We start from the raw sequence: 56,641 nt of genomic DNA on the forward strand, positions 1-56,641 counted from the left end.
AGAGCCCTTTGGTTACTTTGGGCTGGGCCGGCATTCCGGCTCTTTTCCAAAGTGACCCGCCGTAAGGGCGGAACCAATACCCGCCATCACCCAAATAACGGATATGTACTCCCCCCCAAACAAACCTATCCCGACAAAAACACTAGGACTTTGTACCTACGTAATATTTTGGCGTAAACTGCCGGCAAGCCTGTGAGGAGTTTCCATGACTGCCATAACCATTACCGACGCCGCCCACGATTACCTGGCTGACCTGCTGTCCAAGCAGAACACCCCAGGTATCGGCATCCGCGTCTTTATCACCCAGCCCGGCACCCAATACGCCGAGACTTGCATTGCCTACTGCAAGCCTGGTGAAGAGAAACCTGAAGACACCGCCCTGGGGCTGAAAAGCTTCACCGCCTACATCGATGCCTTCAGCGAAGCCTTCCTCGACGACGCCGTGGTCGACTACGCCACCGACCGCATGGGCGGCCAGTTGACCATCAAGGCGCCAAACGCCAAGGTGCCCAACGTCAACGCCGACAGCCCGGTGAACGAGCGCATCAACTACTACCTGCAGACCGAAATCAACCCAGGCCTGGCCAGCCACGGCGGCCAGGTCAGCCTGATCGACGTGGTCGATGATGGCATTGCGGTGTTGAAGTTCGGCGGCGGTTGCCAAGGCTGCGGCCAGGCGGACGTGACCCTACGCGAAGGCATCGAGCGCACCCTGCTGGAGCGCATTCCAGAGCTCAAGGGTGTACGTGACGTGACCGACCACACGCAGAAAGAAAACGCCTACTACTGAGTAAGGCGTTCACTGCGAACAAAAAAAACGGCGCCCCGTGAGCGCCGTTTTTTTATGCCCGGGTTTCAGGGGCGGTAAAGATGGGCATGGCCCGCGCGATACAGCGACGATTCGCTGAAGCTGTCACTGGCCAACACTCGGCCCACCACAATCAATGCAGTGCGCCGAAAGCCCTTGGCCGCCACTTTCTCGGCAATATCACTCAAGGTGCCCATCGCCCAATCCTGATCCGGCCAGGTCGCCCGGTGCACCACAGCAATCGGGCAGTCCGCGCCGTAGTGCGGCAGCAGTTCAGCGACGATCTTTTCCAAGTGATTGACCCCCAGGTGAATCGCCATGGTGGTGCCATGCCGGGCCAGGCTGTCGAAATCCTCGCCGGCGGGCATGCTGGTTTTATCGGCGTAGCGGGTCAGGATCACGCTCTGGGCGATGTCTGGCAGGGTCAGCTCGGTTTCCAGCAAGGCTGCGCAGGCGGCCACGGCGGTGACGCCGGGAATGATCTGGAAGGGGATGCCCAACTCCCGCAGGTGGCGGATCTGTTCGCCGATGGCGCCATACAAGCTTGGATCGCCAGAATGGACGCGCGCCACATCCTGGCCTTTCGCGTGAGCTGTCCTGATCAGATCGATGATCTGCTCCAGGTGCAATTCGGCGCTGTTGACTAGCGTTTCTGCCGAATGACCTTCCAAAACTGCCGTGGGGACCAATGAGCCTGCATAGATGATCACCGGGCAGCTGCGGATCAGCCGTTGGCCTTTGACGGTGATCAGTTCCGGGTCGCCGGGACCTGCGCCGATGAAGTAGACGGTCATGGTGGTTCCTGTCGAAAAGCGGGCGAGCATGAATGTTGCTCATGATCGGGGAGGGCGATTATCGGGATTTTAGTCGGCGCAAGCCAATGCAAAAGTGGCCTGGGCGGTTTTTTTGCGGGTAATCAGCAGGCGCGGAGGGCTGCCTGTGAGGCGTTCGGCAAGGGCCAGCGCGGCGCTTTCGGCGATGCCATAGCAGCCGGTATGGGCAAAAGCGATATCGGATTTATGGCTCAGGCGGTGTTCAAATACCGCCAATTGTTCAGCGCTGAAACACTGCAATGGCAGGTTCAGCGTCTGCGCCAGTGCCAGTAATCCCGGTTCATTCTGTTTGTGATCGATACTGGCCAGCGCAGCAATCCAGTGGCGTTCAATACCGCCCTCGGCGAGGGCGGCATCAAACAGCGCCAGCAAGGTCTGAACATCACAGCCCCGCTGGCATCCCAGGCCGACCACCAGGGTCATGCCGAGTATTGGTCGTCACGGTTGCGGCGGAACAGCCACGCGCTGATCAGGCCCAGGGCCAGCCAGAAGGCGACATTGGTCAACTGCGAAGCGATCTTGAACTGTGCCTCCAAAGCCTCCGGGGCCAGCATCGAATGCACTTCCGGTTGCGGCGCGCCGATCACGTGCGGTACGGCGAGGATCGCCACGCCCAGCACTTTCAGCAGCCAGTTGCGACCAAACACGATCAAGGCGATGCCGGCAGCGGTAGACGCTGCGGTGCCTATCCACCAGGTCTGACGCAGCGCCAGGTCGGCGGCAGCAGTGCCCGGCAGCTCAGGCGGCAGGCCCATCGTCGGTGCCAGTACGAAGGTTGCGTAACCGGCCAAGCCCCACAGCAGGCCTTGGGCGGTGCGGGTTGGCGCGCGCAGCGTGTAGAGACCGGCCAGCATCAGCGCAAAACCGACGGCGACCACCAGGTTACCGCCCGTGGTGGACAACACGCGCTGCCAGCCGTCCTCCGGCTCCCAGGCTTCGGCGTCATGGGTGTGGGCGGCAGCACCTTCGGCGTGCTCGTGGGCCATTTCGGTGGCGGCCGGGGCTTTTTCAAAGGTTTCCGCCTGCAGAATCAGCGGGGCGACCCAAAAGCTTTGCAGCAGAGTCAGCAGCAGGGCGGCCAACAGGCCGGTGAAACCTGCGGTTTGCGCGATACGCTTGATCATGTCGGCAGGTCTCAGTGGCACGGGAACGCGGCGCTGTGGCGGGTGTCGTGGGCAGCGTTGTGTACGGCCTCGATGTGCGAGAAACCGGCGAAATACACCAGGCACGCGCCGAGGATCGACGCGCCGATGGCGGCGGTCAGGCGTTGACTCAGGGTGGAGGTGCTGCTGGCGGAGTGCGAGGTGCTGCTGATGATCGACATGGCGCGTCCCTTTCAGGTGTCAGGGTGAAACGAGCGCATGAAAACCCCGCGAGCCGGGCACGCAGGGTTTGAACAGCGCCCGCCCACCGCGGGTTTGTTATCTGAATTTTTCGGGCCGGTCTCCGGGCTTGCGAGGGGGCTCTTGGAGGAGCCCTGAAAGCATCGCCTTCCCATGCAATTGCACAGTGGCTGTGACACTTCGCTCGCTTACCGTTGCGGGGGCAGCACCGGACTGGTCATATCGCTATGACGCACCGGTTTCCCGTTTCACCCTGTGAAGGGCACCCGAAACAAGACGTGTAGGAAAACATGGACGAGTAATGCGCGTCAAATACATGAGGTCAATGAGTCAAGTATTGTATGCCTCGTCCTTCCAGGAGGTCAGACAGTTTTACTCCTGAATGGGTAATTAACCCGCTTGGAACTGTTTTTAATCATATAGTCGAGGTTGGTGACGTCATAGCGTTCATCATCCTTGCCTGCGAACCCGAGGAAGCCGACACCAATATCCAATTGCTTAAGAAGTTCTGGACGTGCGAGTAACTCTCGGGCAACTTTTTTTGCCAGTTCGGGAATGTCACTGTCTTCGGCTTTTCTCAGTTCGTTGTAGTTGACATAACCATTACCTGTGGTGTCGTAAGTGGTATGAAAATCCTTGGCTAACTGTATCAGCTTGCGGTCACTCACCTGTGAAATCTCTCCCGCTTCTACGGCAACTGAGTCCAAATTAATTTGTCCGTCTTCGATGCCACCAGGGGGCTGGAGGTCGAGGTGTTTATAAAGATCAGGGCGTGCCAGAAACTCCTTCATCGTCTCTATTTGTTCTTGGGTAGCAGGTTCGCCGTTCTCTTGTGTGCCTTTTGCCATTCGATCGGCAGTATGGAGCGTGAAAAATTCGTTTCCCCAGGGATCAAGTGCAGGGGCCAATTCCAGTATTTTTTTCGTCAACGCTTGATCACTCAACGACTCAAGAGGGCGCGAGGTTGAAGTCAGGGAGGTTTCATTCAGTTGTGCGGGCTGCGGGGTGGCGTCGGTGCGCGTAGAGGCGATAGTAGACATGAGTTGATCTCAGTTGTGGTGTCTTAAATAGTCGTACGTCTAGGAGAAATCACGTTCATGGCTTCTTAACTAGACAGAATGTTTGTGTTGCCCTCCCTAGGTGGCGCAAGTCGTTTAATTGTTCCATGAACAGGGTTGATAAGTTTTTGCAAAGTAATACGTCATGTATTCGCGTCAATATGATCAGGCCTGCAATGTCGGCAGGCAGTGCGCTTGTTGATTCTTCCATAAAGCCCACTGACATTGACCATCCTGTCTGCACTGCGTAGCCTTGCACCCTCGAGGTTCTTCAGCCCCAGGCCGAAGCTAAGAAGGGAACGCGGTCCAAGCCGCGGCTGCCCCCGCAACTGTAAAGGGTTCAGCTGACTGCCACGCCACTGCCGAAAGGCGGGAAGGCGCAGCCAGCGCCGGTCGCAAGACCCGCAAGCCCCAAGCCAGGAGACCTGCCTCGCAACCGATTTTCTACTTCAACCGGGCGGGGTGATCCGGTGACGAAATCCGCTGCTGCGCACCGTCGCAGGGCCTATCGTCCCGTATGCCCGCCCCCAAGGGCATCCGATGAAAACACTGGCCAAACTCCCCGTCACCATCGTCACCGGCTTCCTCGGCTCGGGCAAAACCACCTTGCTGCGCCACATGCTCGACAACGCTCAGGGCCGTCGCATTGCCGTGATCGTCAACGAATTCGGCGAGCTGGGTATCGACGGTGAAATCCTCAAGCAGTGCTCCATCGGCTGCACCGAAGAAGAAGCCAACGGCCGCGTCTACGAGCTGGCCAACGGCTGCCTGTGCTGCACCGTGCAGGAAGAGTTCTTCCCGGTGATGCGCGAATTGGTGGCCCGCCGCGGCGACCTCGACCACATTCTCATCGAAACCTCCGGCCTGGCCCTGCCAAAACCGCTGGTCCAAGCCTTCCAATGGCCGGAAATCCGCAGCGCCTGCACCGTTGACGCCGTGATTACCGTCGTCGACAGCCCGGCTGTGGCCGCCGGCACCTTCGCCGCCTTCCCGGACCAAGTGGATGCGCAGCGCAAGCTCGACCCGAACCTGGACCACGAATCACCCCTGCACGAGCTGTTCGCCGACCAACTGGCTAGCGCTGACCTGGTAATCCTCAACAAGACCGACCTGATCAGCCCTGAAGACCTGGCCCGCGTGCGCCTGGAAGTCGCGGAAGAACTGCCACCCGCCGTCAAGATCATCGAAGCCAGCAGCGGTCGCCTGCCACTGGACGTGCTGATAGGTCTGGGTGCCGGCTCCGAAGAACACATCGACGGTCGCCACAGCCATCACGATCATCATCACGAAGGTGAAGACGATCACGACCACGACGCCTTCGACTCCATTTCCATCGACCTGCCGCAAGCCGACGAAGCACTGCTGCTCGACGCCTTGACCCAACTGGTGGTGCAACACGGCATCCTGCGCGTCAAAGGCTTCGCCGCGATCCCGAACAAACCGATGCGCCTGTTGATCCAGGGCGTGGGCACGCGTTTCGACAAGCACTTCGACCGTGCCTGGGGCGCTGACGAAGCGCGCATCACGCGCCTGGTGCTGATCGGTCAGGACCTCGACGCGGCCGGCCTTGAAGCGCAACTGCGCGCCGCCCTTAGCGTTTAACCCATGCACCTGCTCAGGACCCAGCCCGGTGGTTTCGTCTCGGACGACAATATTGCCGACCTTGGCCAAACCCCCGCTGACCTGGTGATCCTGTGCAGCGGCGATTCCAGCCTGGCGCTGCTGGCCGAAGCGGCGCAACAGTTGCCGGACGACTATCCCAGCTTTCGCCTGGCTAACCCGATGCAGGTGCAGAACCACGCCTCGGTCGACCTGTACGTCGATGAAGTGCTGCGCCACGCCAAGGTCATCCTGATCTCGCTGCATGGCGGTATCGGTTATTGGCGTTACGGCATCGAGCGTCTGGTGGAGTTGGCCGAAAGGGGCGTGCAGCTGATCCTGGTGCCGGGGGATGATCGCCCGGACCCGGAACTCAGTGGCCTGAGCACCGTCGACGTCAAAGCGCGTGATCGCCTCTGGCATTTCCTGCGCCAGGGTGGTCTGGGCAATGCGCTGGATTTCTATCGCTGCCTGGCCAGCACCTACCTGGACCGTGACTACGCCTGGGCCGAGCCGCAGACCCTGCCACGCACGGCGATTTATCACCCGCGCCATGCCAATGCTCGCCTGAATGATTGGCAGATGGATTGGAATGCCGAGTGGCCGGTGGCGGCGGTGCTGTTCTACCGCTCCCATTTGCAGGCGGCCAATACCGGTTTTATCGATGTGTTCTGCCAGCGCTTGCAAGCGGCGGGCCTCAACCCGTTGCCGATGGCGGTGGCCAGTTTAAAAGAGCCCGGCTGCCTGGCGGTGGTCGAGGACTTGCTGGACGAGGTGGGCGCGGCGGTGATCCTCAACACCACCGGCTTCGCCCAATCCAGCCCGGAAGCGCCGCACTTGCGCCCGTTTCGCCGCAATATCCCGGTGATTCAGGCGATCTGCGCCCAGGACAACCAGCCCGGCTGGGAAGCCAGCGAGCAAGGCCTAGGCCCCCGTGACCTGGCGATGCACATTGCTTTGCCGGAGCTGGACGGACGCATCATCAGCCGGCCGATCAGCTTCAAGGACCTGGCCTGGCACAGCGAGCGCAGCCAGTCGGATGTGGTGTGCTATCGAGCGGCGCCGGAACGCATGGATTTTGTCGCTGAATTGGCGCGGCGCTGGGTCGAGCTGGCGCGGGTACCGAATGCTGACAAACGCATCGCGCTGATCCTCGCGAATTACCCGACCCGCGATGGGCGTATCGGCAATGGTGTTGGCCTGGATACGCCGGCAGCGGCGCTGAATATTCTGCGCGCCTTGCACGCCGAGGGTTATCCGGTGCCGGATGCGCTGCCGGAAAGCGGCACTGCGCTGATACACGACTTGCTCGGCGGTGTCACCAACGACCTCGACAGCCTCGATCTACGGCCCTGCAATCAAAGCCTTGGCCTGGATGACTACGAAGCGATGTTCAGTCGCTTGCCCGAGGCCAATCGCCAGGCGGTGCTGGAACGTTGGGGCACGCCTCATAACGATCCGATGTTCCGCGACGGCCGCCTGATGATTGCTGGTTTGCGCCTGGGCCTGACGTTCGTTGGTATCCAGCCGGCGCGGGGTTATCAGGTGGACGCGAGCGCCGTCTACCACGACCCGGACCTGGTGCCGCCCCACGGCTACCTGGCGTTTTATTTCTGGCTGCGCCACACCTATGGCGCCCATGGCGTGATTCATGTGGGCAAGCACGGCAACCTTGAATGGTTGCCGGGCAAGGGCGTCGGCCTGTCGGAAAGCTGCTGGCCCGATGCGCTGCTGGGGCCGCTGCCGAATATCTATCCGTTTATCGTCAACGATCCGGGCGAGGGCGCCCAGGCCAAGCGACGTACCCAGGCGGTGATCATCGATCACCTGATGCCGCCGCTGACCCGTGCCGAAACCTACGGCCCGCTGCGTAACCTTGAGCTGTTGGCCGACGAATATTACGAGGCGCAACTGCTCGATCCGCGCCGCGCCCTGGAGTTGCAGAAAGACATCCTCAAGCTGGTGCGCGAAACCCGCATCGACCAGGAACTTGAGCTGGAGAGCGACGCCGACGCTGCCGTGTGGTTGCCGCGACTGGACACTTACCTGTGCGACTTGAAGGAGTCACAGATCCGCGATGGCCTGCACATCTTTGGTGAGTCGCCCGCAGGCCGCTTGCGTATCGACACGTTGCTGGCCTTGTTGCGTATCCCGCGTGGCGATGGGCGTGGCCCGCAATCAAGCCTGTTGCGCGTGCTGGCCAAGGCCTTTGAGTTGGGGTTCGACCCGCTGGACTGTGCTTTGGCCGAGCCCTGGACAGGGCGTCGACCGCTGGTATTGCAGAAGATCGACGCGCAATTGTGGCGCACCGCTGGCGATACCCGCGAACGCCTGGAGCTTTACGCGGCGCGGTTGATCGAGCAAGCGTTGGAAGGGCCGCTTGAACAGTTGGAAGAGCCCGGCTGGGAAGAGGTGAAGGCGGTTATCGAAAGCCTGCGCATCGTGGTGGCACCGCGTCTGGATGCTTGTGGCCCTGCGGAAATGCGTGGATTGCTGGATGCCCTCAGCGGCCGTTTTGTGCCGGCGGGCCCGAGTGGTGCACCGAGTCGCGGGCGTTTGGATGTGCTGCCGACGGGGCGCAACTTCTTCACCGTCGATGTGCGTAACCTGCCCACCACCACGGCCTGGCGCATCGGTTTCCAATCCGCCAACCTGATTCTTGAGCGACATTTACAGGACCACGGCGACCACCTGCGCCAGCTCGGCTTGTCGGTGTGGGGCACTGCCACCATGCGCACCGGCGGCGACGATATCGCCCAGGCCATGGCACTGATGGGCGTGCGCCCGGTGTGGGCGACCGGCAGCCAGCGGGTGGATGATTTCGAGATCCTGCCGATCAGCCTGTTGGATCGCCCGCGCGTAGACGTGACCTTGCGTGTGTCGGGCTTTTTCCGCGATGCCTTCGCCAATTTGATCCGCCTGTTCGACGCCGCGGTGCAGGCCGTGGCGGCGCTGGATGAGCCGGACGACATGAACCCGCTGGCCGCCAAGGTGCGCAGTGAGCGTGAGGCGCTGCTCATGTCGGGCCTGGACGAAGAGGCGGCGGCGAAACAAGCCGGTTGGCGCATCTTCGGCGCCAAGCCCGGCGCCTATGGCGCGGGCGTGCAGGGCGCGGTCGATGGTCGCCTATGGCAAAGTCGTGAAGACCTGGCCGAGGTTTACTTGAACTGGGGCGGCTACGCCTATGGCGGTTCCGACGAAGGCACCGCCGCCCGCGCGCAGTTTGCCCAGCGCTTGAGCCAGGTGCAGGCCGTTTTGCAAAACCAGGACAACCGCGAGCACGACCTGCTCGACTCCAACGATTACTACCAATTCCAAGGCGGCATGCTCGCGGCCGTGGAGACACTGAGCGGCGACAAGGCGGCCAGCTATCATGGTGACCACAGCCAGCCCGATCTGCCGAAGATCCGCACCCTGAAGGAAGAGCTGAACCGGGTGATCCGTTCCCGCGCCGCCAACCCCAAGTGGATCGAAGGCGTGAAGCGCCATGGCTATAAAGGTGCCTTCGAAATGGCGGCAACCGTGGACAACCTGTTCGCCTTCGATGCCACCACGGCGCTGATTGACGATCACCAATACGCCCTGTTGGCCGACGCTTATTTGCTCGACCCCGACACCCGCGCCTTTGTGCAGCAACACAACCCTGATGCACTGCGGGACATGACCGAGCGCATGCTCGAAGCCCAGCAGCGCGGTATGTGGCAGGAGCCGGGAGCGTACCGCGAGGCGTTGGAAAACCTGTTGCTTGATATAGAAGAGGATGGCTGAGGTGTCACGCCTGGCATGTGTGGCCAGTGAGGTTGCTGTGGCGAGCGGGCTTGCCACAGGGCACCTGCTGAGCGATGAATTTGATCGAGGGTACGCATGACTGACATTCCCCATTTCCCGCTGTCCGCCGTAGTCGGCGCCGATGACTTGAAACTGGCACTGTGCCTGACCGCCATCGACCCGAAGATCGGCGGTGTGCTGATCGAAGGCCCGCGCGGCATGGCCAAGTCGACCTTGGCGCGTGGTCTGGCGGACCTGCTGGCCAGTGGTCAATTCGTGACGTTGCCCCTGGGCGCGACTGAAGAGCGCCTTGTCGGCACGCTGGACCTGGACGCTGCATTGGGCGAGGGTCGGGCGCAGTTCTCGCCCGGCGTATTGGCCAAGGCGGATGGCGGCGTGTTGTACGTCGATGAAGTCAACCTGCTGCCCGATCACCTGGTGGATGTGCTGCTGGACGTGGCCGCCAGTGGCACCAACGTGATCGAGCGCGACGGTATTTCCCATCGCCATTCGGCGCGCTTCGTGCTGATCGGCACCATGAACCCGGAGGAGGGCGAGTTGCGTCCGCAACTGCTCGACCGTTTTGGTTTCAACGTGGCGTTGAGCGGGCAGACCTTGCCGGCCGAGCGTGGGCAGATTATTCGTCGGCGCCTGGATTTCGACAGCGACCCGGCGGCGTTCTGCGCGCAATGGGAAGCGTCGCAGGCGGCCTTGCGCGAACGCTGCACTCAGGCGCGAGCACAGCTGGACACGATCGCGCTGGATGACGAGGCGCTGGCACAGATCACCGAGCGGTGTTTTGCAGCAGGTGTCGACGGTTTGCGTGCGGACCTGGTGTGGTTGCGCGGCGCACGGGCCCACGCCGCCTGGCGTGGCGCCAGGGCTATAGCCGAGGAAGATATCGAAGCGGTTGCCGAATTTGCCCTGCGTCATCGCCGCCAGGAGCAAGTTCCTCCGCCCAGTCCACCGAGTGAAGGGCAGTCGCCCAAATCCACCGACGCTTCGCCAGGCCAAGGCCAGTGGGGCGACATGCCCGCTCCGGCCCTGCCCACCGGAGCGCGCCGGGAAGTCCCCACCTGGCCAAAAAAGCCCTAGGCATTCGCCCCCAACCTGACACGGGGGCGGATGCCCGCCCCAAGGCAGGGCGACTGGACAGCGGCAGTTACGGTAAGGCGCGCAGCGCGAAACAAGGCTCGATCAATTGGCCGGGCACCTTGCTCGGTGGCCGCCCGCAAACCCGTGAAGACCTACTGTTTCACCTGCGCACCCGTTCGGCCCATGAGCTGTGGCTGGTGATTGTCGATGCGTCGGCGTCCACCCGGCGGCACCGTGCGCTCACCGATGCCAAGGGCTTGTTGGCGCAATTGTTTGATGACGGCTACCGCCAGCGGGCGCGGATGGCATTGTTGACGGCCAGCGGGCACTCGCCCAAATGGCAGGTCCAGGGGCTGAAGGCGGCGAAGGGCTTGGCGGGTTGGCTGGATCAATTGGGCGCGGGCGGTGGTACGCCATTGCTGGCTGCGTTGACCGAGGCCGGGGCTTGGCTGGCGCTGCGGCGCAAGCGTTATCCGGCTGAACAACAGCGGCTGCTGGTAATCACTGACGGGAGACTCAAGGACATCGCCGGGTTGCCGTTGCTGGAGTGTCCGGGGCTGTTGGTGGATATCGAGCGTGGGCCGATCAGGATGGGGCGGTCGCAGGCGCTGGCGGTAGGGCTGCAACTGGATTACCGGCATATTGACGATTAGGTGTTGCCGGGCACATTCGGCCAAAGGTCTGCCACCAGGAATAATCGCTCGGCTTCTTCCCAATCCTCGTTCACTTGAACCATCCGTACCAACAACTGCGCCGGCGCCATCGGGTCCAGCTCCGCCAGCCAACCCCTCATCTGGTCTTCACTCCAGACTTCATCCGCCGTGTAATGCGCCGGTGCCAACCACGCATGTCGGGGCAGGGGTTGCCAGCGGCCCGGCTGGCTGCGGGCGACAAACGCTTGCCAATCACGCTGATGCAACCAGCGTCCCCGCAGGTGTTGTGGATGAGCGCCAACGGGCTCAACGGCCTCGCCCGGCCAGGGGTACAACAGATAGCCGCCCAGCCACAAATGCGCATCGAAATGCTGGATATCCAGCGCCGCCAACGCCTCTCGGCTTTCCACCCGCGCTGAAATCGGCAGTTGATGCTGGACCAGATGCGCCAGTTTGCGGTCCAGCCGGTCATGGCAACCCGGCCCCAGCCATTGCGCCGTATCTTGGCCGTTACCGTCCTGTGGCCCGAGATACAGTTTGATCGCCAGTTCCAGGTGATGCACGCCGTCACGGTCACGCAGCAACATGTCCAGCTCACCGAGGGTGTGCCCGGCGCGGCGGATCGGAAGGTTCGCGGCCAACAATTCGACACCCGGCGCATGCTGCACGGCGAACTGCCACAGGCGCTCGTAATACAGGCCCAGGCGACGGGTGCGTGACTGGTTCAGCCACTGCTGCAAGGCGCTGCTGTCCTGATCGAGCTGGCGCAGCCAGTGCTCCAGCAGATGAGGCGCTTGCACCCAATCGCTGCCGGTCAGCGGATGGCGTTGCGGCCACGGCGTTTGCGCCAGCATCGGCGGGGCGAGCATCACCCACGCCAGGTCGCGCACTTCAGGGTGGCGCAGCTGGCGGGGCAGGTTGTGCAGATCCGGGAACACAGTCATGGTCCGAGCATAGCCTTTTAAGTGCGGTGCAGGTGGATGAGAACCCTTGTCATCAAGGCTTCACGGCGACAAAGGATTTTGCCTGGGGCGGCCTTTCGCCCATAATCCTTCTTTTTGCCACACCCCAAATCCCGCAGGAGCCCCATGGAGCAATTTCGCAATATCGGCATTATCGGTCGCCTGGGCAGTACCCAGGTGTTGGACACCGTCCGCCGGCTGAAAAAATTCCTGCTGGAACGCCACCTGCATGTGATCCTCGAAGACACCATCGCCGAAATCCTTCCTGGCCACGGCCTGCAGACCTCATCACGCAAGATGCTCGGTGAAGTGTGTGACATGGTGATTGTGGTCGGCGGCGACGGCAGCCTGCTCGGCGCCGCCCGTGCCTTGGCACGGCATAACGTGCCGGTGCTGGGGATCAACCGTGGCAGCCTGGGTTTTCTCACCGATATCCGCCCGGATGAGCTGGAAGTCGAAGTGGCCAAGGTGCTCGACGGCCATTACCTGGTGGAGAACCGCTTCCTGCTGCAAGCCGAAGTGCGCCGCCACGGCGAAGCCATCGGCCAGGGCGATGCCCTGAATGACGTGGTGTTGCATCCCGGCAAGTCCACGCGGATGATCGAGTTCGAACTCTATATAGACGGCCAGTTCGTGTGCAGCCAGAAGGCCGACGGCCTGATTGTAGCCACGCCCACCGGCTCCACCGCCTATGCGTTGTCGGCGGGTGGCCCGATCATGCATCCCAAGCTGGATGCCATTGTGATCGTGCCGATGTACCCCCATATGTTGTCGAGCAGGCCGATTGTGGTCGACGGCAACAGTGAGCTGAAAATCGTGGTGTCCAAAGACATGCAAATCTACCCGCAGGTGTCGTGTGACGGGCAGAACCATTTCACCTGCGCCCCCGGTGACACCATCACCGTGAGCAAAAAGGCACAGAAGTTGCGGTTGATCCACCCGCTGGACCACAACTACTACGAAGTGTGCCGCACCAAGCTGGGCTGGGGCAGCCGCTTGGGGGGTGGAGGCGACTGATGCTCGATCCCGCGCGTAGCTACGACCTGATTGGTGACGTGCACGGTTGCGCTCATACCCTTGAGCACTTGCTCGACCTGTTGGGTTACCACAAGCAGGGCGGCACCTGGCGCCATCCATCGCGCATGGCGGTGTTCCTCGGCGATATCATCGACCGTGGCCCACGTATCCGCGAGGCGTTGCACATCGTCCACGACATGACCGAAGCCGGCCAGGCGCTGTGCATCATGGGCAACCATGAGTTCAATGCGCTGGGCTGGACCACGCCGGCACCGCCGGGCAGTGGCAGGCAGTTCGTGCGCGAACACAACCCACGGCACGCGCGGTTGATCCACGAGACCCTGACTCAGTTCGAACGCCACCCGGCCGACTGGCACGACTTCCTCGGCTGGTTCTATGACATGCCACTGTTTGTCGATGCCGGACGCTTCCGTGTGGTGCATGCCTGCTGGGATGACGGCTTTATCGATCCGTTGCGCGCCACGTTCCCGGACGGCTGCATCGACCAGCACTTCCTGCAGGCCGCCGCCGTGCCGGGCAGTTTTGCCTGCAACGCTTTCGACCGTCTGCTGCGTGGCACCGACATGCGTCTGCCGGATGGCCTCACGCTGACCGGTGGCGATGGCCTGACGCGTTCGTTCTTCCGCACCAAGTTCTGGGAAGACGACCCCAAGACCTACGGCGACATCGTGTTCCAGCCCGACGCCTTGCCGGAGCCAGTGGCGCGTACGCCGTTATCGTCCACTGAAAAGAATTCCCTGCTGCGCTACGGCGTCGACGAACCTTTGTTGTTTGTCGGGCATTACTGGCGCAGCGGCAAACCGGCGCCGATCCGCGAGAACCTGGCGTGCCTGGACTACAGCGCCGTGCTGTACGGCAAGCTGGTGGCTTATCGTCTGGATCAGGAAACGCGCCTGGATCCGAGTAAATTCGTATGGGTCGACGTTGAGCGCCCCGAGGTCATCAAATGAGTACCGTGGCTGTATTGCGCCTGCCCCTGAGTGTTGATCTGGGCGGCTTTGTCCAGTTGCTGCAACGCATGCACGTGCCCCACCGCGTCAGCGAAGAGGCGGGCGAGCAGGTGTTGTGGGTGCCGGAAACCATCAGCGACGACGTGCGTGTGCTGTATCAACGCTTTCCCGCCGGTGACCCGGACCAGCAACTGGATATTCCCGAGCAGGCGCCGGTCAAGCGCCCCGGGTTTGTGCAGCAACTGCGCCAAAGCCCGGTGACTGCGCTGGTGTTGCTGGCAAGCATCATCGTAGGCGCGCTGACCTTGCTCGGTGAAAACCTGCCAGCCATGAGCTGGCTGACGTTCCTGCAGTTTCGCATCGTCGGCGAGTACATCCAGTTCACGCCCCTGGCCGACAGCCTGGCGGCGGGTCAGTGGTGGCGCCTGGTCACGCCGATGCTGATCCACTTCGGCATCCTGCACCTGGCCATGAACGGCATGTGGTACTGGGAACTGGGCCGGCGCATCGAAGCGCGCCAGGGCAGCATCAACTTGCTCGGCCTGACGCTGTTGTTCAGCCTGGTGTCGAACTACGCTCAATACGTTTTTGGCGGCCCTGGCCTGTTCGGTGGGTTGTCCGGTGTGCTGTATGGCCTGCTCGGGCATTGCTGGATCTTTCAATTACTGTCGCCAAATCCGGCCTATCGCCTGCCCCGTGGGGTGCTGGTGATGATGCTGGTGTGGTTGCTGCTTTGCCTGTCGGGGCTGGTCTCGATGATCGGTTTCGGCGAAATCGCCAACGCTGCCCATGTCGGCGGCCTGGTTATCGGTTGCCTGACGGGTTTGCTAGGTGGGCTGTACAGCCGCCGCAAAGCCTCTCTTTGATAAGGAAGAGCCTTATGTCCTCTTTTGCTGAAATGATCGAAAACATCACCCCGGACATCTACGAGAGCCTCAAGCTCGCCGTGGAGATCGGCAAGTGGTCCGATGGCCGCAAGCTCTCCGCCGAACAGCGCGAGCTGTCGTTGCAGGCCATGATCGCCTGGGAAATCCAGAACCTGCCGGAAGAGCAGCGCACCGGCTACATGGGCCCGCAGGAATGTGCGTCCAAGTCGGCTCCGGTGCCGAACATCCTGTTCAAGTCGGATGCGATCCATTGATTGAAATTGGTCGCGGTGCAGTCAGCAAGATGTCGGCGCAACTCGGTGAGCCGACCGTTCAATACGCGTTTCGTTTGGGCGATGTCGAGGTGCCGGTCAACCCGTTGATTGGTACACACGTACGCCTGGAATACCTCGGTGCCATCCATTGCAGCCATTGCGGCCGCAAGACCAAGACCAGCTTCAGCCAGGGTTACTGCTACCCGTGCATGACCAAGCTGGCCCAGTGTGACCTGTGCATTATGAGCCCCGAGCGTTGTCATTACGACGCTGGCACCTGCCGCGATCCGGGCTGGGGTGAAAAATTCTGCATGACCGACCACGTGGTGTACCTGGCGAATTCGTCGGGGATCAAGGTCGGCATCACCCGCGCCACCCAGTTGCCGACGCGCTGGCTGGACCAGGGCGCGAGCCAGGCGCTGCCGATCATGCGCGTGGCGACCCGCCAGCAGTCCGGTTTCGTCGAAGACCTGTTCCGCAGTCAAGTAGCCGATAAAACCAACTGGCGTGCGCTGCTCAAAGGCGACGCCCAAGCCGTCGACCTCAAGCAGGTGCGCGATGAGCTGTTCGCCTCTTGCGCCGAAGGCTTGCTCGGTTTGCAGGAACGCTTTGGCCTGCAAGCCATCCAACCGGTAACCGACATCGAACCGATCGAAATCCGCTACCCGGTCGAGCAGTATCCGGCCAAGATCGTCAGCTTCAACCTGGACAAGAACCCGATTGCCGAAGGCACGCTGCTGGGGATCAAGGGCCAATACCTGATCTTCGACACCGGCGTTATCAACATTCGTAAGTACACGGCCTACCAGCTCGCCGTGCATCAGTAGAAGGATGCCACCCATGCGCACCGAACAACCGAAGATGATCTACCTGAAGGACTATCAGGCGCCGGACTACCTGATCGAAGAGACGCACCTGACCTTCGAGTTGTTCGAGGACCACAGCCTGGTCCACGCGCAACTGGTGATGCGCCGCAACCCTGAGCGCGGCGCCGGTTTGCCGCCATTGGTGCTGGACGGCCAGCAACTGGAGCTGCTGAGCGTGAACCTTGCCGATCAGGAATTGACGGCAGATGACTACCAACTGACCGACAGCCACCTGACGGTACAGCCCAAGAGTGCGACCTTTACCTTGGATACCACGGTAAAAATCCACCCGGAAACCAACACCGCCCTGGAAGGCCTGTACAAGTCCGGCAGCATGTTCTGCACCCAGTGCGAGGCCGAAGGTTTCCGCAAGATCACCTACTACCTCGACCGCCCGGACGTGATGAGCATCTTCACCACCACGGTGATCGCCGAGCAACACCGCTACCCGATCCTGCTGTCCAACGGCAACCCGATTGCCAGTGGCCCCGGTGAAGACGGCCGCCACTGGGCGACCTGGGAGGACCCGTTCAAGAAGCCGGCGTACCTGTTTGCCCTGGTGGCCGGTGATTTGTGGTGTGTCGAAGACACCTTCACCACCATGACCAACCGCGAAGTCGCGCTGCGCATCTACGTCGAGCCGGAAAACATCGACAAGTGCCAGCACGCCATGACCAGCCTGAAAAAATCCATGCGCTGGGACGAAGAAACCTACGGCCGCGAGTACGACCTCGACATCTTCATGATCGTGGCGGTAAACGACTTCAACATGGGCGCCATGGAAAACAAGGGCCTGAACATCTTCAACTCCAGCGCCGTGCTGGCCCGCGCCGAAACCGCTACCGACGCCGCGCACCAGCGGGTCGAGGCGATCGTCGCCCACGAATACTTCCACAACTGGTCGGGCAACCGCGTGACCTGTCGCGACTGGTTCCAGCTGTCGCTCAAGGAAGGCTTCACCGTTTACCGTGACTCGCAGTTCTCTGCCGACATGAACTCGGCCACGGTCAAGCGCATCCAGGACGTGGCGTACCTGCGTACCCACCAGTTTGCCGAAGATGCCGGCCCGATGGCCCACGCGGTGCGTCCGGACAGCTTTATCGAAATCTCCAACTTCTACACCCTGACCGTGTACGAAAAGGGCTCGGAAGTTGTGGGCATGATCCATACCTTGCTCGGCGCCGAAGGCTTCCGCAAAGGCAGCGACCTGTACTTCGAACGCCATGACGGCCAGGCCGTAACCTGCGACGATTTCGTCAAGGCCATGGAAGACGCCAATGGCGCCGACCTGACGCAGTTCAAGCGCTGGTACAGCCAGGCCGGCACGCCACGTCTGGCGGTGAGCGAGTCCTATGACGCCACGGCGAAAACCTACAGCCTGACCTTCCGCCAGAGCTGCCCGGCAACCCCGGACAAGGTAGAAAAACTTCCGTTCGTGATCCCGGTGAAACTGGGTTTGCTGGACGGCAAGGGCGCCGGTATCGCCTTGCGCCTGGCCGGGGAAGCGGCTGTTGGTGCCACGTCCCGCGTGATCTCGGTGACCGAAGCCGAGCAGACCTTCACCTTCGTGGACATCCCGGAGCAGCCATTGCCTTCGCTGCTGCGCGGTTTCTCGGCGCCGGTGAAGTTGAGCTTCCCGTACAACCGCGATCAACTGATGTTCCTGATGCAGCACGACAGCGACGGCTTCAACCGCTGGGATGCCGGCCAGCAGTTGTCGGTGCAGGTGTTGCAGGAACTCATCGCCCAGCATCAGCAAGGCCAGGCCTTGCACATGGATCAACGTTTGATCACCGCGCTGCGCAGCGTGTTGAGCGACGAAAGCCTGGATCAGGCCATGGTTGCAGAGATGCTGTCGTTGCCGGGTGAAGCCTATCTTACGGAAATCAGCGAGGTTGCGGATGTGGATGCCATCCACGCCGCCCGTGAGTTTGCTCGCAAACAACTGTCGGAGAATCTGCACGAAGCACTGTGGTTGCGCTATCAGGCCAATCGCGAGCTGTCCAAGCAGACGCCTTATGTGGCAGCGGCCGAGCACTTTGCCCGTCGTGCGTTGCAGAACATTGCGCTGTCGTACCTGATGCTCAGTGGCAAACCGGAAGTGTTGGCGGCGACCCTCGAACAGTTCGATACCGCCGACAACATGACCGAGCGCCTGACCGCGCTGGCGGTGCTGGTGAATTCGCCGTTCGACGCAGAGAAGGCCCAGGCCCTGGCGGTGTTTGCCGAGAACTTCAAGGACAACCCGTTGGTCATGGACCAGTGGTTCAGCGTACAGGCTGGCAGCACTTTGCCGGGCGGGCTGGGGCGCGTGAAGGCGTTGATGGAGCACCCGGCGTTCACGATGAAGAACCCGAACAAGGTGCGTGCATTGGTTGGCGCCTTTGCCGGGCAGAACTTGATCAACTTCCATGCCGCAGACGGTTCGGGCTATCGCTTCCTGGCGGATCTGGTGATCGAGCTGAATGGCTTCAACCCACAGATCGCTTCACGCCAATTGGCGCCGTTGACCCGCTGGCGCAAATACGACAGCGCGCGCCAGGCGCTGATGAAAGCGGAGCTGGAGCGCATTCGATCGTCGGGCGAGCTGTCGAGCGATGTATTTGAGGTGGTCAGCAAGAGCCTGGCTTAAGCGGGATCGCTGAATGAAAAACGGCCTGTTCGACAGGCCGTTTTTTTTCGCCTCAGATAACCGGCGGGCGAGGGGTGTCCAGGCCGTAGTCGATGGGGAAACGTTCGGCGATGATGCCGTGCGGTACGCCCAGTGGTATAGCGCTGGCGTTGTCGAGGCGGGTGACTTGCTCGGCTGACAACTGCACATTCAATGCGCCTAAGGTGCTGTCCAGTTGGGCGCGAGTGCGTGAACCCAGGATCGGGATCAATGCAGTGGTGGAGCGGCGCGCTTTTTCCCGTAGCCAGGCGATGGCAACGTGGGTTGGTGAGGCTTCCACTTCGGCGGCGACCGCCAGCAGGGTGTCCAGCACGGCGGTTTCACGGGCGCTGTGTTCGGCGTGCACCAGGATCCCGAGTTTGTTGGCGCGGTTGTCGTCCTGGGTGTTGCGGTACTTGCCGGTCAGGAAGCCACCGCCGAGGGGCGACCACAGTGTGGCAGCCAGGCCCAGGGCTTCGGCCATCGGCAGCAGTTCGCGGTCGGCGGTGCGCTCGACCAGGCTGTATTCCACCTGGATGCCGATGATCGGCGCAAAGTTGCGCACTTCGGCCAGCAGGTCGGCGCGGGCAATGCGCCAGGCGGGGAAGTTGGAAAGGCCGGCGTAATGGATCTTGCCGGCGCAAACCAGGTCATCGAGGCCGCGCAAGATCTCTTCCATGGGCGTGACGTTGTCGCTCATGTGCGCCCAGAGCAGGTCGATGCGGTCGGTGTTCAGGCGCTTGAGGCTTTCTTCCACCGAGCGAACCAGGTTCTTGCGGTTGTTGCCGAGCCTGATTGTGCCTTCATCCGACGGCTGGGTGCGCAAGGTGTACTTGGTGGCCACCACCAGGTTGTCGCGTTCGGCGGCGATAAATTCGCCCAGCAATTTTTCGGCCTGGCCGAATTGGTAACCGTTGGCGGTATCGAGGAAGTTGCCGCCGGCCTCAAGGTAACCGTCGAAAATCTGCTTGGCTTCATCGCGTTCGGCGCCATGGCCCCAGCCCGTACCGAAATTACCGGTGCCCAAGGCCAGTTCAGATACCTGCAGACCGCTGCGGCGGCCAAAGACTTTATTGCGCATACAAGGACTCCTGAGGCAGTGATTTTTCTTACATGTTTATCAACATGTATTTAATATGATCGCTATAATTTATTCGGTCAAGGGGCTTTTTTACTGCTGACGTTTTCTGACAGGGGGCTCTGCTAAGCTGCGGGACTTTTCCTTTTTGGCGGGGATTCCCGTGTCGCGAACGACTCGTCTACTGACTTTGCTCCAGGCCCTGCGGGGCAAGAAACGCCCGGTGACGGCTGCCGTGCTGGCGGCGCAGCTGGAGGTGTCCGAGCGCACGCTTTACCGCGATATCGCCGAACTGACTGCATTAGGTGCGCCTATTTTCGGCGAGGCGGGGGTTGGGTATGTGTTACGCAGCGGCTTGTTTTTGCCGCCCTTGATGCTGAACGCCGAGGAAACCGAGGCCATCGTGCTTGGCTTGCGCTACGTGGATCAGCGCGGTGATGACGTGCTCAGCCGCGCCGCCGCCAACGCCCTGGCAAAGATCGCCGACGTGCTCGACCCAGCCGCTCAGGAGGCCCTGCGCAACCCGACGGTGTTGCCGGGGCCGCCAGGCTTCGGTTATCCGGAGAACCGCGTGCCGCTGAATGTGTTTCGCGAGGCCATCCGCAACCAGGCCAAGTTGCATATCGATTACGCGGACGCCAGCCAGACCCAGAGCCAGCGCCTGATCTGGCCCCTGGCCTTGGGGTTCCTGAATGAAGTGCGGGTGATCGTCGCCTGGTGTGAGCTGCGTGGCGCGTATCGCACCTTTCGTACCGACCGCGTGGCGAGTGCCGAGGCCCGTGGCGAGCGTTATCCGGGGCGGCGCAGCGACTGGCTGCGCGGCTGGCGCAAGCTGATGGAGCAGAATGAATCCGGGCCATTCACTCCTGACAAAAACTGACACAACCCTGGCTTAGCATGGCACCACAAATCACCAAGAAAGGAGCTGTGCCATGTCTATTCCTGAGTTGGCACCGGCCATCGTGGCCTATCTCGAAGCCGCCAATGCCCGTGACACTTCGGCTGTCGCCCACTGTTTTGCCGACGACGCCAATGTGTTCGATGAGGGGCAGCATCAGGTCGGTACCGCTGCCATCGCACGCTGGATGGAAGACACTGCACGCCGTTACCAGCCAAGGGTCGAAGTGCTCAAGGTGCAACACCGTACGGGCAAAGTGTTGGTCAGCAACGTGGTGTCCGGCAATTTTCCCGGCAGCCCCTTGGAGCTGCGCTACACCTTTCGCTTGAACGAACAAGGCAAGATTTCACGGCTGGATATTTCCCTGTAGGTCATACTGGCGGGCATGACTTTCGACTCGCCCCTCGCGGCCTACCAACACGCCATCGCTCAACAGGGCTTCGTGGCCGACGACGCCCAGCGCCGCGCGGTGGAAGCGTTGCAAGCCTGCCATGAAGCCTTGCACCAAGGTCGTGCGCCCAGCATGGGCGTTTATCTGTGGGGCCCGGTGGGCCGTGGCAAAACCTGGCTGATGGATCAGTTCTACCAAAGCTTGAAAGTGCCCGCACGCCGCCAGCATTTTCATCACTTCATGGGCTGGGTGCATCAACGCCTGTTTCAACTGACCGGCACGCACGATCCTTTGCAGGCGCTTGCTCGGGAATTGAGCCGTGAGGTGCGGGTGCTGTGCTTTGACGAGCTGTTCGTCAATGACATTGGTGACGCGATTATCCTGGGGCGCCTGTTTCAGGTGATGTTCGAGGAAGGCGTGGTGATGGTCTGCACCTCCAACCAACCGCCAGACCAGCTGTATGCCGAGGGTTTCAACCGCGAGCGGTTCCTACCGGGGATTGCAGCGATACAACAGCATATGCAAGTGATTGCGGTGGATGGGGGAGAGGACCACCGTTTGCATCCGGGTATCGGTATCCAACGCTATTGGATCAATCAGCCCTCCGCGTTGGCTGGTGTGTTCAAGCAATTGGCCGAAGGCCAGCCAGTGCGCAGTGGGCCTGTCGCAGTGGGACATCGCTCCATCGTCGCGGTGCAATCCAGCGATACCGTACTGTGGTGCCGTTATGCTGATCTGTGTGAGCAACCCCTGGCAGCCATGGACTTCATGCTGCTCTGCGATCGATTCAAGGCGATCCTGCTGGGCGAGGTGCCCAACCTCAGTGCGCAAAAACGTCCAGGGCGGATTGCCCGTGGCACCGAAGACGGTGCGCAACGGGTGGAGGCGGGTGATCGCGAGTTGCCCGAATTGTCGGTGCACGATGACAGTGTGCGACGGTTTATCGCCTTGGTGGACGAGTGCTACGACCGTAAAGTGCCGTTGTTCATCGAGGCGCAGGTGCCGCTTGAGCGCCTCTATACCGAGGGTTACCTGGAGTTTCCCTTCCGTCGCACTTTGAGCCGCCTGCAAGAAATGCAATTGCAGCGTTTTTCCTGATGCGTGTGCGAACAAACCCCTGAAACGAACAGTCTCGCCCTTTTTAGAGGCACAACCTACGTGTTTTCAAACGTCTATTTGTAGTTAATCTCCTTCAGTTGGCGGTGCTCCCACGCTTACAATCATGCCCTCAAAGGGAACAGATTCCCTTGTTGCCGTTATCGAGGAAGGAAATGGACACCCCTGACATCCTGGTGCTGCAAGCCAGCTACACCAATACCGTGCATGCCGAAGCCATTGCGCTGTTACTCAATCATTACGCCAAAGATCCCATGGGGGGCGGGCACGGCCTGGACCCGGATTTGCTGGCGCAGTTGCCAGCAGAGTTGGCCAAGCGTGCACATGCGTTCAGCGTATTGGCGTTTGTGAATGGAGAGCCGGCCGGGCTGGTGAATTGTTTTGAAGGATTTTCCACATTTGCCTGCCGTCCGCTGGTCAACGTCCACGACGTGGTGGTGAAGGATAGGTTTCGGGGGCTGGGGCTGAGCCAGAAAATGTTGCAGAAGGTCGAGGAAATCGCTCGTCAGCGCGGCTGCTGCAAAATCACCCTGGAGGTGCTGGAAGGCAATGCGGTGGCTCAGTCGGCCTATCGCAAGTTCGGTTTTGATGATTCGATATTTGATCCAGCGCACGGGCGCATGTTGTTCTGGAGCAAACCGCTTTAATAAATAGCAGGCAAAAAAAGGGCGCCATTCATTAAATGGCGCCAAGTTCACCTTAGCCATAGGAGCAGGATGGTAAAGTGCCGTGCGGTTAAACCCGTTGAATCAAGTGTTCGGTTGTTGCTCGGCGGTGGATTGACCTGCCGCCTCTTTCTTCACGTTCTTCCCATCAGCCTGCGCGGTTTGTTCAGCCGTGCCGTGCGTCTTTTGCTGAATGAACGTGAAGTTGTTGTAGAACTCCTTCGAACGCTCGGAACCGCCTTCGGCAAAGGCTGCGGCGGAGGTCAGGGTCATCAGGCTGGCAAGCACTAGGGTGGAGAGTTTCATGGCAGTATTCCCATTAAGAGTGATCGGTATCCGCTCTGTCCTTGATCAGATTCATGGGGCGAGTTTGGCGTGAGTTTATTAAGTAGGAATTAACGCGAAAAACCCCCGAAGTTAACAATTTCGTTAACTTCGGGTTAAGAAGTCTTACAGCTTCCAGTCCAATGCCAGCGTGATCGAGCGCGGGTCACCCCAATACACGCCATTATAGAAACCAACGCGTTCGTAATATTTTTTATCAAATAGATTGTTGACGTTAACTGACGCCGAAACATGTTCGTCGAACTGGTAGCGCGACATCAGGTTGACCACGGTGTAGGCCTGTTGCGTGATCTTGGTCGCAGTGGTGATGAGGTCGCCGTCCTGATTGCGGCCACCCGTTGGACGTCCGGCAAATGCGTAGAAGTCGCTTTGCCAATTGACCGCGCCTCCCACCGTCAACCCGCGCCATTCACCGGGCAAGCGATAGGCTGTCGACATCTTCAGCAGGTTCATCGGCTGATCGGTGTTGTTGCGTTGCTTATCGCCGTTGAGCGAGTGGGTGTAGGTGTAGCCTGCGGTAAGATTCCAGTCGGGCATCACCTCACCTGACACCTCGACCTCAAAGCCCTGCACCTTATTGCCTTTGCCACCGGACTTGTAGAACTGCTCACGGGTGACCGGGTCGGGTGGGGCGGCATTGTCGAGTTCGGCCACGTTATCCTGGGTGCTCCAAAAGTACGCGGCGGCCAGGTTCAATCGCTCGTTCAGCAGGCTGCCCTTGAGGCCGATTTCGTAGTTGCTGCCCACCACCGGTTCCAGGTATTTCTTGCTGGCGTCGCGTTCGTCCTGCGGGTTGAAGATATCGGTGTAGCTGGCATATACCGTGTATTGCGGCGTCAGGTCGTAGAGTAGCCCGGCGTAGGGCGTCCACATGTCGTTGTGGGTCTGGCGGGTTTTGGGTTGGGGGATGCGCTGGTAATTGGCGTCGTAATCAGCTGGGGTGCTTTCAATTTCCCAACTGCCATACCGGCTGCCCAATACCGCGTGAAGCCTGTCGGTCAGGCTCAGTCGGGTGGCCAGGTACCCGGCCTTTTGTTGTTTGCTTGAGTGTGGCCCCTTGAGCCCGGTGGTACGGTCGGGGAACTTGACGATATTGCCCATGTGTTGCCAGTCAGGGATGGTTTCGTAGCCTTCGGGTGTGCTGTAGCGCTGGTAGGGCGAGGAATCCCTCTGCTGCGACTCCCCATACCCGACCATCAGTTCATGCTCGCGGCCCAGCAGTGTGTAGGCGCCAGCGAGGTTGAAGTCCACGGCATCCATCTTCGATGTGCCGACCATCTGGTTGGTCCAGGCTGTCATGCCGCTGCCGTCAGGATTCGGGAAACCCGCGCCGCCGTAATAGACCTTGCCGTCGGTGTCGCTTTGTCGGTGGGTGTAGGCGGCTTTCAGGCGCCAGTCCTCGGACAGTTTGTGATCGAGCGAGGCAAAGGTGGTCTTGTCCTTCAGCGGCCAGGAACTCCAGTCAGTGGCCATATTGGCGGAGCGCGACAGGCGGGCCTTGCTGCCATCGCTGTTCCAATAGGGCAGTGTGCCCCAAGAGGTACCCTGAACATGCTTGTTCTGATAGTCGAAGCCTACGGCCACCACGGTATCGTCTGTCAGATCGGCCTCGAGGATGCCGTAGCCGACTTCCCTCTGCAGGGCGTAGTTGTCGCGAAAGGACTGGCTGTCGCGATAAGCCATTACCGTACGTCCGCGCAGGCGCCCATCAAATGCCAGCGGGCCGCCCACATCCAGGTAGCTGTAGTAGTTGTCATGGCTGGCACCGCTGACTCCGGTCTTGGCTTGCCACTGTGACGTCGGGCGCTTGCGGATCATGTTGACCGTGGCCGATGGGTCGCCTGCACCCGTGGTCAGGCCGGTCGCACCGCGCACCACTTCGATACGGTCGTAGATGATGGTGTCGGAGTCGGACTTCATGCGCCCAAAGGTATTGAGCATGCCATCCACCTGGAAATTGTTGATGGAGTAGCCGCGCGACGAGTAGCCGGCGCGGTCCGAATCCATGTGCTGGACCGTCACCCCTGTGGTCTGGCGCAGCACATCAGTCAAGGTATTGAGATTGAAATCATCCATCTGCTGGCGAGTGATCACCGAGATCGATTGCGGAGTGTCCTTGACCGACAGGTTCAGCCGGGTGGCAGTGCTCATGGAACCGGTGGTGTAGGCCCCGGTGTGCTCGGTGGTGGCACCCAGGCCTTCGGCGGTGATGCTGGTGGCGCCGAGTTCGAGGGCTTTGTTTTCGGGGTCGATTTCAGCCAGTAGATCCGGGCTCATTGCCACAGTGAACAGGCCGAGGGTGAAGGTCATGGAACGGGTGAGGGGCGCGAACATCGCGGAAGACTCCTTGTCGTCTTTGCGGCCTTTTCGGTGGAAAAGGCCATGGTTCAAAGACGAAAGGAGCGAGGGAACTTTAGGTTTAAACGAGAATGATTATTATCGGCTTGTTACAACGCTGGCTTTTCCTGAAGCACAACGTCGGTGGGGTTCGCTTTTTTCGGCTTGATCAGGCTGAAATCGATCAACGGCTTCTGCTGACGCTGATAGGGATTGCCGATCATCTGCGGGCGCGGCGTAAAGCTGTCACTCACCAGGCTTTTCGTACGATCCAATTCCTTGAAGCTCAGACCGGCAAGATCAGCCCAGGTGTGAATCAACTGCGAACTGCTGTAGGGCCGCTGTAAATCGCCGGCAAAGCTCCAGTCGTGGGTTTCCCGCCATTTTGGTGAGGCGTAGGCCATGAACGGAATGGTGTACATCGGCGCGGTCGGCTTGGCTTCGTTGCGCCCCAGGGTGGCGTGGCCCGCTGAGTCAAATACGTCTTCGCCATGGTCCGACAGGTACAACAGGAAGCCGTTGGGATCGGTCTTGGCGTAGTCCTTGATCAGACTCGATACCACGAAGTCGTTGTACAGCACGGCGTTGTCGTAGCTGTTGTAGGTCGGCAGTTGATCGTCGGTCACGCCCGCCGGTACGCCTTGGCGGTCAGTGAATTTGTCGAAGGTCGGCGGGTAGCGGTACTGGTAGCTCATGTGGGTGCCCAGCAAGTGGACCACAATAAATTTACGTTCCGCAGGATCAGCCAACGCCTTGGAAAACGGTGCCAGCACATCGCCGTCGTATTGGCGGGCGTTCTGGTTGCGGTTGTTGTTCAGGTACACCTGTTCGTCGGCCTGTTCGGAGAAGGTCGTGAGCATGGTGTTGCGTTTGGTCATGGTCTGCTGGTTGGTGATCCAGTAGGTCTTGTAGCCTGCCTGTTTCATCACGCTGACAATGGATGGCGTCTTGAGGTACAGGTCAGGGTTTTCTTCGTCGGCGAAGGTCAGGACCTGTTGCAGGGCTTCGATGGTGTAGGGGCGCGGGGTGATGACGTTGTCGAACACGGCTAATTGATCGCGCAGTTTGTCCAACTCAGGCGTGGTGTTGCGCGGGTAGCCGTAGAGGCTCATGCGCTGGCGGTTGGTCGACTCACCGATGACCAGCACCAGGGTGGACGGCTGGCCGGCCATGGTGTCCTTCAGGTTGGTCAAGGGTGGAATCTGGCTGGCGCTGTCGAGCATGCCTTGCATGTTGTCCAGCTGCTCGGTGTAGCGGCGGTAGGCGACGATCATCTGCCACGGCACGGCGGGTTCGATGCGCGACTCAAAGCGGTCTAGGGCGTCGCCAAGGGTGTCGCTGCGGGCGATCTGTTTGACCAGCGGGTAACCAATGATGCCCACCAGGATTGCGGTCGCCGCGATCAGCGCCTGGCCACGCGGCAGGTACACCGGTCGTACACGAGTCCAGAGGAAAATAGCCACGGCGGTGTGGGCCATGAACGCCAGCACGATCCACCAGGCGAAGTATTGGGTCGCGTATTCGCCGGCTTCAGAGATGTTCGACTCGAACATGATGAAGATGACGCTCTGGGAAAACTCCTGCTGGTAGATGAAGAAATATCCCAGGCTGGCCATGGAGCAGGCCCACAGGACGACGCCGATCAAGGCGGCAAGCAAGCGCGTACGACGAGGGAAAATCAGCAGCGGCGCCAGCCAGATCGCACTCATGAAGAACGCTTGGCGAAAACCACTGAAACCGGCAGTGCCGCTGAGTTGAATCAGCAGTTGGGTAATACCCGAGAAGTACCAGAAAAACAGGAACAGCCAGCCAAGGCCGGCCCAATCAAAGCCTTTCGCAGACTTGGTGCTGCGTTCGAACATCGCCATCCAGCGCTCCAACCCGATAATTTTCAGTTGACGCGCGGGGGGCGCACGCAACAGAGGCCGCCCATGCATGGGGTGGCCCTTCGGGCAGGAGTATCGGGAGGGGTATGTGAAAACTTTGTGAGATTTTTGTAGGTGTAATCTTACAAAGCGATGACAGGGCTTAGCAAAGCGCTGGCTGGGCGCCGGAAGGCTGATCCAGCTGGGCTTGGATGATGTGCGAGCGCAAGCGCAAGACTTCCTGCTGCAGCTGTTCGCGTTCGTCTTTCAACTGGCGCAGCTCATCGCGTCGAATGTTGACGTAGAGGGTCTGTGGCGGACGATTCATCTGTGCAGTGCTCATTGCTTACCTCGCAAATAGCCGGTGTGTCGCGGTGTGCCAGAACGCTTGAGTCGAGGTTCTCGGCAGCAGTCAGGACAATTCTGAATTCTTTTTGCGAGCAATGGAACTTTTTTATTTTTGATGGTCGTGTGACTTTTTGTGCCGTGATGGTGAAATGGTGGCAGCTTTTTTCCATGAAACTACATCGATATCCGCCTGACTAACCCTCATTGGCCTCATTGCGCTATAAACTATGCACACATTTTTTTAGTAGTTAGGAGCATCAGCACATGCAACTGGGGATTATCGGACTAGGCCGCATGGGCGGGAATATTGCACGGCGCCTGATGCTCAATGGGCATACCACCGTTGTTTACGACCGTAACGAAGCTTTTGTAAAAGGCTTGAGTGAAGAGGGCGCCACGGGCGTTGCCGACCTCAAGGCATTGGTGGCCGGGCTGCAGAAACCGCGCACCGTTTGGGTGATGTTGCCAGCCGGCGCACCGACCGAAGACACCATCAACGAACTGAGTACGCTGCTGGAAGACGGTGACGCAATCATCGACGGCGGCAACACCAACTACAAGGACGACGTTCGCCGGGCCAAGGCCCTGGCGGAAAAAGGCCTGCACTATGTTGACGTCGGCACCTCCGGCGGCGTCTGGGGCCTGGAGCGTGGCTATTGCATGATGATCGGCGGTGACGCCGAGACCGTGCAGCGCCTAGACCCGATCTTCAAGAGCCTGGCCCCGGGCCTGGGTAATATCCCGCGTACCAAGGACCGTTCAGACAGCGCTGACCCGCGCGCCGAACAGGGCTACATTCACGCCGGCCCTGCGGGTTCCGGGCACTTCGTCAAGATGATCCACAACGGCATCGAATACGGGATGATGCAGGCGTTTGCCGAAGGGTTTGACATTCTCAAGACCAAAAACTCGGAAAACCTGCCGCAAGACCAGCGCTTCGACCTGAATGTGGCCGATATCGCTGAAGTCTGGCGCCGTGGCAGCGTGGTCTCGTCCTGGCTGCTGGACCTGACCGCCGATGCCCTGGCCACCGACCCGAAACTCGACGGTTACTCCGGCTCCGTGGCCGACAGTGGTGAAGGCCGCTGGACCATCGAAGCCGCCATGGAACAAGCCGTGCCCGTACCGGTACTGTCCACCTCGCTGTTCGCACGCTTCCGCTCGCGCCAGCAGAGCACCTACGGTGACAAAATGCTGTCTGCCATGCGCTTCGGCTTTGGTGGCCACGTGGAGACTTCCAAAAAATGACCGCCAACGGCAAGAAACCCAAGGCCGAACCTGCTCCGCCCACCACGCTGTTTCTGTTTGGTGCCCATGGTGATCTTGTCAAGCGCCTGCTCATGCCGGCGCTGTACAACCTCAGCCGTGATGGGTTGCTGGGCGACGGCCTGCGCATTGTCGGCGTTGATCACAACGCCATCAGCGACGCCGACTTCGCCAAGAAACTCGAAGATTTCATTCGCACCGAAGCGGCGAGCAAGGTCAGGGGGAATGGGGAAAACGCCCTGGACCCTGAGCTGTGGGCGCAGTTGGCCAAAGGCATCAGCTACGTCGAGGGTGACTTCCTCGACGACAGCACTTACGGCGACATCGGCAAGAAGATCGCCGACAGTGGCACCGGCAACGCCGTGTTCTACCTGGCCACTGCACCGCGTTTCTTCAGTGACGTGGTGCAGCGCCTGGGCAGCGCCGGGCTGCTGACGGAAACTGACGACAGCTTCCGTCGTGTGGTCATCGAGAAGCCCTTCGGCTCCGACCTGGCCACCGCCGAAGCGCTGAACGCCAGTCTGCTCAAGGTGATGAGCGAGAAGCAGATCTATCGCATCGACCATTACCTGGGCAAGGAAACGGTGCAGAACATCCTGATCAGCCGCTTCTCCAACGTGCTGTTCGAAGCGTTCTGGAACAACCATTACATTGATCACGTGCAAATCACTGCGGCCGAAACCGTTGGCGTTGAAACCCGTGGCAACTTCTTCGAGAAGACTGGGACCCTGCGCGACATGGTGCCCAACCACCTGTTCCAGTTGCTGGCGATGGTCGCGATGGAACCGCCCGCTGCCTTTGGCGCCGATGCCGTACGCGGTGAAAAGGCCAAGGTGATCGGTGCGGTACGCCCTTGGTCCCTCGACGATGCGCGGGCCAACTCAGTGCGTGGCCAGTACACCGCCGGTGAAATCGGCGGCAAGGCACTGCCGGGTTATCGCGAAGAGGCCAATGTCGCCCCGGACAGCAGCACCGAAACCTTCGTCGCCCTCAAAGTGATGATTGATAACTGGCGTTGGGTCGGCGTGCCTTTCTACCTGCGTACCGGCAAGCGCATGAGCGTGCGCGACACCGAAATCGTTATCTGCTTCAAGCCTGCACCCTACGCGCAATTCCGTGATACCGAGGTGGATGAACTCAAGCCCACCTACCTGAAAATCCAGATCCAGCCCAATGAAGGCATGTGGTTCGATCTGCTGGCTAAAAAGCCTGGGCCGACCCTGGACATGGCGAATATCCAGCTGGGTTTTGCCTACAAGGACTTCTTCGAAATGCAGCCGTCGACGGGGTACGAAACCCTGATCTATGACTGCATGACCGGCGACCAGACCTTGTTCCAGCGCGCAGACAACATCGAGAACGGCTGGCGTGCGGTGCAGCCATTCCTCGATGCGTGGAAGGAAGACGACGGGATCCAGGCCTACAAGGCCGGTGAAGATGGTCCGGCCGCCGCTGATGCGTTGCTCGCCCGTGATGGTCGCACCTGGCATAGCCTCGGATGAGTGATGCCGCGATCCATCCCATCCGTTTTATCCTCAGTGACGTGGACGGCACCTTACTGCATCCAGATCACAGCCTCAGCCAACGCACTGCCGACGCGGTGCGGGCCTTGCGTGACAGCGGCGTGTTTTTCAGCCTGGCCAGCGGGCGCCCGCCCAAGGCCATGCTGCATCTGATCGAAACCTTCGGTATCGATGTGCCGGTGGCTGGCTTCAATGGCGGCACGCTGATCAACCCGGACGGCAGCATCCTGGTTGCCCACCATCTGCCGGCTGAAGCGGCGCTGGTCACCCTGGCGCTGTTCTCGGCAGAGCCGGATGTGGAAGTCTGGGTGTTTGCCGACGGTGACTGGCTGCGCCGCGACCCGCCAGGGCCGATGGTGCAGCGCGAGGCCGATGGCCTGGGCTACGGGCCGATTGTGGTGGAGAGTTTCGAGCCCTACCTGGACCGTGTGGACAAAATCGTCGCTGCCAGCAACAACACGCAATTACTGGTGGAGCTGGAGGCGCAGTTACAGCCCAAGGTTCAGGGGCTGGCTCAAGTATCCCGTTCGCAACCGGTCTATCTGGACGTGACGGCGATGCTGGCCAACAAGGGCGAAGCCTTGAAAACCTTGGCGGCGTACCTGGGTGTCCCCGTGGAGCAGACGGCGGCTATCGGTGATGGCGGCAATGATCCGGCCATGTTTCACGTGGCCGGGTTGTCAATTGCCATGGGGCAGGCGGAGGAAACCGTCAAGCGCCAGGCCAACGTAGTCACCGGCAGTAATGTCGATGACGGCGCGGCAGAAGCAATCGAGCGGTTTATTCTGGCCGCTCAATAAGCGTTGCGCGTTCTAACACTGAACTTGCGCCTCTCTAAACCGATAAGCGCAAGTTGCAGCATCGGATTACTTCGGCATTACCCAAGACAGCAACTGGTGGCCATCTTTGTCCAGCTCGGCGCGCGCTTGCAACAGTAAGTCTTCGAGTTGTGCCGGGTCGGTATAAGTGCTCGAAGACAGTTGTTTTCTGCCGATACGGTTGTTGGTACGGTCGATGACGCTCAGGCTGAGGGCGCCATTGCCGTCATGCCAGGCCACGCACTGAAAGGGCTGGAAGGCACGGTCTGCGATCAAAAGAGCTTCGTTGATGCGGAGCGGGGCGTTCATGTGGGGTTCTCTCTCATTGCCCATTCAAGTGAGTGCCGGCGGTTGGGCTGACCGTGCGGCGGGTTACTTGTACTGATGCACGATGGCGGGGTACGGGTCACATGTTAGAGCAACTATTTTCGATGTTTAGTGATTAATGTCATGTAAGCGGCTGTTTTGAAAGCTGAATGAAAGTTTCGGCAACCCTGAACTTTTTTGCGCTAAGCGTAGCGAGATGGCTTTTTGCCCAGACTTATAGCGAAACGGTACAAGGACAGCGTCAAGACCTTGCTAGTGTTAGCGCCAGGCGTCACAAACCGTTGTTTCTAAATAACTTTAACAATTTTGACGCCAAGGAATAGTCATGGTTGTTACACCTGTGCAGCGTCGCTTGCTCGTGGTCGACCCCTGTGACGACTGCCATGGGCTATTGCCTGGTTTGCGCACCGCCGGGTGGGAGGTGGACAGCTGTACGCTGGAGGCCGTGGGCGACCGATCCTGCGATGTCGGGCTGCTTCGCCTGCAGCCCTACCACCTGGAGCGTCCGGAAGCGGTCAAGGAACTGATCGGCCGCAGCGGCACTGAATGGATCGCCGTACTCAGCCAGGACGTGCTCCGCCTGCAGAACGTGGGTGACTTCGTCTGTGAATGGTTTTTCGATTTCCATACCTTGCCCTTCGACGTGGCCCGTGTGCAGGTCACCCTGGGTCGCGCGTTCGGCATGGCGCGCCTGCGCGGCAAGGGCCATATGCCGGTGGATGAGCCCGAGCATGAGTTGCTGGGTGACAGTCGACCGATCCGCGAACTGCGCAAGTTATTGTCCAAGCTCGCACCCACCGAATCTCCGGTATTGATCCGCGGCGACAGCGGCACCGGCAAAGAACTGGTGGCCAAGACTCTGCATCGCCAATCCCAACGTCACGCCAAGCCGTTTGTGGCGATCAATTGCGGGGCGATTCCTGAACATCTGATCCAGTCCGAATTGTTCGGCCATGAGAAGGGCGCCTTTACCGGCGCCCATCAGCGCAAGGTCGGGCGTATCGAAGCCGCCAACGGTGGCACGTTGTTCCTTGATGAAATCGGCGATTTACCGATGGAGTTGCAGGCCAATCTGCTGCGGTTTCTGCAGGAGAAACAAATTGAACGCGTCGGCGGCAGCCAACCGATTCCCGTGGATGTGCGGGTATTGGCGGCCACTCACGTCGACCTGGAAGCAGCGGTAGAGAAGGGCACCTTTCGCGAAGATCTGTATTACCGCCTCAATGTCCTGCAAGTGGTCACGGCGCCTTTGCGCGATCGGCATGGCGACGTGGCGATGCTGGCCAATCACTTCTCACGGTTCTACAGTCAGGAAACCGGCCGCCGCCCGCGCAGCTTCAGTGACGATGCGCTGGTGGCAATGGGTGAACACGCCTGGCCGGGTAACGTCCGCGAGCTGGCCAACCGCGTCCGTCGCGGCCTGGTACTGGCCGAAGGGCGCCAGATAGAAGCCGTTGATCTGGGATTGCACGGTCAACAGGCAATTTCGCCGCCGATGGCTACACTGGAAGACTATAAACACCGCGCCGAACGCCAGGCGCTGTGCGACGTGCTCAATCGGCACAGCGACAACCTGAGTGTCGCAGCCCGTGTACTGGGAGTTTCCCGGCCCACGTTCTACCGGTTGCTGCACAAACACCAGATCCGCTAGGGCGGGTAAACCGAAAAGCCCCGCAACGACCCTTATCGTTGCGGGGCTTTTCCTTGCTCCGAAGACCTGTAGGAGCGAGCTTGCTCGCGAAAAACGCAATGGCACCGCGTTTATCCTGGCACCACGCGTCATGGTGGGGGGCTTCGCGGGCAAGCCCGCTCCTACAGCGTTTGTGGTTAGAAGTAGTACGGGAATTTCAGACTAAACGTAAAGTCCGGCGCATCATCCGTCATCCCGATCGCCAGGTTCGGCACAATCGTCAGGTTTTCCGACGCCGCAATCGTCATGCCCACGTTGAAGTAACCGGCGTTGGCATCGCTGGACACCACCGACTGCCAGTCCCCGCCATTGGGCTTGAGCTTGCTTTTGCGCTGGATCAGGTCAGACACCGAGAACGACATACTCATCTTCTCGTTCAGCGCAAAGGCCACGCCGACGCCCAGTTGGAAGCTGTCGCCCAGGCTAACCTTGCCGCCGACTTTCTGGTTGACGTCACTGCTGATGTCATCAAACGACTCTTCGAAGTTGTGGGTGTAGGAGAACGAGCCGAACAGCACCGCCGGGTCGAAGGTCTTGACCAGCGAGATCCCTGGGGTGATCGACCACACACCATTACCCGTCGGCAGGTTTTCCGGCACATACAGGTTGTCGTTGGCGGTTGAGCGCACCAGCTTGATGCCGAACGGTTCTTTACCCGTCGGCGCCTTGACGCGCACCGACACCACGGCATCGGGCAGGGTGGGGGTTTCATCCAGGAACTTGTAGGCCACACCGAAGTTGACGTCGCCGATGGTCGGGTCGCGGCTCACCGACTCTTCCGAGGTGGCGTTGGCGTTGTTACCCGCACCGCCGGACTGGTAGGTCGACTCGCGGTACACCACCGGCACGTTTACGTCGAACTGCCAGCGGTTGTCGACGTTATAGCGACCGGTCAGGTCAAGCGTCCAGTTATCCGCCTTGATCCGGTCCAGATTGATGTTGCCTAGGAAGATCGAGTCCAGCGCCAGGAAACCGTTGAGCGTAAGCTGACGTGCATCGTAGCGCGCATAGGTGATGCCGGTTTCAAAGCTGAACTTGCCGTTGCCAAAGAACCCACTGGCTTCGTTGTAGAGGTTGCTCACGCTTTGCGCCGGCGCCGAATCATCCTTGAGCGACTGGCCGTAGGAACTGCCGCCGCCGCCCGCACCACCGGATGCCGCTGCCGCACCAGTACCGGCGACGGTGGCGCCGCTGGCTTTCTGGAAGTCGGCTGGGGATTTTGCCAGGCGTTTCGGTGGCGGGGCCGCCGGTTGATCCTCCACCTGACGCACCCGTTGCTCCAACACTGCCAAGGCTTTTTGCTGCACTTCGTACCGCTGCTTGAGTTCCAGAAGCTCCTGTTTGAGGGTCTCGATATCGGCATCTGGCGCGGCATACAGAACGGATGCGGGCAAGAGCGTACTTAAACAGACCACCGCACGTAGCGATAACGATCGATGCATGAAATAAGCCGTCCTTTTCTAATGCGTAAGTGTCGAGGGTCAGCGTAGTTCAATAACCGAGCGTGCGTAGGCCTTTGAGTTGATCCAGATTGCAATTCAATGCCGGGTTGTTCAGCCCGTTATTCATCACCACATTGAGTTGGGTCATGTTGCTGACGAAGTTTCTGTCACCCGTCAAGACGGTGCCTTGCAGCACCTGGCCGCCGCCAATCTGCTGAAGGCTATTGCCTTGGTTGTGGTTGCCCTGGATCGCCATCTGCAAGCCGCCATTGTTGGCCGATACGCTCACACGGCCTGCGGCGCTGTCACCGGTGACGGTGCCGCCGGCCACCAGTACCTGGCCGGATTGCACGATGTTGGAAGGGGCGAAGCCGTTCTCGGTGACGTTGATCCCGACATTGTTGTACGCGGTGTTGCCGTCGCCGGCAGCGCGCACGCTTTGGGTCACGCCCGTGCCGGTCCCCAGGCCAGCGCCGCCGGTGACATTACCGGTACCGGCGTTCGGATTGCTGCCGTTTCCGGTCGAACCTGTGGTCTGTACGTAGAATTGTGGCGTGATGGTGGAGGAGTCGACTTGCATGCTGGCCTTGCCAGTGATGGTGTCACCCACCGCGTTGGTCCAGGTGCTGCTCATGACAATACCGAAGCTGATAATCCGCCCCGGCATCACATAACGGCCGCGCAGCTCGGCCATCTCCGAGTCCTTGAGTTCAATCGGTTTAAACGCCGATGAAGCATAAGCGGGCATTGAGGCTGCCAGACACAAGACCGTCAGCCAACGGGAAGTGTTCATCTTTTGCTCCTGGAGCGTCCTGCCCCTTATTGCGCTTCTTAGAAGAAGTCGCTCTGGATGAAACCGAAGTCCATCAGCTCGGCATCGCCGACAGGCCTGAACTCATTCAACTGGTTCTTGGCGGTCAGCGGCATGGGTGGGTCGAGCAGGGCGTTGGCCTTGTCGTAACCTTCACCCAGCACGGCGAAGACGATGCCATTCCAACCTTTGATGAAGTCGTCATGTGAATAGCGTTTGTGGCCCAGTACTGGGTCGCCGATATAGACCCAATCCTTGTCCGCGCGCTGAAGTACCACGAAGTGCTTGTAGCCACGAATCTCCAACAGCACCACCACAGGGATTTTCACGGTCACCAGGGTGTCTGGCCCGATCTTGTAGCCCCGGGCACGCATGCCGATGCTTTCGAGGTAGCGCTTCATGTCCAGCATGGAAAAGCCCTGGGTGCGTACCAGGTCCTGGTCTGCATTGACCAGCATGCCTTTGATCACGTGGTCTTCGTCGACGTCCAGCCAATAACCCTGGCGCAGAATGGTGGCGAGGGCCGCAGCACCGCAGCTGAAATCAGTTTTCTGTTCCACCAGGTTGGCGAACCGGCGTTCACGGATGCTCTCGACCTTCTTGAAGATGACTGCACCGCCAGGCATGGCGGAGATCGCCATGGTGCCTGCCCAGGTCGGGCCGGTGAGGAGCATCAAGAGGGTGAGGGTCGCGAGGCGCATGATCGTCTGACCTGATGGACACTGAAATAAAAAGGGCCTTGTTGCCAAGGCCCCGTTGGATCAGAAGCGCACGCCGCTGGAGCAGACGCTGCAGCCTTGGCCTACAGACAGGCTGTTGCTGGCTTGGTTGCCAGCACCGGATTGCAGGTTCACACCGATGTTGCCGGAGTTGTTGTTGATCGAGTTGTCGGCGCTGGCGTTGTTCGAAACGTATTGAGGTTTGCCGCCATGATGGCCGTACCCGGTGGCAGCGGTGTTGAGGTAGTTGTTGGCGAGCGAGTTTTGTTCGGTATTGGCAGCCGCTGCGATGTTTTTGCCATCAGCCGTGGTGATTGCCAGGTTGTTTTTGCCTTGGTTGCCTTGACCTGCCTGGCCGTTGTAACCCACGTTGCCGGAGTTATGGTTAACGGAGTTATCCAGGGAAGCGTTGTTTTGGGTGCCTTTGTTGACGAAGTTGTTCAGGCCGCTGTTCTGGTTCACATCAACGACGGCGAACACGGTAGCAAAGTCGCCTTTGGCGCTGGAGATGGCGCCAGAGTTGTCGGCCTGGTTACCACTGCCGGCTTGAATGTTGACGCCGGTGTTACCGCTGTTGTAGGTGACCGAACCATCGGCAGAGGCGTTGTTTTCAGTTTTGGTGTCGTCATACTTGTTGCCGATGCTGTTTTGTACATCGGTAACCACGGAGGCAACCACACCGGTTGGTTGAGGCGCAGGGTGCCAGCCACCTGCTTGAGCAGCAGCAGCCATGAGTGCGGCGAGAGCGAAAACCATTGGTTTCAGGGCCATTTGAGGTTTCATGGTGTTTCTCCTTGCTTCTAATTAGTTGGTTAAGTGTTGGTACGGTCTAACTCGTGCTACCAAGCAGTTACTTGATAGTGATGCCCAGGGTGTTAGCCACTCGGTTCCCCACCCCAGCACTCTGGTTCACCTGAATCACTCCTCGGCTGCCGGTGAAGGCCTGGTCGCTTGTCACGACCTGGCGGCTGCCAGTGGTGGGGGTGAGCCCTGAGTCGGTTGCCAGCGTCGTCGTGTTCTGTTGCAACAGGACGCTGTCGTCGATGCTTTGCGGGCCAGGGTTGACGCTGATCCGCACGGCATTGACTAATTGGTTGTTGGCCCCGGCGGACTGGTTGACGCCCAACATGCCGTTGCCATTGCTGAAAGAAGTACCCTCGATCGCCGCCTTGGCGTTCAGGGACGGGTCGACGTTGCCGTCCATCCTTTGGATATTGCTGGTAGTCGCCTGGCCGCCGAGCGCGACGGCGCGGTTGTTGGCGGTTTGCTGCTGATTGCCCGCGGCCTGGTTGACCATCAGGTTGCCGCGGTAGTCTTTACCGCTGTTGTTGATCACGGCGGTGTTGTCCGCCATTACTGCGGTGCTGCCCAGCAGGGCCAGCAGGAGCAGGGAACGGTTCATTGTTTGCCCCCCATCATGCTGCCGATGTTGTTGAGGGGCGCCAGGCCACGCTGGATCGAGTCGCTGATCTGACCGCCCATGCTGCCGCTGCCCCCCGAGCGGCTGGCGGCTGCGCCAGCCCCCAAGGTAGACATGCTGTTTTGTGTGGCACTCAAGCCGGTGAGGTTGCCGTTGGGCTGCATGGCGCGAGTGATACCCAAGCCGCTATTGATGTTCCCGAAATCACGGTCGGTCAGTTCGCCCGAGAGGGCGCTGTTGATTTCTCGGCTTGGATTGACATTGGCGGTCTGGGGATAAGGATCGGGGCCAAAGGAGGCTCGGCCATACATGTGGCCTTGTACGTCGCGGCCTGTCACGATCACGCCGTCACCCGCCAGGGCTGGAACACTGATGCTGGCACTGAGTACACAGCTGATCAGCAGTACCTGCATCGAACCTTGAGTGAGTGTGATCACGGCGGCATTCCTTATTCTTCGCGCTGACCCTAAACAGCGCTGTAAGGGATAGAGCAGAAGCCGTGCCGCTTTTTATTTTGTGATGTTATTCAAGGTGTTGAAGGTATTGATGGGCAAAGTGATGGCAACGCTGTTTCAGGCATGAAACAGCACCCCAGCCATTCGCACCTTCCCAGCCACTGCGCAAACGCTTCACTCGGTTGTATCAGCGCTGTAACACCACCGATGACGAAACGATGAATCCGCTACGCATGGGCGCTTCAGGGCAGGGGGGTGTTAAAAAAACGGACACTTCAGGCGTGGCGAAGCCCGCCGCTGTGTGCAGAGGCTCAGCTTTTCGGGGTTTTACGCGGGATGGCGTTAAGTACGGGGTTGCCGTCCTGGTTCTGAGTCAGGTAGACCGGCAGAACCTTGGGCAGGGAGGACACGAGGTTGTTGACCTCGTTGATGTTGTAGATGCCGCCGATGCGAATCGTGCCGGTGTTGGCGTCGGCCAGCATCACCGGTTTGTTCAGGTAGCGGTTGATCAGCGGCAACGCGTCGGCCAGGGCCAGGTTGTCGAGGATCAGCTTGCCCTGGCGCCAGGCCAGCGCGGTGTCGTTCGGGGTGATCGCCCTTACGCGCGGCGTGGCATCGCCTTTTTGGTAGTTGGCCTGCATGCCGGGGGTGAGCGGCACGCTGCCATGCACCTTGTCGCTGGAGATCTGCACCGAGCCTTCGAGCAGCATCACGCGCACCTGATCTTCATACTTCCACACATTGAATTGAGTGCCCGTCACCCGCACCTGGCCTTCGCCGGCGTGCACGATAAAGGGATGGGCGCTGTCATGGCTGACGTTGAAGAACGCTTCACCTTTTTTCAGCGTGATACGGCGCTGGTCCTTGTAGTTGCTGTAGACCAACTCGGTGCCCAGGTTTAGCTCCACCTGGCTGCCGTCACCCAAGGTGATCTGGCGCAGACCATTGGCGGCATCGTAGCGTTCATAGGAACTGGGCAGCCAGCCGGCTTCCCAACCGGTGAAGGCTGCCAGGGGCAGGGCGGCCAGGCAGATCGCCGCCGCCACGGCGTAGGTGCGTAAGCGGCTGCGGGGTTTGAAAGGCACCACGACCGGCTTGGGTTCGTTACGGGGGAGGTGGTCGGCAACGTCCCAGATCTCCAGCATCGCCGCGTATTCAAAGGCATGCAGCGGGTGGGAATCGTGCCACTGTTCAAAAGCCTGACGTTCACCCGTGGTGCAATCACCCGCGTGCAGGCGCATGCACCAATGCGCGGCAGCGTCGGTGATGGCGTCGTATTCGGCTTCTGAAAGGGACTTTTCGGTCATTGACTCATCCTGATTTCCCACATTCTAACCTCCGCAGGCGGGTGGCGAGAACAGCCGTCATGGCGATTGCACATCAATTGGAACTTATTCTCGTTTGAGAGCACCTAAAAAATTCAGGACATTCCCACCATGGAGAACGAAAATGCTGAAGAAAACCTTAGTCGCATTGTGTGCAACCACTGCTTTGCTCAGTGCTGGCGCTGCCTTGGCGGATAAACCGGGGGCGGGCTGGATTACCATTGAAAAGGCTATCGAAGTCGCCAAGACCAAGGCCGGTTATGTGGAGGTATACGCGGCCGAAGCCGACGATAATGGCTATTGGGAAGTCAAAGGGCGCAAGTCCGATGGCACGGTCTATGAAGCGCGCATTGATGGCGCATCGGGCAATATCCTGCGAGATCAGAAAGACTGACGCTGCCTGCCGGGAGCTCACTCGGGCTCCCGGATCCCGTGCGCTGCGGTGACATTCAAGGCGCGCCCTGTTCAGGGTCGAGTACGCGGCCCATTTCACAAATAAGCCTGGCAATGGAGTCGGCGTTGCGAAGAATCGTGTCAATGCGCTTGTCGGGTGATGCGGCATCCAAAAACGCATCACGGGCCGCCTCGACAGTCGGGCTGGATGTGATTTCCTTGACGGCTTTGAAGGTGCGGTCCTCCGAGCTGTCGGAGTCCATGCTCTCCCATATGCCTAGGAAAGAATTCCAGCGTGAGAACAGCCGATGACGGGGCGTGCCCAGTGACAATGCGTTGCGTTGGACACCCTGCAACCAGTTCTGTGCGGCCCGGCCTTTAGCCGTCAGGGTTTCGATCAGGTCCGCAAACGGCAGCCGGGCTTCTGTGCTCGCGATGTCTTCGGCGCGCCCGTAGATATGGGCGAATTCGTGAATCAGTGTGGCTGCTCGCGCATGGCCGTCAATGTCGAACGCTTCAGTCAACAGGTTCGCATACTCGTCCAGTTGCTGATCAAAGAACAACTCGGTAAAAAACACCTGTTTTGTCCTGTCGCTGGCGATGGTGAATGCAATCACCTTCTGGTTGGGATCACCGCTAGAGCCGACTACGAAACGTGAGGTCTTCCACCCGTCAAGGTCGGGATCTACCAAGGCTTTGCACAGAGGGATGAGGGTGTTTCGCACCTTTTGCAAAATGCCGTCATCCACATTGTTGACGTCAAACAACTGCTTCAGGAACCCCTCCAAGCGTGTGTCGTGAGTCAGGTGTCGCAGTTGCACCAGGTTATGCATCGCACGGAATGCATAAGTTCGCGCGATATCGAGTGCTTCGATAATCTGCCGGGCCTTGGTTGGGTAAAGCTGACGAATCTCATCCATGCCGGTGGCGTCGATGTTCATGACCATCTTGGCGGTGTGTCGGGTGACATAATAATTGCCCAGCCGCGAGAGCGCTTTGCCGTATTGCAGTGTGTGGGTCTGTGGGGCCAACACCAGCTGTTTTTGGAAAGTGCTGGACACCAGAGGGCCGTCGTTGCTGGCGATCCGCAGCTGTTTGGCTTTCTCGATCGGATAGACCTTGCCCTCCACGGCTCCATAAAGCGTCTTGCCGTCGGCACTGGCGTAGAGGCCTGTGCCTGGTTGCTTTTGCAAGTCTTTCAAAGATGCCTGGCTGGTTTCCAGAGATTGCAGGCGAGTACGTCTGGGGTCGGTTACGTCGATGTCCCGGGCGGTCGGCGCAATGGCGGTGTCGGAGGGGGGCAGGTCGCTTTCGTGCACCTCCTTGTACGCCGGGGGAGAAGATTTGGGCACGGGTGTGCGAATCAGTCGCTCCAGCGTTGCCATCTTCGCAACACCGAGAATGAACGAGTGCAACGCATCTTGCCAATGATGCTGTTGCAGGGCTTCGGCAGAGTCTTTGAACAGTTTATAGCTCTGCCAGATCAGAACGGGTATCCGCAGTTTTCCCGGCAAGAATTGCACGGCGATCTGCACGCCGCTGCTCAAAAGGCTCTTGGCGGTGTCCCAGAAGCCTTGGCCATCGGGGTCCTGCTGATGGTTAAGCATTCGCCCCATCACCACCTGGTTGTCCTGGTAAAGCTGCTTGATGGCGTGGCCTTCGATCGGTCGATTGGCCAAGGTGATTTCGGAGGTGGCACCCGCGGTGCTTGCCAGTAGGTTTTTATATTTCGTCTTGTCAGCGCCCTCCAGGTGGGCGGTGATCCAGTCTTGCCGCTGGCCAGGCACATTCAGGTCGCTGAGAAACTGCGCCTGGTTTTCGAACTCCGTGAAGCACTGGCCGGGATAGTAAGGCGCGTAGAGAATCAGCGGCCCAGTGGTACCGGCGCTGATTACATAAAGCCCAAGCGCCTTGACGATGCTGGCGCCTGGTGTGGCGATCATCTCAAGGGGACGAAGGGTCGCGGTGGCGCCTGCGATTGTGGCCCGTGCGATGGCGTCCGGCATGTCGACGACCTGCTGAATCAGGTTGTAGCCAGTCTCCGATAGCCGCTCTTGCAGTTTCAGTGCATGGGCGTGTTGCAACAGTTGCCAGGGTAATTGCTGGATGAAGCGCAGCTCACGCTCCAGTGCGCCTGGTTGGTTGGGGGCCAGTTTGTCTTTCAGGTAGTCCTGAGCGACCTGGGCGATGTTCAATTTGAGCAAGAGTTGCCGGATCGTCGATTCGGTCAGTTGCGTTGCGCCCGACTCCACCGTAAAGGAACTCGCCTGCTCGTTGATGTGTGCCAGGGCATAGTCGGTGAGGTTCTGTCGTTGACCGCCCAAGGCAAGCCGTGGCGTGATAAAAACGTCTTCCGGGTAAACGGAATAGTCCACCAGCATATCGCTCAGCGTGTCGTGAACCTGCTGGCGAAGTGAGAAAAGCTCATACAGATAGTCTTTTTCATCCTGGGTATTGAGACGATATTGCTCAAGTAACTCAGCATGGTGCTGCTGTTCAGCAGGGCTTGCCATGCCCAGCCAGGCGGGTAGCGAGCGTTGTGCGACAAAATGATGGGCGAGCTGTGCAGCCCCTCCAAGGACAGGGGTAGGCAGCACCGCCATAAGCTTCAATAGTGTTTTACCGGTTGGTTTCTGTGCCAGCCAACGGGCCCGTTGGGCGATGTAGTGGTCGATCCAGGACTGCTGGCGGTTTTCGCTGACCGGCCCGGTGATCAGCCAGAATGCCCCCAGGGTGTAGTTGGCATGCAGTTGGCGTTGACTCGGGTCAAGATTATCCAGCAGTGCCAAGCGTGCGGCGGGGTCTTTCAGGCGCTCCTCAAGTTGCTGTTTTGCCACGGCTGGAGACACGAAGGTTTCCAGGCCCCAGGCGGGCGTCCAGAGAATCGCGTGGCCCGAATGGTGGTGATCAAGCCCACCGCGCTCGGTGATCATCAGGCAATTGGCCAAGCTGTGGCGCAGTGCTTCTTCATCGCGTTGGACGGTGATGCGATAGACATCCGGGATAAAACCTTTAAGGTCCTCCCGCCGGCGACGGTCAGGGTTGAAGGGGTCAAACACGGCATGAATGATGGCGTCGTCCCTGGGGTCCAGTGTCTTGTTGAGACGTCGTAGATAGGCCTGATTGCGTATCGCGTTGGACATCATGGTCCCCATCTGCGGCAGCATGTCCTGGAGGTGTTTGCGGGGGATGTCGTGGATAGCATGCTCTTTGTAATGAGCCAACACTTGATTGACGATCCGATTGAGCGTCCTGACGTCCACCTGAGACAGTTGCTGCCCATAGGCGGTGTGGTCTGGTTTGTAAACGCCGTAATGTGGGGTTTCAGGCACCGGACCAAACCCTTCGGCCAGGCGCTTGGCGAAGTGATCCACCAGGCTTTGGCTTTCCAATGGTGCCACAAGGGGGTAGGAGACCGCCTCTTCGGCGTAGCGATTGATGAACACCCGTGCCGGGTCGAGTGCCTGTCGTTCGCGGCTTGCCAAGGCCTCGGCCAGCGGGGTGAGGATGGACGGCAGTGGTTTGATCAGGTTCTCCAGCGCGTGCGGGATATCAATCAGCTGTTTATACAGCTGCTCCGCTCGTTTAGCCGCGACCGAAATGGGCCGAAGAGGGTCAGCCAACACCGAGTGGGTGGTCCAGCGGTGTGCAGTGTTCAGCGTCAAGAGCTTGTCATCGACCATGAAGCGCACGTCCATGGCGTGATCCAACAGGGCCGAGAGGTTGATATCGCCATGTTCACGACGAAATTGGCCGAGGACGTAGGTCAGGTTCTGCCGTTGTTTGTCGATGATGCCCTCCATCAGGTGTTCAAATACGTTGCCGACAATCAGGTTGCCGCTGACTGACGGTTGGGTAAAACCGATAAACACCAGCCGCTCCTCCAGGGACAGGAAATTGTAGACATCGTCTTCGTAGGCGGGCGCCTTGACCATGGCCTTCAAGGCCTTGATCAAGTCATCGTGATCGGCCAGTACCTGCAATCCCTTGGGCGGCGAGTAAAACCAGGCGTGCGCGTTGCCGATCATCACCGAACTGGTCGGCTCGACGAAATGAGACGCGTGCTCCCAGAACCGCACTGTCTCGAAGCGTAATCCGTCACTGGCTTGGGTGCGTGGCGCCCCGTTGACATGGTAGAGAGCGGCCAGTTCATCGGCTTGTTCAGGTGTAATGATCTCACCCTGGCGTTTGAGCAATAGATCGATCCGGGCCTTGTGCGCCATGATTTTGGCCAGGAGTTTGCGACGTGAGGTGCCGTTTGGCGACTCTGTGTTCCAGAACGTCTCAAGGGCATTTTGCAAGAACGACGATAATTGTTCGGATGCCTGTTTCATGCCTTCCTCCCAGCGCGTTGCGTCGTGGGAGGCGGTGACGGATTGGGGATGAAAGAACTCGCGGGTTTGCCCCACCGGCCAGGCTTGTTGACGGTAAAGCATCAAGAGCGCCTCGCTGATCGACAGCGAATTGACCCATTGCCGTGGCTCACCTTCTGTTGGCGGCAACTTGAAGAAATTGATTCGGGCTCGGCTGGGTTCAATCCTCGGAAAGTGTCGACGAAAGATCGAGGTGAGCAGCGCTTGGAGCATAGTGTCGAGGCTGGGCAATTTCACCAGCTCGGCGAGCGCGGCTTGCAGGTTGAGCGTTTGCTGGTGGTCGATGGCGGCTTTCTGTTCGTCAAATACATTGCCCTCAATATCCACAGGCGTCAGCACCAGGGGGCGTGGCAGCTTCAAGCCCGAACGTGTGCCCAGAGCAATGAACTGCAAGAGTTCATCGACCTTGGCCGGCGTTTTGAGGCGTTCAGTCAGCTCGCTGAGTAATAGTGCTCGACTGTCGAATTTTTCCAGCCCGCCATACGGCGTGTAGAGAAAGGCGCTGGTGTAGGTGCCCGTTGAACTCATCATGAAACTGCCGACCAACTCCAGGGCCGTCGGGCTGTTTTTATTCAGCCAGAGTGATTGGGCGATCATGGGCGGAGACTGCTTGCGCCGTACCTCATTGCTGCTCAAAGGCAGATTGCGCAGAAAACGCCTGTCGTTGGCATTGATGCCGAAGTGTCGCTCGCGTTCGCGTTCCTTCCAGCCACTGCGCAGGACTTCAGGAAAAAAATAGGGTGGTTGTACCTGACTCATTGGATAAACCCTCAAAGGCGTGGAGGCGGTGCGAACAACCTCACCGGGAAGTCGTGAGCCTAGAGTCGTGATACCAGGGTTCGGCAGTAGATATGTCTGACACGCCGGGCTGCGTGTCGTGGTCGACAGCCACGCGCGAAACACTGTTTAATCGTCGATGCCGATTGTTCGTACGCAGTGCCCCTTCCAATAATTAAACGGGAGCTACCGATGTCTGCATCGCCTTTGGATCACGACGCTTCAACCACGTACCTGAGCTACGAGACATTGACGCTACTGTTGCAGCGCATCTTTCTGCAGCACGGCACGTCTGAATCAGTGGCTCAGGTACTGGCCGAGAATTGCGCCAGCGCCGAGCGTGACGGGGCCCATAGTCACGGGGTGTTTCGCGTGCCTGGCTATGTGTCGACGTTGAACAGTGGTTGGGTCAACGGCAAGGCAGTGCCCATCGTTGAAGACGTCGCCAGTGGTTTTGTGCGGGTGGATGCGGCGAATGGTTTTGCCCAGCCGGCACTGGCAGCCGCCCGGTCACTGTTGGTAGACAAGGCCCGCAGCGCCGGTATTGCGCTGCTGGCGATTCACAACTCCCATCACTTTGCTGCTTTGTGGCCAGACGTCGAGCCCTTTGCCGAAGAAGGCCTGGTGGCGCTGAGCGTGGTCAATAGCATGACCTGTGTGGTGCCCCATGGCGCCGACCGGCCGTTGTTCGGCACCAACCCGATCGCGTTCGCTGCACCACGGGCGGACGGCCCTCCCATTGTGTTTGACCTCGCCACCAGCGCCATCGCCCACGGCGACGTGCAGATTGCCGCGCGCAAAGGCGAGCGCCTGCCACCGGGCATGGGCGTCGACAGCCTGGGTCAGCCGACCCAGGACCCCAAGGCCATTCTTGAAGGCGGGGCGCTATTGCCGTTTGGCGGGCACAAGGGCTCGGCGCTGTCGATGATGGTCGAGCTGCTGGCGGCAGCGTTGACGGGCGGCAACTTTTCATTCGAGTTCAATTGGTCGGAGCATCCGGGGGCACGTACGCCTTGGACAGGCCAGTTGGTGATTGTGATCGACCCGAGCAAAACCGCCGGACAGAGCTTCGCCGAGCGCAGCCAGGAACTGGTGCGGCAGATGCATGCAGCGGGGTTGCGGAGGTTGCCGGGGGATCGACGTCATCGCACGCGGGCGAAGTCCCAGCAAACAGGTATTGAAATGGACACGAAAGAACTTAGGCAGTTGCAGGCACTGGCGGAAGGTTAAACGGGGCTGCGCCTGTTGCGCAGCCCCGATTGTTTCAGTTGCGACGGCCGAGCAGCAGGCCTACGACCAGGCCGAAGCCGGCGGAAATCGCCACGGTCTGCCATGGGTGGCCACCGATGTAGGTTTCGGTAGCATCGACCACCGGCTTGCTGCGCTCGCGCACGTTGGAAACCGAATCCAACGCTTGCTTGAGTTTGATGGCGACCTGCTCGCGCAGGGTTTCACCTTCCTCGCCGACCAGGGACGCGCTGCTTTTGAGCAGTTTGTCCGATTCTTCGATCAGCGCGGTGAGTTCGCTGAAGGCTTGGTCCTTGATTTGGTCTTCGACGGCTTGGGCAGCAGTTTTGCGGGCCATTGTGTGACTCCTTGCGAGTGAATGTGACAGTGAACAATGGAGTGTCGAGCGTTGGCAAAAGTTGCAGTTTTTTTGCCGGCCGGCCGTTTCGAGCAAAATCCGGATCAGGAATATTCGACCTACAGTGTAAGATGTCGCCTATTTGTGCAGCAGGTAATTCAACATGAGCTTCAATCTGGCCAACAAGACCCTCGCCGAACGCGCCGAGCTGGAAGATGAAAAGTCCCGCCTCTATGACCTGTGGCAAACCAACCTGGGCAAGGCCAAGGGCGAAGCGGCACGCCTGTTTGGCGAACGGGCCAAACGCAAGGGCAAGTGGGCCGAGTGGGTGCGCGCCGAACTCGACGGCATGTCGCCGCCGGAGTTTTCCAACATGGTGCGCAGTGAGGTCAACAAGTTGATGGCGGCAGCTAAGTAAAGCTCGCCACAATCGCTTCACGCACTTTCAGCAGCAGCGGATCGAGCTGCGCTTGGGTGCGCCAGCCCAACTCCACCGGGTAGCGCGGCAGGGCCAGTGGGCAAGCCAGTACCCGCAACCCGGTCATCGCACTGATGGCCTCGGCGGCGTGACCGGGAATGGTCGCCACCGCCTGGCTGCCCTTGAGCAGAAAAGGCAGCGCGGCGAAGTGGCTGGTGGACGCACACACCTGGCGGCTCAGCCCTTGGGCCGCCAAGCCCTCATCGGTGATCCCGATAAACCCGCCTGACGACACCAGTACGTGCTCGCGAGTGACGAACTCGTCCAGGCTGATGCTGGTCTGGTCCGAGTCGACCAGGCAGCGGTAATCGCCTTCTCCCAGTACTTGGCGACTTAACCGGCCCTGGGCAAAGCCACCGGCTGTGATAGCAAGATCCAAGGTGCGATCGAGCAGGGCGCCTGCGACGATCTGGCTGTGGGTCTGACGGAAAATCACCCGTAGTTTCGGTGCGCGCCGGGCGATCTCATCCATCAGCCTGCGGCCGTAGGCAATCTCGAAATCATCCGACAGCCCCAGCACCACGGAGCGCCCCTGATACTGTTGGTTGGCCGGGTCGACCATGGCCAGGCTCTGTCGGCAGCGATCCAGTGCTTCACTGATCAGTGGTTTCAACTGGTTGGCCCGCAAGGTTGGCGCCAGGCCACGCCCGGTACGCACGAACAATTGATCGCCATACACCTCGCGCAAACGCCGCAAGCCTGCACTGATGGCCGACTGAGTCACGCCCAGGCGCAAGGCGGCGCGGCTGGCGCTGGACTCGTCATGCAGGGCTTCGAAGGTTTTCAGCAGGTTGAGATCGACCTGGGCGATATTGATCTGGCTCATATCATTCAGCACTGAAGTGGGCTTTATTCATGATCGAGGCTGGCGGGAGAATGGGCAACCCCCATTACCTGGAGTGAACACGATGCCTGTTTCTACTGTGGCGGCCCTGCAAATCGGTTCCCTGCCTGATGGCAAGGGCGAAACCCTGGCGCAGATCCTCAGTTATGAAGACGAGATCCTGCGCAGCGGTGCGCAACTGGTGGTGATGCCGGAGGCGTTGCTCGGTGGCTATCCCAAGGGCGAAGGGTTTGGCACGCAACTGGGTTACCGCCTGCCGGAAGGGCGTGAAGCCTTCGCTCGCTACTTCGCCAATGCTATCGATGTGCCGGGCCCTGAAACGGAGGCGCTGGCCGGACTGTCGGCGCGCACGGGCGCGAGCCTTGTTCTCGGAGTGATCGAGCGCAGCGGTAGCACGCTGTATTGCACCGTGCTGTATTTCGAGCCGGCGGGTGGGCTGGTGGCCAAGCACCGCAAGCTCATGCCTACCGGCACCGAACGGCTGATCTGGGGCAAGGGCGACGGCTCGACCCTGCCGGTGATCGATACGGCAGTGGGACGTGTCGGCGGTGCGGTGTGCTGGGAAAACATGATGCCGTTGCTGCGCACGGCGATGTACGCCAAGGGCGTTGAGGTCTGGTGCGCGCCAACGGTGGACGAGCGCGAGATGTGGCAGGTGAGCATGCGCCATGTGGCCCATGAGGGGCGTTGCTTTGTGGTGAGTGCTTGCCAAGTACAGGCGTCACCAGAGGCGGTGGGGGTTGAGGTGGCGAACTGGCCGGCCGAGCGTCCGCTGATTGCGGGTGGCAGCGTGATTATCGGGCCCATGGGCGACATTCTGGCGGGACCGTTGCTGGGAGAGGCCGGGCTGTTGACGGCGCAAATCAACACGGAGGATCTGGTGCGCGCGCGGTATGACTACGATGTAGTAGGGCACTACGCCCGGCCGGATATTTTCGAACTGGTGGTGGATGAGCGCGCTAAACCGGGCGTGCGCTACATCACCGACTAAAACACTCCTGTGGCGAGCGGGCTTCTGTGGCGAGCGGGCTTGCCCCTTTCAGGATCACCGCGATCCCGGATTGTAAGGTTTTGGGGCCGCTTCGCGCCCCAACGCGGGGCAAGCCCGCTCGCCACAACCACAAGTCAGCAATGTTGGTTGCATAGCGTTTACCAGGTGGCAGTATTCGGCAAGTCCAGCGTGCCACGGTCAACAAAGCGCATCGTGCCAAACAGTCCACCCGCCAGTTTGCCCCGCAGCACATACGGCAGGTTGTTCAAACTCTGCGTTTGGCTCAGGCCCAGGGTCTGGCGCAATACCGAAAACGCCGAAACACTGACCGGCACCATCAGCACAGTCTCGGAAAAGCGTGGGATGGAACCGCGTTGATCACTCACGCCTGACGCCAGCGGCCGGCCATTGACCTCCAGGTCCAGGGCCACGCCGTTGTAGTCGATCGCCGTCTCATTGGGGTTCTGCACCCGCAGCTTCACTGCGAAGCGCACTTCCAGGTCCTGGCTTTGCAGGGGCTCGATGCCCACCACGTTGATGTTCACCGGGTCACGATTGGGGAACAGCGCGCAAGCGCTCAGGGTCAGCAGCAACAGCGATAGAACCATGAGCTTGCGCATATAAAAGTGCTCCTATTTGGTGACGTCCGGATCCTGCATCACTTTGAGGGTCGATGACTCCGGATCAAATTCATCTTCTTCCAGCTCTATGAACTCTTCCGGCAGGAAAATGTTCAGCAGGATTGCACAGAAAGCCCCCACGGTGATCGGCGACTCGAAGATGTTGTGCAGTGCCTTGGGCAGGTCGCGCAAAACTTCCGGCACGGCGGCCACGCCCAGGCCCATGCCCAGGGAAATCGCCACGATCAGCACATTGCGGCGGTGCAGCCCGGCTTCGGCGAGGATCTTGATACCCGCCACGGCCACGGTGCCGAACATGATCAGGGTCGCACCGCCCAGCACCGGCTTTGGCATCAGTTGCAACACCGCGCCGATCATCGGGAACAACCCCAGCAGCACCAGCAGGCCGGCGATGAAGTACGCCACATAGCGGCTGGCCACGCCGGTCAACTGGATCACCCCGTTGTTCTGGGCGAAGGTCACCATTGGCAGGCTGTTGAAGGTGGCTGCCATCGCCGAGTTGAGGCCGTCGGCCAACAGGCCTGACTTGATGCGCTTGATGTACAGCGGGCCCTTGACCGGCTGCTGGGAAATCATCGAGTTGGCGGTCAGGTCACCGGCCGCTTCCAGGGGCGAAATCAGGAAGATTACCGCCACCGGGATAAATGCCACCCAGTCGAACGAGAAACCGTATTTGAACGGCACCGGCACGCTGATCAGGGGCACCTGGGGCAATGCGGCCATATCCACACGCCCCATCAGCCAGGCCACGACAAAACCCAGGGTCAGGCCGATCACGATGGAGCCCAGGCGCAGGAACGGGTTATTGAAGCGGTTGAGCACCACGATAGTCAGCAACACCAGCGCCGCCAGGCCCATATTGCTGGCGGCGCCGAGGTCGCTGGCGCCGAAACCGCCGGCCATGTCGGTGACCGCCACTTTGATCAGCGACAAACCCATCAAGGTAATGATGGTGCCAGTGACCACCGGGGTGATCAGCTTGCGCAACTTACCGATGAACTGGCTCAGCACCACCTCGATAAACGCGGCGAAGAAGCAGATGCCAAAGATTGTCGAGAGAATTTCATCGGTGCCGCCGCCCCGGGCCTTGACCATGAAACCCGCGCTGAGAATCACGCTGATAAAGGAAAAGCTGGTGCCTTGCAGGCACAACAGCCCGGAACCGATCGGGCCGAACTTGCGCGCCTGCACAAAGGTACCGAGCCCCGACACAAACAGCGCCATGCTCACCAGGTACGGCACTTCGCTTTCCAGGCCCAGCACGCCACCGACGATCAGCGTGGGCGTGATGATCCCGACGAAACTCGCCAGCACGTGCTGCAACGCGGCAAAAATCGCCGCGGTGAAGTGCGGGCGGTCTTCCAGGCCGTAGATCAGGTCGGATTTATAGCGCGGGCGGGGGGCTTGAGCGTCAGACAAAATACGGGCTCGGGTCAGAAAATGGAGGCGCAGGATGCCAGAAACTGCCGATCGTCAGAAGTGTAAAAAAATATTTATGAAGGGCCTGTGGGAAACTCCAGGTCCTGCCGATATCGAGGATAGGCCCACATACCAACGACAACAGTGGTGACCACAGGTTGGAACGGCGCGTTGACGCCGACTGATCGTTTCGCAGCAGGGACGCTCGCAAACACTACTTCTGAGAGCACCCCCTATGTCCCTGCGCCAGTTGAACATTGCCCCTCGAGCGTTTCTCGGTTTTGCATTCATTGCGTTGTTAGTGGTTTTACTGGGGGTGTTTGCGGTCAACCGCATGGCACAGATTCGGCAGTCCTCCGTGGACATGACCGCGACCCAACTGCCCAGCGTGACCTCGCTGGGTATCATCACCGAGAACGTGCTACGCCTGCGCATCCTGTCGTTCCGTGTTCTGGTCAACCGCGAACCTGCCAGCCTGCAAGAGGCTGAAACCCGCATGGGCGTGCTCGCCGACAAGGTCAAGACGGCCCAAGCCAGCTACGCGGCCCTACCTGCCGGCCCGGAAGAAGCCGCGCTGTACAAAACCTTCGTGGTCACGCTGGACAACTACTTCAAGGCCCAGGCCGACATGCTCGCGCTATCCAGGCAGGGCAAAGTGGATGAGATGCGCGCGCTGATCAACAGCCGCATCAAGGACGGCACCGACCAGATGGGCGAGCAACTGAACAAGCTCATCGCCATCAATGCAGCGGATGCCAAGACCGCTGACGCTGAAGCCGGGCAGAGTTACGACGGCGCGATCACCGGCGTCATTGCAGTTTCCATCGCTGCCGCATTACTCACCGTGCTGCTGGCCTGGCTGTTGACCCGCAGCATTGTCACGCCGCTGCGCAAAGCCGTAGAGGTTGCCGAAACCATCGCCGGTGGCAACCTGAGTAAAGCCATCGAAGACGACGGCAAGGACGAACCGGCGCGCTTGCTCGGCGCCTTGGCGGCCATGCAGGCCAACCTGCGCCAGACCATCCAGCAGATCGCCGGCTCGGCCACTCAGCTTGCCTCGGCAGCGGAAGAGTTGAGCGCGGTCACTGAAGAAGCCTCCAAAGGCTTGCAGCAACAGAACAATGAAATCGATCAGGCGGCCACGGCGGTCAACGAAATGACGGCGGCGGTGGAGGAAGTGGCGCGCAACGCGGTGTCCACCTCCGAAGCGTCCAGCCAGTCCAACCAGGCTGCCCGTGAAGGGCGCGACCGTGTGGTGGAAACCGTCGGCGCGATCCAGACCATGACCCAAGACGTACAAAACACCGCTGCGATGATTGAAGGCCTGGCCACCCAAGGCCGCGACATCGGCAAAGTGCTGGACGTGATCCGCGCGATTGCCGAGCAGACCAACCTGCTGGCGCTCAACGCCGCCATTGAAGCGGCCCGTGCAGGTGAAGCCGGGCGTGGCTTTGCCGTGGTGGCAGACGAAGTGCGTGCGCTGGCCCATCGCACCGCGCAGTCGACCCAGGAAATCGAGAAAATGGTCGCTGGCATCCAGAACGGCACCGGTGAAGCCGTGCAATCGATGCAGCAAAGCAACCAGCGCACCCAGGACACCCTGGAAATGGCCCGCGCCGCCGGTGTGGCCCTGGAACAGATCACCCAATCCATCAGCCTGATCAATGAACGCAACCTGGTGATCGCCAGCGCGTCGGAAGAGCAGGCTCAGGTGTCCCGCGAAGTGGACCGCAACCTGGTGAACATCCGCGACCTGGCGACCCAGTCGGCGGCCGGTGCCAACCAGACCAGTGCGGCCAGTCACGAACTGTCGCGCCTGGCAGTGGACTTGAATGGGATGGTGGCGCGGTTTGTTATCTGACCTGAAATGAGGTCAAAATGTGGGAGGGGGCTTGCCCCCGATTGCAATGTGTCAGCTATACATTAGCTGACTGATACAACGCCATCGGGGGCAAGCCCCCTCCCACATTTGCTCTATGTTGTGTCAGAAACTACTGCTTCCAGGCCCCTGGGTTCACCAGGTTTTTCGGTTTTTCACCCGCCAACGCCTGCAACAGATTATCCACCGCACATTTGGCCATGGCCTCTCGCGTTTCATGGGTGGCCGAGCCGATATGCGGCGTGGCCACCACGTTGTTCAAGCGCAACAACGGCGAGCCGTGATCCAGCGGCTCCTTCTCAAACACATCCAACCCCGCCGCCCGAATGGTGCGCTGCTGCAACGCTTCCACCAGCGCCGCCTCATCCACCACCTTGCCCCGCGAAATATTGATGAAGATCGTCTCCGGCCCCATCAGCGCAAATTGCTCTGCGCCAATCAACTTCTCGGTTTCGGCGGTAAGTGGCAAGGTCAGGCAAACAAAATCGGCCTGTTGCAGCAAGTCGTTCAGGCTGCGGTATTGCGCACCGAAACGCGCCTCCACCGCCGGCTTGGGCGAATGGCTGTGGTAGATCACCGGCATGCCAAAACCAAAATGTCCACGCTGGGCCAGGGCTTCACCGATGCGGCCCATGCCGATGATGCCCAGGGTCTTGCCATGTACATCACTGCCGAAATGCGCCGGGCCGATGTTTTTGTTCCATTGGCCGGCGCGCACCATGTCGGCCAGCTCGACCACACGCCGGGCGGTGGCGAGGATCAGCGCAAAACCGGTGTCGGCGGTGGTTTCGGTGAGCACGTCGGGGGTGTTGCTGAGCAGGATGCCGCGCCCAGTCAGGTAGTCGATGTCATAGTTGTCGACGCCGACCGAAACGCTGGCCACGGCCTCCAGCTGCGGCGCCAGGTCGAGCAGCTTGGCATCCAGGCGCAGGCTGGCGCCCAGCAGGCCGTGGGCGCCGGGCAGGGCGTCGCGCAGCTTGGCCAGGCCGGTGTCATCCAGCGCATCGATCAGCGTCACCTCGGCCTGTTCATGCAGGCGGGCCATCAGCGGCGCGGAGAGTTTCTTGTACAACACGACAGACTTTTTCATGCGGTCTTTACCTTCAATTCCAGATTGGGCGCCGGCGTGCGGTCACTCGCGCCGGGCTTGAGAAAAATCGTCAGTACTACCGACAGCAGCAACGCGCCGCTCATCAGCAGGTACGAAGCGCCGGGCGAACCGGTGCTGCTATTGAGATAGCCCACCAGGTACGAGCCGCCGAATGAACCCAGGGCCCCCATGCTGTTGATCAGCGCCATGGCGCCCCCGGCGACATTGGCCGGCAGGATCTCCGGGACAATCGCGAAAAACGGGCCGTAAGGCGCGTACATGCAGGCCCCGGCAATCACCAGCAAGGTGTAGGACCACCAGAAGTGTTCGGCGCCGAGCACGTAGGACGCGTAGAAAGCAATCGAGGCAATCAGCAGCGGCGGCCATACGAAACGCTTGCGCTTTTGCAGCTTGTCCGAGCCCCAGGACACCACCAGCATGCCAATCACCGCCGCCAAATAGGGCAGCGCCGACAACCAGCCGGCCTCGACCATGTCCATCTGCAAACCTTGCTTGAGGATCGACGGCAGCCACAGCACAAAGCCATACACGCCAATGCTCCAGCAGAAAAATTGCAGGGCCAGGATGATCACCTTGGGCGAGCGGAACGCCTCGGCGTAGTTCTTCACCGCCTTGATCCCGACTTGCTCGGCGGCCAGCGCGGTTTCGAGGTCCTGTTTCTCAGAGTCGCTGAGCCACTTGGCGTCCTTTGGACGCTCATCGGCCAGCTTCCACCAGATAAACGCCCACAGCACCGCCGGCAAGCCTTCGATGATGAACATCCAGCGCCAGCTGAAATGCTGCACCAGGTAGCCCGACACCACCGACATCCACAGCATGGTCACCGGGTTGCCGAGGATCAGGAAGGTATTGGCACGCGAGCGTTCGGCACGGGTAAACCAGTGGCACAGGTACACCAGCATCGCCGGCATCACGGCGGCTTCGACCACGCCAAGCATGAAGCGGATCACGATCAGCATGTAGGCGTTGGACACCACGCCGGTGAGGGTGGCCAGGCCGCCCCACAGGATCAGGCTGACGAAGATCAGCTTCTTGACGCTGCGTTTTTGCGCGTAAATCGCCCCCGGCACCTGGAAGAAAAAGTAGCCAAGGAAAAACAGTGCGCCCAGCAAGGACGACATGCCGGGGGTGATCATCAGGTCTTCGGCCATCCCGGAGGCAGCGGCGAAGCCGTAGTTGGCGCGGTCCAGGTACGCCAGGCTGTAGGTGATAAAAACGATGGGCATGATGTACCACCAGCGGCGGGTGGCGAGTTTCACGGTGTCCATGGGGTTGCTCCTGAGCTTGTTGTAGTTGTGGCAACAGGGTGGGGTTTAGGCAACGGATCGAATCGGTAACTCTGAACGGGCGGGCAGGCCTTCCATATCGCCACGGCTTTGCACGGCGCGACTGCCGATCCAGTTGCCGCGCTGTACCGCCTCGGGGAAGCTGAGGTTTTCCAGCAGGGCGCTGATCATGCCCACGGCAAAACCGTCGCCGGCACCGACGGTGTCTACGACTTTTTCCACCCGCACGGCGGCGACAAAGCCCTGGTCCATCTGGGTGCGGTAGTAGGCGCCATCCGGGCCGAGCTTGATCGCCACGGCTTCGGCGCCCTGGTCGAGGTAGAACGCGGCGATGTCGGCCGGGTCATCGAAACCGGTGAGCAGGCGGCCTTCGCCCAGGCCCGGCAAGACCCAATCGGCGAGCCCTGCGAGGGCGTTGATTTCGCGGATCATTGTTTGTTGGTTGGTCCACAAAGACGGGCGCAGGTTGGGGTCGAACGACACGCTGCGCCCGGCCTTGCGCATCTGGGTCATCAGCTCGACGGACAACTCGCGCGTCGCCTCGGACAATGCGGGCGGAATGCCGGTGGCATGCAGATGACGGGCTTGCAGTAGGGCAGGGCTGATGGCGGCGATAGACAACTGACTGGCCGCCGAGCCCTTGCGGAAGTACTCCACCTGGGGATCATCACCGGCTTCTTCGCGGGACTTGAATTGAAAGCCGGTGGGATGCAGCGGATCGACCGCCACATGCCGGCAATCCAGACCTTCCTGGGTCAAGGTGTCGACCACAAAACGCCCGAGGGAATCGTTGCCCACTCGACTCAGCCAGGCCACGTTGAAACCCAGGCGCGACAGGCCGATGGCGGCATTGCTGTCCGCACCCGCAATCCGTTTATGGAACTGAGCCACCTGGGCCAAGTCGCCGGTCTGTTCGGCGACGAACATCGCCATGGTTTCACCAAACGAGAGGATATCGATCTCAGACATGAGCATGCTCCGCACGAGGTTGGCCCAGCAGGGTGAGGGTGGCGACCTGCTGCGCGGTGACCGCGACCAGGTCATCACCTTGCAGCGGGAATTCCACGGCCCGGCTAATACCTGGAGTCATGTGCTTGAGCAGTTGTTCCCACAGATGCAGGTCGGTGGCGCCAGGCGGCAGCGCGACTAGCTTGCCGTCGGCGCGCCGCGCCACCGCCTTGCAGTGCAGGTAATCCACATGCCGGCCCAGCAGGCGCGCGGCGGTGAGGGCGGATTGGTCTTGCCACTGCCAGTTGCCGAT

The 56,641-nt window shown here is 60.1% G+C and carries 52 protein-coding genes and 2 riboswitches (1 of these 54 cut by a window edge); of the genes, 24 read left to right on the forward strand and 28 right to left on the reverse strand.

Going from position 1 to position 56,641, the window contains the following annotated elements; all coding sequences use genetic code 11:
- Window positions 1–205: 205 nt before the first annotated feature.
- Window positions 206–790, forward strand: a complete 585-nt coding sequence (nfuA, locus tag HX793_RS27760; protein ID WP_003190728.1) for a Fe-S biogenesis protein NfuA — start codon at window positions 206–208, stop codon at window positions 788–790.
- Window positions 791–855: 65 nt separating this feature from the next.
- Here nfuA and cobM read toward each other — a convergent pair whose 3' ends face one another.
- The 5 genes from cobM to HX793_RS27785 form a co-directional block, all read right to left on the reverse strand.
- Entirely contained in the window at window positions 856–1,602 is a 747-nt protein-coding gene (cobM, locus tag HX793_RS27765; RefSeq protein ID WP_016979437.1) for a precorrin-4 C(11)-methyltransferase, read from the reverse strand.
- A 69-nt stretch (window positions 1,603–1,671) separates the two neighbouring features.
- On the reverse strand, window positions 1,672–2,064 hold the full coding sequence (locus HX793_RS27770; protein ID WP_177052993.1) for a cobalamin biosynthesis protein: 393 nt from the start codon (window positions 2,062–2,064) through the stop codon (window positions 1,672–1,674).
- The gene (locus tag HX793_RS27775; RefSeq protein WP_016979436.1) at window positions 2,061–2,765 is read right to left on the reverse strand and encodes a CbtA family protein; all 705 of its coding nucleotides are present in this window, start codon (window positions 2,763–2,765) and stop codon (window positions 2,061–2,063) included. The genes HX793_RS27770 and HX793_RS27775 overlap by 4 nt, the downstream gene beginning before the upstream one ends.
- 11 nt (window positions 2,766–2,776) lie before the next feature.
- Window positions 2,777–2,965: a CbtB domain-containing protein gene (locus tag HX793_RS27780; protein WP_012723860.1), complete on the reverse strand. Its 189-nt coding sequence runs from the start codon at window positions 2,963–2,965 to the stop codon at window positions 2,777–2,779.
- A 96-nt stretch (window positions 2,966–3,061) separates the two neighbouring features.
- Window positions 3,062–3,269: riboswitch (cobalamin riboswitch) on the reverse strand.
- Window positions 3,270–3,346: 77 nt separating this feature from the next.
- On the reverse strand, window positions 3,347–4,024 hold the full coding sequence (locus HX793_RS27785; protein WP_177094425.1) for a hypothetical protein: 678 nt from the start codon (window positions 4,022–4,024) through the stop codon (window positions 3,347–3,349).
- Window positions 4,025–4,289: 265 nt separating this feature from the next.
- Window positions 4,290–4,489: riboswitch (cobalamin riboswitch) on the forward strand.
- Window positions 4,490–4,582: 93 nt separating this feature from the next.
- On the opposite strand from HX793_RS27785, the gene cobW reads away from it, so the two are divergent.
- The 4 genes from cobW to HX793_RS27805 all read left to right on the forward strand — a co-directional run bounded on the left by cobW (window position 4,583) and on the right by HX793_RS27805 (window position 11,157).
- Entirely contained in the window at window positions 4,583–5,644 is a 1,062-nt protein-coding gene (cobW, locus tag HX793_RS27790) for a cobalamin biosynthesis protein CobW (RefSeq protein WP_177005202.1), read from the forward strand.
- A gap of 3 nt (window positions 5,645–5,647) precedes the next feature.
- Window positions 5,648–9,409 carry a cobaltochelatase subunit CobN gene (gene cobN, locus HX793_RS27795; protein WP_177094427.1) on the forward strand — a complete coding sequence of 1,254 codons (3,762 nt, stop codon included), beginning with the start codon at window positions 5,648–5,650 and terminating at the stop codon, window positions 9,407–9,409.
- A gap of 96 nt (window positions 9,410–9,505) precedes the next feature.
- Window positions 9,506–10,504: a magnesium chelatase ATPase subunit I gene (locus HX793_RS27800; RefSeq protein ID WP_177094429.1), complete on the forward strand. Its 999-nt coding sequence runs from the start codon at window positions 9,506–9,508 to the stop codon at window positions 10,502–10,504.
- Window positions 10,505–10,557: 53 nt separating this feature from the next.
- Entirely contained in the window at window positions 10,558–11,157 is a 600-nt protein-coding gene (locus HX793_RS27805; RefSeq protein ID WP_177094447.1) for a vWA domain-containing protein, read from the forward strand.
- Here the strand turns inward: HX793_RS27805 and HX793_RS27810 are convergent.
- Complete coding sequence (locus HX793_RS27810; protein WP_177094431.1) at window positions 11,154–12,101, reverse strand: DUF1853 family protein; 948 nt, start codon at window positions 12,099–12,101, stop codon at window positions 11,154–11,156. The two genes, HX793_RS27805 and HX793_RS27810, sit on opposite strands and share 4 nt — an antisense overlap.
- 144 nt (window positions 12,102–12,245) lie before the next feature.
- Between HX793_RS27810 and HX793_RS27815 the strand changes: the two genes are divergently transcribed.
- From HX793_RS27815 to pepN, 6 genes are read left to right on the forward strand one after another with little or no spacing between them, the layout of a single operon-like run.
- Entirely contained in the window at window positions 12,246–13,136 is an 891-nt protein-coding gene (locus HX793_RS27815; protein WP_003217892.1) for an NAD(+) kinase, read from the forward strand.
- Window positions 13,133–14,107: a metallophosphoesterase gene (locus tag HX793_RS27820; protein ID WP_177094446.1), complete on the forward strand. Its 975-nt coding sequence runs from the start codon at window positions 13,133–13,135 to the stop codon at window positions 14,105–14,107. The genes HX793_RS27815 and HX793_RS27820 overlap by 4 nt, the downstream gene beginning before the upstream one ends.
- On the forward strand, window positions 14,104–14,973 hold the full coding sequence (locus HX793_RS27825; protein WP_177062308.1) for a rhomboid family intramembrane serine protease: 870 nt from the start codon (window positions 14,104–14,106) through the stop codon (window positions 14,971–14,973). The genes HX793_RS27820 and HX793_RS27825 overlap by 4 nt, the downstream gene beginning before the upstream one ends.
- A 14-nt stretch (window positions 14,974–14,987) precedes the next feature.
- The gene (locus HX793_RS27830; protein ID WP_033902243.1) at window positions 14,988–15,248 is read left to right on the forward strand and encodes a YeaC family protein; all 261 of its coding nucleotides are present in this window, start codon (window positions 14,988–14,990) and stop codon (window positions 15,246–15,248) included.
- The gene (locus HX793_RS27835) at window positions 15,245–16,075 is read left to right on the forward strand and encodes a DUF2797 domain-containing protein (RefSeq protein WP_016979427.1); all 831 of its coding nucleotides are present in this window, start codon (window positions 15,245–15,247) and stop codon (window positions 16,073–16,075) included. Before HX793_RS27830 ends, HX793_RS27835 begins: the two co-directional genes overlap by 4 nt.
- Window positions 16,076–16,088: 13 nt before the next feature.
- Window positions 16,089–18,746 carry an aminopeptidase N gene (pepN, locus tag HX793_RS27840; protein WP_177062310.1) on the forward strand — a complete coding sequence of 886 codons (2,658 nt, stop codon included), beginning with the start codon at window positions 16,089–16,091 and terminating at the stop codon, window positions 18,744–18,746.
- Window positions 18,747–18,798: 52 nt separating this feature from the next.
- Here pepN and HX793_RS27845 read toward each other — a convergent pair whose 3' ends face one another.
- Entirely contained in the window at window positions 18,799–19,845 is a 1,047-nt protein-coding gene (locus HX793_RS27845; protein ID WP_177094433.1) for an aldo/keto reductase, read from the reverse strand.
- 160 nt (window positions 19,846–20,005) lie between these two features.
- Between HX793_RS27845 and HX793_RS27850 the strand changes: the two genes are divergently transcribed.
- The 4 genes from HX793_RS27850 (at window position 20,006) to HX793_RS27865 (ending at window position 22,894) form a co-directional block, all read left to right on the forward strand.
- Window positions 20,006–20,722 carry a helix-turn-helix transcriptional regulator gene (locus HX793_RS27850; protein ID WP_177053001.1) on the forward strand — a complete coding sequence of 239 codons (717 nt, stop codon included), beginning with the start codon at window positions 20,006–20,008 and terminating at the stop codon, window positions 20,720–20,722.
- A gap of 52 nt (window positions 20,723–20,774) precedes the next feature.
- Complete coding sequence (locus HX793_RS27855; RefSeq protein WP_016979423.1) at window positions 20,775–21,110, forward strand: nuclear transport factor 2 family protein; 336 nt, start codon at window positions 20,775–20,777, stop codon at window positions 21,108–21,110.
- A 15-nt stretch (window positions 21,111–21,125) separates the two neighbouring features.
- Entirely contained in the window at window positions 21,126–22,229 is a 1,104-nt protein-coding gene (gene zapE / locus HX793_RS27860; protein ID WP_177053002.1) for a cell division protein ZapE, read from the forward strand.
- 173 nt (window positions 22,230–22,402) lie between these two features.
- Window positions 22,403–22,894 carry a GNAT family N-acetyltransferase gene (locus HX793_RS27865; protein WP_177053003.1) on the forward strand — a complete coding sequence of 164 codons (492 nt, stop codon included), beginning with the start codon at window positions 22,403–22,405 and terminating at the stop codon, window positions 22,892–22,894.
- 102 nt (window positions 22,895–22,996) lie between these two features.
- On the opposite strand, the gene HX793_RS27870 is transcribed toward HX793_RS27865, so the two are convergent.
- The 4 genes from HX793_RS27870 to HX793_RS27885 form a co-directional block, all read right to left on the reverse strand.
- Entirely contained in the window at window positions 22,997–23,218 is a 222-nt protein-coding gene (locus HX793_RS27870; RefSeq protein WP_177053004.1) for a hypothetical protein, read from the reverse strand.
- Window positions 23,219–23,362: 144 nt separating this feature from the next.
- Window positions 23,363–25,591 (reverse strand): TonB-dependent siderophore receptor, encoded by a 2,229-nt coding sequence (locus tag HX793_RS27875; protein ID WP_177053005.1) that lies wholly within the window; start codon window positions 25,589–25,591, stop codon window positions 23,363–23,365.
- Window positions 25,592–25,704: 113 nt separating this feature from the next.
- The gene (locus HX793_RS27880) at window positions 25,705–27,462 is read right to left on the reverse strand and encodes a phosphoethanolamine transferase CptA (RefSeq protein WP_016979418.1); all 1,758 of its coding nucleotides are present in this window, start codon (window positions 27,460–27,462) and stop codon (window positions 25,705–25,707) included.
- Between the two features lie 160 nt (window positions 27,463–27,622).
- The gene (locus tag HX793_RS27885; RefSeq protein ID WP_218646205.1) at window positions 27,623–27,802 is read right to left on the reverse strand and encodes a DUF6026 family protein; all 180 of its coding nucleotides are present in this window, start codon (window positions 27,800–27,802) and stop codon (window positions 27,623–27,625) included.
- 269 nt (window positions 27,803–28,071) lie between these two features.
- Between HX793_RS27885 and gnd the strand changes: the two genes are divergently transcribed.
- From gnd to HX793_RS27900, 3 genes are read left to right on the forward strand one after another with little or no spacing between them, the layout of a single operon-like run.
- Window positions 28,072–29,055, forward strand: coding sequence for a phosphogluconate dehydrogenase (NAD(+)-dependent, decarboxylating) (gene gnd / locus HX793_RS27890; protein WP_177053006.1), 984 nt, complete (start codon window positions 28,072–28,074; stop codon window positions 29,053–29,055).
- Window positions 29,052–30,575 carry a glucose-6-phosphate dehydrogenase gene (gene zwf / locus HX793_RS27895; protein WP_177053007.1) on the forward strand — a complete coding sequence of 508 codons (1,524 nt, stop codon included), beginning with the start codon at window positions 29,052–29,054 and terminating at the stop codon, window positions 30,573–30,575. The genes gnd and zwf overlap by 4 nt, the downstream gene beginning before the upstream one ends.
- Window positions 30,572–31,396: a Cof-type HAD-IIB family hydrolase gene (locus HX793_RS27900; protein ID WP_016979414.1), complete on the forward strand. Its 825-nt coding sequence runs from the start codon at window positions 30,572–30,574 to the stop codon at window positions 31,394–31,396. The genes zwf and HX793_RS27900 overlap by 4 nt, the downstream gene beginning before the upstream one ends.
- Before the next feature lie 66 nt (window positions 31,397–31,462).
- Here HX793_RS27900 and HX793_RS27905 read toward each other — a convergent pair whose 3' ends face one another.
- Entirely contained in the window at window positions 31,463–31,723 is a 261-nt protein-coding gene (locus tag HX793_RS27905) for a DUF1652 domain-containing protein (RefSeq protein WP_016979413.1), read from the reverse strand.
- 343 nt (window positions 31,724–32,066) lie between these two features.
- On the opposite strand from HX793_RS27905, the gene HX793_RS27910 reads away from it, so the two are divergent.
- Complete coding sequence (locus HX793_RS27910; RefSeq protein ID WP_016979412.1) at window positions 32,067–33,392, forward strand: sigma-54 dependent transcriptional regulator; 1,326 nt, start codon at window positions 32,067–32,069, stop codon at window positions 33,390–33,392.
- 176 nt (window positions 33,393–33,568) lie between these two features.
- Here the strand turns inward: HX793_RS27910 and fapF are convergent, their stop codons facing one another.
- From fapF to HX793_RS27945, 7 genes are all read right to left on the reverse strand, one after another.
- Window positions 33,569–34,873 carry a fibril amyloid transporter FapF gene (fapF, locus tag HX793_RS27915; protein WP_016979411.1) on the reverse strand — a complete coding sequence of 435 codons (1,305 nt, stop codon included), beginning with the start codon at window positions 34,871–34,873 and terminating at the stop codon, window positions 33,569–33,571.
- 49 nt (window positions 34,874–34,922) lie between these two features.
- Window positions 34,923–35,666 carry a fibril amyloid subunit FapE gene (gene fapE, locus HX793_RS27920; protein ID WP_177053008.1) on the reverse strand — a complete coding sequence of 248 codons (744 nt, stop codon included), beginning with the start codon at window positions 35,664–35,666 and terminating at the stop codon, window positions 34,923–34,925.
- Between the two features lie 38 nt (window positions 35,667–35,704).
- Window positions 35,705–36,385 (reverse strand): fibril amyloid maturation endopeptidase FapD, encoded by a 681-nt coding sequence (fapD, locus tag HX793_RS27925; RefSeq protein ID WP_016979409.1) that lies wholly within the window; start codon window positions 36,383–36,385, stop codon window positions 35,705–35,707.
- A 60-nt stretch (window positions 36,386–36,445) separates the two neighbouring features.
- Window positions 36,446–37,186, reverse strand: a complete 741-nt coding sequence (gene fapC / locus HX793_RS27930) for an amyloid-like fimbrin subunit FapC (protein ID WP_016979408.1) — start codon at window positions 37,184–37,186, stop codon at window positions 36,446–36,448.
- A gap of 67 nt (window positions 37,187–37,253) precedes the next feature.
- The gene (gene fapB, locus HX793_RS27935; protein ID WP_177053009.1) at window positions 37,254–37,805 is read right to left on the reverse strand and encodes a fibril amyloid subunit FapB; all 552 of its coding nucleotides are present in this window, start codon (window positions 37,803–37,805) and stop codon (window positions 37,254–37,256) included.
- Entirely contained in the window at window positions 37,802–38,260 is a 459-nt protein-coding gene (gene fapA, locus HX793_RS27940) for a fibril amyloid chaperone protein FapA (RefSeq protein WP_177053010.1), read from the reverse strand. Before fapA ends, fapB begins: the two co-directional genes overlap by 4 nt.
- 329 nt (window positions 38,261–38,589) lie before the next feature.
- Window positions 38,590–39,585, reverse strand: coding sequence for a FecR family protein (locus HX793_RS27945; protein ID WP_177053011.1), 996 nt, complete (start codon window positions 39,583–39,585; stop codon window positions 38,590–38,592).
- 142 nt (window positions 39,586–39,727) lie between these two features.
- On the opposite strand from HX793_RS27945, the gene HX793_RS27950 reads away from it, so the two are divergent.
- Window positions 39,728–39,997, forward strand: coding sequence for a PepSY domain-containing protein (locus HX793_RS27950; protein WP_016979404.1), 270 nt, complete (start codon window positions 39,728–39,730; stop codon window positions 39,995–39,997).
- A gap of 55 nt (window positions 39,998–40,052) precedes the next feature.
- Here the strand turns inward: HX793_RS27950 and HX793_RS27955 are convergent, their stop codons facing one another.
- A complete protein-coding gene (locus HX793_RS27955) occupies window positions 40,053–45,272 on the reverse strand; it encodes a dermonecrotic toxin domain-containing protein (protein WP_308936663.1) in 5,220 nt (1,739 codons plus the stop codon).
- A 66-nt stretch (window positions 45,273–45,338) separates the two neighbouring features.
- Between HX793_RS27955 and HX793_RS27960 the strand changes: the two genes are divergently transcribed.
- Window positions 45,339–46,376, forward strand: coding sequence for an Ldh family oxidoreductase (locus tag HX793_RS27960; RefSeq protein WP_177053013.1), 1,038 nt, complete (start codon window positions 45,339–45,341; stop codon window positions 46,374–46,376).
- Between the two features lie 34 nt (window positions 46,377–46,410).
- Here the strand turns inward: HX793_RS27960 and HX793_RS27965 are convergent, their stop codons facing one another.
- A complete protein-coding gene (locus HX793_RS27965) occupies window positions 46,411–46,731 on the reverse strand; it encodes an ElaB/YgaM/YqjD family protein (RefSeq protein ID WP_016979401.1) in 321 nt (106 codons plus the stop codon).
- A gap of 163 nt (window positions 46,732–46,894) precedes the next feature.
- Between HX793_RS27965 and HX793_RS27970 the strand changes: the two genes are divergently transcribed.
- A complete protein-coding gene (locus HX793_RS27970; protein WP_003190904.1) occupies window positions 46,895–47,149 on the forward strand; it encodes a hypothetical protein in 255 nt (84 codons plus the stop codon).
- On the opposite strand, the gene HX793_RS27975 is transcribed toward HX793_RS27970, so the two are convergent.
- Entirely contained in the window at window positions 47,142–48,035 is an 894-nt protein-coding gene (locus HX793_RS27975; protein WP_177094435.1) for a LysR family transcriptional regulator, read from the reverse strand. The genes HX793_RS27970 and HX793_RS27975 overlap by 8 nt on opposite strands.
- A gap of 82 nt (window positions 48,036–48,117) precedes the next feature.
- On the opposite strand from HX793_RS27975, the gene HX793_RS27980 reads away from it, so the two are divergent.
- Window positions 48,118–49,044 carry a carbon-nitrogen hydrolase family protein gene (locus HX793_RS27980; RefSeq protein ID WP_177094437.1) on the forward strand — a complete coding sequence of 309 codons (927 nt, stop codon included), beginning with the start codon at window positions 48,118–48,120 and terminating at the stop codon, window positions 49,042–49,044.
- A 158-nt stretch (window positions 49,045–49,202) separates the two neighbouring features.
- On the opposite strand, the gene HX793_RS27985 is transcribed toward HX793_RS27980, so the two are convergent.
- Entirely contained in the window at window positions 49,203–49,664 is a 462-nt protein-coding gene (locus HX793_RS27985; protein ID WP_016979398.1) for an LEA/WHy family protein, read from the reverse strand.
- Between the two features lie 12 nt (window positions 49,665–49,676).
- Window positions 49,677–51,104: a nucleobase:cation symporter-2 family protein gene (locus HX793_RS27990; protein WP_028615910.1), complete on the reverse strand. Its 1,428-nt coding sequence runs from the start codon at window positions 51,102–51,104 to the stop codon at window positions 49,677–49,679.
- 235 nt (window positions 51,105–51,339) lie between these two features.
- On the opposite strand from HX793_RS27990, the gene HX793_RS27995 reads away from it, so the two are divergent.
- Window positions 51,340–52,965, forward strand: a complete 1,626-nt coding sequence (locus tag HX793_RS27995) for a methyl-accepting chemotaxis protein (protein ID WP_016979396.1) — start codon at window positions 51,340–51,342, stop codon at window positions 52,963–52,965.
- Window positions 52,966–53,095: 130 nt separating this feature from the next.
- Here HX793_RS27995 and HX793_RS28000 read toward each other — a convergent pair whose 3' ends face one another.
- The 4 genes in view from HX793_RS28000 to HX793_RS28015 are tightly spaced (at most 45 nt apart) and all read right to left on the reverse strand, a layout consistent with a single transcriptional unit that may run on beyond the window.
- On the reverse strand, window positions 53,096–54,073 hold the full coding sequence (locus HX793_RS28000; RefSeq protein WP_177053015.1) for a 2-hydroxyacid dehydrogenase: 978 nt from the start codon (window positions 54,071–54,073) through the stop codon (window positions 53,096–53,098).
- The gene (locus tag HX793_RS28005; protein WP_016979394.1) at window positions 54,070–55,362 is read right to left on the reverse strand and encodes an MFS transporter; all 1,293 of its coding nucleotides are present in this window, start codon (window positions 55,360–55,362) and stop codon (window positions 54,070–54,072) included. The genes HX793_RS28000 and HX793_RS28005 overlap by 4 nt, the downstream gene beginning before the upstream one ends.
- 45 nt (window positions 55,363–55,407) lie before the next feature.
- Complete coding sequence (locus tag HX793_RS28010; protein WP_177094440.1) at window positions 55,408–56,349, reverse strand: sugar kinase; 942 nt, start codon at window positions 56,347–56,349, stop codon at window positions 55,408–55,410.
- Window positions 56,342–56,641: the end of a sugar phosphate isomerase/epimerase family protein gene (locus tag HX793_RS28015; protein ID WP_016979392.1), read on the reverse strand. 483 nt of this gene lie beyond the right edge of the window; only the last 300 of its 783 coding nucleotides appear in the window; the start codon falls outside the window, past its right edge; its stop codon occupies window positions 56,342–56,344. The genes HX793_RS28010 and HX793_RS28015 overlap by 8 nt, the downstream gene beginning before the upstream one ends.

The sequence above is a fragment of the Pseudomonas reactans genome, from assembly GCF_013387025.1.
In the GTDB taxonomy this organism is placed as follows: Bacteria; Pseudomonadota; Gammaproteobacteria; order Pseudomonadales; family Pseudomonadaceae; genus Aquipseudomonas; species Aquipseudomonas reactans.

Bases quoted from the DNA above. Each gene is read 5' to 3' on its own strand.
- nfuA (WP_003190728.1), top strand. From the start codon at position 206: ATGACTGCCATAACCATTACCGACGCCGCCCACGATTACCTGGCTGAC.
- cobM (WP_016979437.1), bottom strand. From the start codon at position 1,602: ATGACCGTCTACTTCATCGGCGCAGGTCCCGGCGACCCGGAACTGATC.
- HX793_RS27770 (WP_177052993.1), bottom strand. From the start codon at position 2,064: ATGACCCTGGTGGTCGGCCTGGGATGCCAGCGGGGCTGTGATGTTCAG.
- HX793_RS27775 (WP_016979436.1), bottom strand. From the start codon at position 2,765: ATGATCAAGCGTATCGCGCAAACCGCAGGTTTCACCGGCCTGTTGGCC.
- HX793_RS27780 (WP_012723860.1), bottom strand. From the start codon at position 2,965: ATGTCGATCATCAGCAGCACCTCGCACTCCGCCAGCAGCACCTCCACC.
- HX793_RS27785 (WP_177094425.1), bottom strand. From the start codon at position 4,024: ATGTCTACTATCGCCTCTACGCGCACCGACGCCACCCCGCAGCCCGCA.
- cobW (WP_177005202.1), top strand. From the start codon at position 4,583: ATGAAAACACTGGCCAAACTCCCCGTCACCATCGTCACCGGCTTCCTC.
- cobN (WP_177094427.1), top strand. From the start codon at position 5,648: ATGCACCTGCTCAGGACCCAGCCCGGTGGTTTCGTCTCGGACGACAAT.
- HX793_RS27800 (WP_177094429.1), top strand. From the start codon at position 9,506: ATGACTGACATTCCCCATTTCCCGCTGTCCGCCGTAGTCGGCGCCGAT.
- HX793_RS27810 (WP_177094431.1), bottom strand. From the start codon at position 12,101: ATGACTGTGTTCCCGGATCTGCACAACCTGCCCCGCCAGCTGCGCCAC.
- HX793_RS27815 (WP_003217892.1), top strand. From the start codon at position 12,246: ATGGAGCAATTTCGCAATATCGGCATTATCGGTCGCCTGGGCAGTACC.
- HX793_RS27825 (WP_177062308.1), top strand. From the start codon at position 14,104: ATGAGTACCGTGGCTGTATTGCGCCTGCCCCTGAGTGTTGATCTGGGC.
- HX793_RS27830 (WP_033902243.1), top strand. From the start codon at position 14,988: ATGTCCTCTTTTGCTGAAATGATCGAAAACATCACCCCGGACATCTAC.
- pepN (WP_177062310.1), top strand. From the start codon at position 16,089: ATGCGCACCGAACAACCGAAGATGATCTACCTGAAGGACTATCAGGCG.
- HX793_RS27845 (WP_177094433.1), bottom strand. From the start codon at position 19,845: ATGCGCAATAAAGTCTTTGGCCGCCGCAGCGGTCTGCAGGTATCTGAA.
- HX793_RS27855 (WP_016979423.1), top strand. From the start codon at position 20,775: ATGTCTATTCCTGAGTTGGCACCGGCCATCGTGGCCTATCTCGAAGCC.
- zapE (WP_177053002.1), top strand. From the start codon at position 21,126: ATGACTTTCGACTCGCCCCTCGCGGCCTACCAACACGCCATCGCTCAA.
- HX793_RS27865 (WP_177053003.1), top strand. From the start codon at position 22,403: ATGGACACCCCTGACATCCTGGTGCTGCAAGCCAGCTACACCAATACC.
- HX793_RS27870 (WP_177053004.1), bottom strand. From the start codon at position 23,218: ATGAAACTCTCCACCCTAGTGCTTGCCAGCCTGATGACCCTGACCTCC.
- HX793_RS27875 (WP_177053005.1), bottom strand. From the start codon at position 25,591: ATGTTCGCGCCCCTCACCCGTTCCATGACCTTCACCCTCGGCCTGTTC.
- HX793_RS27880 (WP_016979418.1), bottom strand. From the start codon at position 27,462: ATGGCGATGTTCGAACGCAGCACCAAGTCTGCGAAAGGCTTTGATTGG.
- HX793_RS27885 (WP_218646205.1), bottom strand. From the start codon at position 27,802: ATGAGCACTGCACAGATGAATCGTCCGCCACAGACCCTCTACGTCAAC.
- gnd (WP_177053006.1), top strand. From the start codon at position 28,072: ATGCAACTGGGGATTATCGGACTAGGCCGCATGGGCGGGAATATTGCA.
- zwf (WP_177053007.1), top strand. From the start codon at position 29,052: ATGACCGCCAACGGCAAGAAACCCAAGGCCGAACCTGCTCCGCCCACC.
- HX793_RS27900 (WP_016979414.1), top strand. From the start codon at position 30,572: ATGAGTGATGCCGCGATCCATCCCATCCGTTTTATCCTCAGTGACGTG.
- HX793_RS27905 (WP_016979413.1), bottom strand. From the start codon at position 31,723: ATGAACGCCCCGCTCCGCATCAACGAAGCTCTTTTGATCGCAGACCGT.
- HX793_RS27910 (WP_016979412.1), top strand. From the start codon at position 32,067: ATGGTTGTTACACCTGTGCAGCGTCGCTTGCTCGTGGTCGACCCCTGT.
- fapF (WP_016979411.1), bottom strand. From the start codon at position 34,873: ATGCATCGATCGTTATCGCTACGTGCGGTGGTCTGTTTAAGTACGCTC.
- fapE (WP_177053008.1), bottom strand. From the start codon at position 35,666: ATGAACACTTCCCGTTGGCTGACGGTCTTGTGTCTGGCAGCCTCAATG.
- fapD (WP_016979409.1), bottom strand. From the start codon at position 36,385: ATGCGCCTCGCGACCCTCACCCTCTTGATGCTCCTCACCGGCCCGACC.
- fapC (WP_016979408.1), bottom strand. From the start codon at position 37,186: ATGAAACCTCAAATGGCCCTGAAACCAATGGTTTTCGCTCTCGCCGCA.
- fapB (WP_177053009.1), bottom strand. From the start codon at position 37,805: ATGAACCGTTCCCTGCTCCTGCTGGCCCTGCTGGGCAGCACCGCAGTA.
- HX793_RS27945 (WP_177053011.1), bottom strand. From the start codon at position 39,585: ATGACCGAAAAGTCCCTTTCAGAAGCCGAATACGACGCCATCACCGAC.
- HX793_RS27950 (WP_016979404.1), top strand. From the start codon at position 39,728: ATGCTGAAGAAAACCTTAGTCGCATTGTGTGCAACCACTGCTTTGCTC.
- HX793_RS27960 (WP_177053013.1), top strand. From the start codon at position 45,339: ATGTCTGCATCGCCTTTGGATCACGACGCTTCAACCACGTACCTGAGC.
- HX793_RS27965 (WP_016979401.1), bottom strand. From the start codon at position 46,731: ATGGCCCGCAAAACTGCTGCCCAAGCCGTCGAAGACCAAATCAAGGAC.
- HX793_RS27970 (WP_003190904.1), top strand. From the start codon at position 46,895: ATGAGCTTCAATCTGGCCAACAAGACCCTCGCCGAACGCGCCGAGCTG.
- HX793_RS27975 (WP_177094435.1), bottom strand. From the start codon at position 48,035: ATGAGCCAGATCAATATCGCCCAGGTCGATCTCAACCTGCTGAAAACC.
- HX793_RS27980 (WP_177094437.1), top strand. From the start codon at position 48,118: ATGCCTGTTTCTACTGTGGCGGCCCTGCAAATCGGTTCCCTGCCTGAT.
- HX793_RS27985 (WP_016979398.1), bottom strand. From the start codon at position 49,664: ATGCGCAAGCTCATGGTTCTATCGCTGTTGCTGCTGACCCTGAGCGCT.
- HX793_RS27995 (WP_016979396.1), top strand. From the start codon at position 51,340: ATGTCCCTGCGCCAGTTGAACATTGCCCCTCGAGCGTTTCTCGGTTTT.
- HX793_RS28000 (WP_177053015.1), bottom strand. From the start codon at position 54,073: ATGAAAAAGTCTGTCGTGTTGTACAAGAAACTCTCCGCGCCGCTGATG.
- HX793_RS28005 (WP_016979394.1), bottom strand. From the start codon at position 55,362: ATGGACACCGTGAAACTCGCCACCCGCCGCTGGTGGTACATCATGCCC.
- HX793_RS28010 (WP_177094440.1), bottom strand. From the start codon at position 56,349: ATGTCTGAGATCGATATCCTCTCGTTTGGTGAAACCATGGCGATGTTC.